The sequence below is a fragment of the Variovorax sp. V213 genome, from assembly GCF_041154455.1.
Taxonomy (GTDB): Bacteria; Pseudomonadota; Gammaproteobacteria; order Burkholderiales; family Burkholderiaceae_C; genus Variovorax.
The window spans coordinates 1,891,457-1,949,127 of sequence record NZ_AP028664.1 but is presented as its reverse complement, the minus strand read 5'-3'; the positions used below and the strand labels follow the sequence as shown (position 1 = coordinate 1,949,127).

The 57,671-nt window shown below is 66.0% G+C and carries 46 protein-coding genes, 1 tRNA gene and 1 pseudogene (2 of these 48 running past the window's edge); 40 read left to right on the top strand and 8 right to left on the bottom strand.

Features of this window, described 5'->3' with window-relative positions:
- Positions 1 to 77, bottom strand: the 5' portion of a protein-coding gene (locus tag ACAM55_RS09295; protein ID WP_369655742.1) for a DMT family transporter. The gene continues 838 nt to the left of window position 1, outside the view; 77 of the gene's 915 nt are visible here — the first part of the coding sequence; the start codon lies at positions 75 to 77; its stop codon lies beyond the left edge, outside the window.
- A gap of 31 nt (positions 78 to 108) precedes the next feature.
- A complete protein-coding gene (locus tag ACAM55_RS09290) occupies positions 109 to 882 on the bottom strand; it encodes a helix-turn-helix transcriptional regulator (protein ID WP_369655741.1) in 774 nt (257 codons plus the stop codon).
- A gap of 145 nt (positions 883 to 1,027) precedes the next feature.
- Between ACAM55_RS09290 and ACAM55_RS09285 the strand changes: the two genes are divergently transcribed.
- Together ACAM55_RS09285 and ACAM55_RS09280 are read left to right on the top strand one after the other, a co-directional pair.
- Positions 1,028 to 1,846, top strand: a complete 819-nt coding sequence (locus ACAM55_RS09285; protein ID WP_369655740.1) for a substrate-binding domain-containing protein — start codon at positions 1,028 to 1,030, stop codon at positions 1,844 to 1,846.
- Between the two features lie 60 nt (positions 1,847 to 1,906).
- Positions 1,907 to 2,653, top strand: a complete 747-nt coding sequence (locus ACAM55_RS09280; protein ID WP_369655739.1) for a transporter substrate-binding domain-containing protein — start codon at positions 1,907 to 1,909, stop codon at positions 2,651 to 2,653.
- A 22-nt stretch (positions 2,654 to 2,675) separates the two neighbouring features.
- Here ACAM55_RS09280 and ACAM55_RS09275 read toward each other — a convergent pair whose 3' ends face one another.
- The 5 genes and pseudogenes from ACAM55_RS09275 to alaS all read right to left on the bottom strand — a co-directional run bounded on the left by ACAM55_RS09275 (position 2,676) and on the right by alaS (position 10,984).
- Complete coding sequence (locus ACAM55_RS09275) at positions 2,676 to 3,086, bottom strand: hypothetical protein (protein ID WP_369655738.1); 411 nt, start codon at positions 3,084 to 3,086, stop codon at positions 2,676 to 2,678.
- Between the two features lie 11 nt (positions 3,087 to 3,097).
- On the bottom strand, positions 3,098 to 5,317 hold the full coding sequence (locus ACAM55_RS09270) for a M1 family metallopeptidase (protein ID WP_369655737.1): 2,220 nt from the start codon (positions 5,315 to 5,317) through the stop codon (positions 3,098 to 3,100).
- Positions 5,318 to 6,009: 692 nt separating this feature from the next.
- Positions 6,010 to 7,269, bottom strand: a complete 1,260-nt coding sequence (locus ACAM55_RS09265; protein ID WP_369655736.1) for a D-amino acid dehydrogenase — start codon at positions 7,267 to 7,269, stop codon at positions 6,010 to 6,012.
- A gap of 58 nt (positions 7,270 to 7,327) precedes the next feature.
- Positions 7,328 to 8,360, bottom strand: a pseudogene (locus ACAM55_RS09260) (2-dehydropantoate 2-reductase).
- Complete coding sequence (gene alaS / locus ACAM55_RS09255; RefSeq protein WP_369655735.1) at positions 8,360 to 10,984, bottom strand: alanine--tRNA ligase; 2,625 nt, start codon at positions 10,982 to 10,984, stop codon at positions 8,360 to 8,362. Before alaS ends, ACAM55_RS09260 begins: the two are co-directional and overlap by 1 nt.
- Before the next feature lie 254 nt (positions 10,985 to 11,238).
- Between alaS and ACAM55_RS09250 the strand changes: the two genes are divergently transcribed.
- From ACAM55_RS09250 to ACAM55_RS09180, 15 genes are all read left to right on the top strand, one after another.
- Positions 11,239 to 12,060 (top strand): ferritin-like domain-containing protein, encoded by an 822-nt coding sequence (locus ACAM55_RS09250; RefSeq protein WP_369655734.1) that lies wholly within the window; start codon positions 11,239 to 11,241, stop codon positions 12,058 to 12,060.
- A 178-nt stretch (positions 12,061 to 12,238) separates the two neighbouring features.
- Positions 12,239 to 12,312, top strand: a tRNA-Gly gene (locus ACAM55_RS09245).
- A 171-nt stretch (positions 12,313 to 12,483) separates the two neighbouring features.
- Entirely contained in the window at positions 12,484 to 13,698 is a 1,215-nt protein-coding gene (locus ACAM55_RS09240) for a tyrosine-type recombinase/integrase (RefSeq protein ID WP_369655733.1), read from the top strand.
- 86 nt (positions 13,699 to 13,784) lie between these two features.
- The gene (locus ACAM55_RS09235) at positions 13,785 to 14,042 is read left to right on the top strand and encodes a helix-turn-helix transcriptional regulator (protein ID WP_369655732.1); all 258 of its coding nucleotides are present in this window, start codon (positions 13,785 to 13,787) and stop codon (positions 14,040 to 14,042) included.
- Positions 14,043 to 14,398: 356 nt separating this feature from the next.
- Positions 14,399 to 16,756: a VapE domain-containing protein gene (locus ACAM55_RS09230; RefSeq protein WP_369655731.1), complete on the top strand. Its 2,358-nt coding sequence runs from the start codon at positions 14,399 to 14,401 to the stop codon at positions 16,754 to 16,756.
- A 254-nt stretch (positions 16,757 to 17,010) separates the two neighbouring features.
- Positions 17,011 to 17,271 carry a helix-turn-helix domain-containing protein gene (locus ACAM55_RS09225; protein WP_369655730.1) on the top strand — a complete coding sequence of 87 codons (261 nt, stop codon included), beginning with the start codon at positions 17,011 to 17,013 and terminating at the stop codon, positions 17,269 to 17,271.
- A complete protein-coding gene (locus tag ACAM55_RS09220) occupies positions 17,264 to 17,575 on the top strand; it encodes a hypothetical protein (protein WP_369655729.1) in 312 nt (103 codons plus the stop codon). Before ACAM55_RS09225 ends, ACAM55_RS09220 begins: the two co-directional genes overlap by 8 nt.
- Before the next feature lie 619 nt (positions 17,576 to 18,194).
- Positions 18,195 to 18,428: a hypothetical protein gene (locus tag ACAM55_RS09215; protein ID WP_369655728.1), complete on the top strand. Its 234-nt coding sequence runs from the start codon at positions 18,195 to 18,197 to the stop codon at positions 18,426 to 18,428.
- The gene (locus ACAM55_RS09210) at positions 18,425 to 18,682 is read left to right on the top strand and encodes a hypothetical protein (protein WP_369655727.1); all 258 of its coding nucleotides are present in this window, start codon (positions 18,425 to 18,427) and stop codon (positions 18,680 to 18,682) included. The genes ACAM55_RS09215 and ACAM55_RS09210 overlap by 4 nt, the downstream gene beginning before the upstream one ends.
- Complete coding sequence (locus ACAM55_RS09205; protein WP_369655726.1) at positions 18,679 to 18,954, top strand: hypothetical protein; 276 nt, start codon at positions 18,679 to 18,681, stop codon at positions 18,952 to 18,954. The genes ACAM55_RS09210 and ACAM55_RS09205 overlap by 4 nt, the downstream gene beginning before the upstream one ends.
- Positions 18,951 to 19,328: a hypothetical protein gene (locus ACAM55_RS09200; RefSeq protein WP_369655725.1), complete on the top strand. Its 378-nt coding sequence runs from the start codon at positions 18,951 to 18,953 to the stop codon at positions 19,326 to 19,328. The genes ACAM55_RS09205 and ACAM55_RS09200 overlap by 4 nt, the downstream gene beginning before the upstream one ends.
- A 15-nt stretch (positions 19,329 to 19,343) precedes the next feature.
- Positions 19,344 to 19,838, top strand: coding sequence for a hypothetical protein (locus ACAM55_RS09195; RefSeq protein WP_369655724.1), 495 nt, complete (start codon positions 19,344 to 19,346; stop codon positions 19,836 to 19,838).
- Complete coding sequence (locus tag ACAM55_RS09190) at positions 19,835 to 20,287, top strand: hypothetical protein (protein WP_369655723.1); 453 nt, start codon at positions 19,835 to 19,837, stop codon at positions 20,285 to 20,287. The genes ACAM55_RS09195 and ACAM55_RS09190 overlap by 4 nt, the downstream gene beginning before the upstream one ends.
- Complete coding sequence (locus ACAM55_RS09185; protein ID WP_369655722.1) at positions 20,284 to 20,583, top strand: hypothetical protein; 300 nt, start codon at positions 20,284 to 20,286, stop codon at positions 20,581 to 20,583. The genes ACAM55_RS09190 and ACAM55_RS09185 overlap by 4 nt, the downstream gene beginning before the upstream one ends.
- Before the next feature lie 8 nt (positions 20,584 to 20,591).
- Entirely contained in the window at positions 20,592 to 23,567 is a 2,976-nt protein-coding gene (locus ACAM55_RS09180; RefSeq protein ID WP_369655721.1) for a tape measure protein, read from the top strand.
- A 6-nt stretch (positions 23,568 to 23,573) separates the two neighbouring features.
- Here ACAM55_RS09180 and ACAM55_RS09175 read toward each other — a convergent pair whose 3' ends face one another.
- Positions 23,574 to 23,876 carry a hypothetical protein gene (locus ACAM55_RS09175; RefSeq protein WP_369655720.1) on the bottom strand — a complete coding sequence of 101 codons (303 nt, stop codon included), beginning with the start codon at positions 23,874 to 23,876 and terminating at the stop codon, positions 23,574 to 23,576.
- A 133-nt stretch (positions 23,877 to 24,009) separates the two neighbouring features.
- Between ACAM55_RS09175 and ACAM55_RS09170 the strand changes: the two genes are divergently transcribed.
- The 23 genes from ACAM55_RS09170 to ACAM55_RS09060 all read left to right on the top strand — a co-directional run.
- Positions 24,010 to 24,297, top strand: a complete 288-nt coding sequence (locus tag ACAM55_RS09170) for a hypothetical protein (protein ID WP_369655719.1) — start codon at positions 24,010 to 24,012, stop codon at positions 24,295 to 24,297.
- Complete coding sequence (locus tag ACAM55_RS09165) at positions 24,294 to 24,560, top strand: excisionase (protein WP_369655718.1); 267 nt, start codon at positions 24,294 to 24,296, stop codon at positions 24,558 to 24,560. The genes ACAM55_RS09170 and ACAM55_RS09165 overlap by 4 nt, the downstream gene beginning before the upstream one ends.
- A 114-nt stretch (positions 24,561 to 24,674) precedes the next feature.
- Positions 24,675 to 25,307 carry a hypothetical protein gene (locus ACAM55_RS09160; RefSeq protein WP_369655717.1) on the top strand — a complete coding sequence of 211 codons (633 nt, stop codon included), beginning with the start codon at positions 24,675 to 24,677 and terminating at the stop codon, positions 25,305 to 25,307.
- Positions 25,308 to 27,038: 1,731 nt separating this feature from the next.
- Positions 27,039 to 34,379, top strand: coding sequence for an amino acid adenylation domain-containing protein (locus ACAM55_RS09155; protein WP_369655716.1), 7,341 nt, complete (start codon positions 27,039 to 27,041; stop codon positions 34,377 to 34,379).
- Positions 34,376 to 39,379, top strand: a complete 5,004-nt coding sequence (locus tag ACAM55_RS09150) for an amino acid adenylation domain-containing protein (RefSeq protein ID WP_369655715.1) — start codon at positions 34,376 to 34,378, stop codon at positions 39,377 to 39,379. The genes ACAM55_RS09155 and ACAM55_RS09150 overlap by 4 nt, the downstream gene beginning before the upstream one ends.
- A gap of 6 nt (positions 39,380 to 39,385) precedes the next feature.
- Positions 39,386 to 40,105, top strand: a complete 720-nt coding sequence (locus ACAM55_RS09145) for a 4'-phosphopantetheinyl transferase superfamily protein (RefSeq protein WP_369655714.1) — start codon at positions 39,386 to 39,388, stop codon at positions 40,103 to 40,105.
- Complete coding sequence (locus tag ACAM55_RS09140) at positions 40,102 to 40,920, top strand: alpha/beta hydrolase (protein WP_369655713.1); 819 nt, start codon at positions 40,102 to 40,104, stop codon at positions 40,918 to 40,920. Before ACAM55_RS09145 ends, ACAM55_RS09140 begins: the two co-directional genes overlap by 4 nt.
- Positions 40,913 to 41,851: a hypothetical protein gene (locus tag ACAM55_RS09135; protein WP_369655712.1), complete on the top strand. Its 939-nt coding sequence runs from the start codon at positions 40,913 to 40,915 to the stop codon at positions 41,849 to 41,851. Before ACAM55_RS09140 ends, ACAM55_RS09135 begins: the two co-directional genes overlap by 8 nt.
- Positions 41,852 to 41,881: 30 nt before the next feature.
- Positions 41,882 to 43,075: a polysaccharide biosynthesis/export family protein gene (locus ACAM55_RS09130; protein WP_369655711.1), complete on the top strand. Its 1,194-nt coding sequence runs from the start codon at positions 41,882 to 41,884 to the stop codon at positions 43,073 to 43,075.
- 61 nt (positions 43,076 to 43,136) lie between these two features.
- Entirely contained in the window at positions 43,137 to 45,425 is a 2,289-nt protein-coding gene (locus ACAM55_RS09125) for a polysaccharide biosynthesis tyrosine autokinase (RefSeq protein WP_369655710.1), read from the top strand.
- Positions 45,422 to 46,084, top strand: a complete 663-nt coding sequence (locus ACAM55_RS09120; protein WP_369655709.1) for a sugar transferase — start codon at positions 45,422 to 45,424, stop codon at positions 46,082 to 46,084. Before ACAM55_RS09125 ends, ACAM55_RS09120 begins: the two co-directional genes overlap by 4 nt.
- 68 nt (positions 46,085 to 46,152) lie before the next feature.
- The gene (locus tag ACAM55_RS09115) at positions 46,153 to 47,130 is read left to right on the top strand and encodes a GDP-L-fucose synthase family protein (protein WP_369655708.1); all 978 of its coding nucleotides are present in this window, start codon (positions 46,153 to 46,155) and stop codon (positions 47,128 to 47,130) included.
- 45 nt (positions 47,131 to 47,175) lie between these two features.
- Positions 47,176 to 48,504: a hypothetical protein gene (locus ACAM55_RS09110; RefSeq protein WP_369655707.1), complete on the top strand. Its 1,329-nt coding sequence runs from the start codon at positions 47,176 to 47,178 to the stop codon at positions 48,502 to 48,504.
- An 8-nt stretch (positions 48,505 to 48,512) separates the two neighbouring features.
- Positions 48,513 to 49,592: a glycosyltransferase gene (locus ACAM55_RS09105; protein ID WP_369655706.1), complete on the top strand. Its 1,080-nt coding sequence runs from the start codon at positions 48,513 to 48,515 to the stop codon at positions 49,590 to 49,592.
- A complete protein-coding gene (locus ACAM55_RS09100; protein WP_369655705.1) occupies positions 49,589 to 50,560 on the top strand; it encodes a hypothetical protein in 972 nt (323 codons plus the stop codon). The genes ACAM55_RS09105 and ACAM55_RS09100 overlap by 4 nt, the downstream gene beginning before the upstream one ends.
- Positions 50,561 to 50,562: 2 nt before the next feature.
- A complete protein-coding gene (locus ACAM55_RS09095) occupies positions 50,563 to 51,495 on the top strand; it encodes a hypothetical protein (protein WP_369655704.1) in 933 nt (310 codons plus the stop codon).
- 33 nt (positions 51,496 to 51,528) lie between these two features.
- On the top strand, positions 51,529 to 52,794 hold the full coding sequence (locus ACAM55_RS09090; RefSeq protein WP_369655703.1) for a lipopolysaccharide biosynthesis protein: 1,266 nt from the start codon (positions 51,529 to 51,531) through the stop codon (positions 52,792 to 52,794).
- Positions 52,791 to 54,038, top strand: a complete 1,248-nt coding sequence (locus ACAM55_RS09085) for a glycosyltransferase WbuB (protein ID WP_369655702.1) — start codon at positions 52,791 to 52,793, stop codon at positions 54,036 to 54,038. The genes ACAM55_RS09090 and ACAM55_RS09085 overlap by 4 nt, the downstream gene beginning before the upstream one ends.
- Before the next feature lie 80 nt (positions 54,039 to 54,118).
- Positions 54,119 to 54,910: a LuxR C-terminal-related transcriptional regulator gene (locus tag ACAM55_RS09080; RefSeq protein ID WP_369655701.1), complete on the top strand. Its 792-nt coding sequence runs from the start codon at positions 54,119 to 54,121 to the stop codon at positions 54,908 to 54,910.
- Positions 54,911 to 54,961: 51 nt separating this feature from the next.
- Positions 54,962 to 56,488, top strand: a complete 1,527-nt coding sequence (locus ACAM55_RS09075; RefSeq protein ID WP_369655700.1) for a mannose-1-phosphate guanylyltransferase/mannose-6-phosphate isomerase — start codon at positions 54,962 to 54,964, stop codon at positions 56,486 to 56,488.
- A gap of 11 nt (positions 56,489 to 56,499) precedes the next feature.
- Positions 56,500 to 56,784, top strand: coding sequence for a hypothetical protein (locus ACAM55_RS09070; RefSeq protein WP_369655699.1), 285 nt, complete (start codon positions 56,500 to 56,502; stop codon positions 56,782 to 56,784).
- A 32-nt stretch (positions 56,785 to 56,816) separates the two neighbouring features.
- Positions 56,817 to 57,416, top strand: coding sequence for a hypothetical protein (locus tag ACAM55_RS09065; protein WP_369655698.1), 600 nt, complete (start codon positions 56,817 to 56,819; stop codon positions 57,414 to 57,416).
- An 82-nt stretch (positions 57,417 to 57,498) separates the two neighbouring features.
- Positions 57,499 to 57,671, top strand: partial view of a hypothetical protein gene (locus tag ACAM55_RS09060; protein WP_369655697.1) — the 5' portion only. The gene runs 37 nt beyond the window's last position; 173 of the gene's 210 nt are visible here — the first part of the coding sequence; its start codon is at positions 57,499 to 57,501; the stop codon falls past the right edge of the window.

The following is a 57,671-nucleotide window of genomic DNA, read 5'->3' as shown; positions in this document are numbered from 1 at the left end:
TGCCAGGCGCCCCCGACGAGCGCCGAGGCAACACCGGCGGCCAAGCCGACCGAAACGCGAAAATCGACCAACTGCATGCTCCGTTGAGATGAAGCACGCAGTGTTCAATCAATGCAGATGGGGCGCTTCCAGATTCGTGCGCATCTGGCTCGGAGCCATTCCGAAGGCGCGCCTGAATGCCACCGTGAAGTGCGCGTGGCTTGCAAAGCCCAGGTCAAGGGCGAGCGCGCTGATGCTCTGCTCGCCTTCGCGCAGGCGATCGAGCGCGAGCGTCATTCGCAGCTGATTGCGAAACCCGTGCAGGCTCATTCCCGTGTGCATGCGAAACCGGCGCGCCAGGTGAAATGCCGAACAGTGCACCGCGCGGGCAATGTCGTCCAGTGTGTCGCCGCGCTCCGGCGCGGCGGCAATGTAGTCGCGCGCGCGTTCAACCGCACGATGGATCTTCGACGGGCCGAGCCGATCGGCCGGCCGCACGCTCTGGACCAATCCGAGAAGGCGCTCCTGCATCTCCAGCGGGTCGATCGCCAGTGCCGCGTTCGCTTGCAAGCATCGACGCAAGATCGCCTGGCCGCTCGACGGCAAACAAGACCGGCCCGCTGGCTCGACCTCTTCCGCGAGCGCGAGAACCACGCTCCGCTGCCCACCCACCGGACGCTTCAGTTGGTACGGATCATCGGGCGACAACCACAGTGCGGCCGCCGGATCGCATACGAAAGCGTTGGCGCCAAGACGGCATTCGAAGCGCTGCGTCAGCGGCAGCAGCAAGCGAGGCCCTTGCACGCGGTAAGGCGCGCTCCACGTTGGCTCGGCAGCATCCAGCGTGGCCAACTGGCAGCCGATGGATTCGCTTTCGAAGAGAACGCTGCGAAGATAGGTCATGGATCCCGACAAGGAGCGATCAGCGAACAGCCGCCTTCTCCATTCTGACAGCCAAGCTGCCCGCCCTGGTACTTACCCCAAAAATGCTGAAGGCTGATTGACAGCCTCGCTGCCTACGATGGAGGCAAACCACTCAGGAGACGCCATGAAATCCCAGCCTTTCTCGTTGAATCGCCTGACCCGTCGCACCGTTCTGCTGGCCGCCGCGGCGGTGCTTGCCGGATGCGGCAGCCTCGGCAGCCCGCCGCGCGCTGGCGGTGACCTCCACGTGATGACCTCGGGCGGTTTCACCGCGGCCTACAACGACCTGCGACCAGGCTTCGAGCGCAGCAGCGGCCGCACGGTCAAGACCGCGTATGGCGCTTCGATGGGCAATGCCGAGGATTCGATTCCGAGCCGGTTGTCGCGCAACGAACCGGCCGACGTGGTGATCCTTGCGCGGCCGGCGCTCGACGCGCTGGTGGCGCAGGGCAAGGTAGTGCCGGGAAGTCAGGTCGACCTGGTCAGGTCGTCGATCGGCTTCGCGGTGCGCAAGGGTGCGCCCAAGCCCGACATCAGTACGGTCGATGCGCTCAAGCGCACGCTGCTGGCCGCGCCTTCCATCGCCTACTCGGCCAGTGCCAGCGGCACTTATTACGAAACCGAGCTGCTCAAGAAGCTCGGCATCGAAGACCAGGTCAAGCCCAAGAGCAAGCGCATCCTGAGCGAGCGCGTGGGTACGGTGGTGGCGCGCGGCGACGCGGCGCTGGGACTGCAACAGGTCAGCGAACTGCTGCCGATCGAAGGCATCGACTACATCGGCCCGCTGCCAGCCGAGGTACAGCGCGTGACGGTGTTCTCGGCCGGCATTGCCACGGCCTCGAAGCAGCCCGAGGCAGCGCGCCAGCTGATCCGCTATCTCAATTCGCCCGAGGCCGCGCCGACCATTGCGAAGACCGGCCTCGAGCCGCTGACGGCACGTTGATGCGCTGATACGGCCGGTCAGTAAACTGGCGCTCATCCTCCTCCTGAAACGATGGACGCCATGACCCAGCCACAGCCCATTGCCCCTGCTCTTGTTTCCACCTTCGCGCCCAGCGGCACGCTGCGCGCGTCGATCAATCTCGGCAACCCGATCCTCGCGAACAAGGACGCGGCCACGGGCGAACCGGTCGGCGTGTCGATCGACCTCGCGCGCGAGCTCGCGCGCCGGCTCGGCGTGGGCATCGAGCTCGTGGTGTTCGAGAAGGCGGCGGCATCGGTCGACGCGGTCAGGAACGAGAAGGCCGACATCGGCTTCTTCGCCATCGACCCGGCGCGCAGCGAAGGGCTGCGCTTCACCGCGCCCTACGTGCTGATCGAAGGCAGCTACCTCGTTCGCGACGCATCCGAACTCACCGACAACGCCCAGATCGACCGCGCGGGCCAACGGATTTCGGTTGGCGCGGGCAGCGCCTACGACCTCTTTCTCACGCGCGAAATCAGGCAGGCCGAAATCGTCCGGCTCCAGGGCGCGGCAGCCGCGTTGGCGGCGCTGCGTTCAGGGCAGGTCGAGGTGGCAGCCGGCATTCGCCAGCTGCTCGAGGGCGAGGCACTGCGCGAACCGGGCGTGCGTGTGCTGCCCGGCCGCTTCATGGTGATCCAGCAGGCCATGGGCACGCCGGCCAGCCGCGGCGCCGAGGCACAGGCCCTGCTCGCGGCCTTCGTCGAGGAGATGAAGGCCAGCGGCTTCGTGGCCAGCGCGCTCGAACGCCACGGCATCGAAGGCGCGATCGTCGCGCCCGCAGCCTAGCCGACGCCTCTCATCGCGCAGCTCACAGCTTGTGGACCTCGACGGGTCCTTGCGAATAGAACAGGAAGTACCCGGTTCCGGTGCTGAAGTCGTTCTTCTTCCAGCCCGGCGGCACCTTGAACACGCCGAGCTGCCCGCTCGCCACGCCGACGAAGGCGGTGTTCCCGGTGTCGGTGGTGATACGGCGCCAGGCTTCGCGCGTGACGGGCTCCATCTGCATCTTGGGTTCGCTCCACTCGGCGGTGCGCACCTTGTCACGCATGATGTAGCGGCCGCCCTGCCGCTCGATCTTGACCAGTTCCTTCAGAACGCCGTTCTTCTTCACGGCGTAGACGCCGACCAGTTCAGCCTCGGGCCCGCCGCGCGCGCCGCAAGCGGTCAGCAACAGCAGCGCCGATGCGCCGGCCACCAGACAGTTCAGTGCTTTTTTCATGGTGATGCTCATCAGCGCTTCTCGTTGTCGCGCAGCTTCAGGCTGCCCTGGTAGCGCAGCGCGTGCGGATAGTCCTCCTTGCCGCCCGCGTCCTGCACCATCGTCTTCTGCTGGCTGGCCTCGGTCTTGGCAAGGAGCGTGGACGGCAGGTTGACGATGTTCTTGATCTGGTCGTACTGCGCCTGCGTGATGCGGCCGACCGACAGCAGGCGAAACGCGTCCCTTTCGATATTGAGCAGCAGCGGCTTGTTGTCCGCAAAGTTCTGCGCCTTGGCCAGCAGGTCGCTCCACGACTGGGTGCTGTAGTTGCTCACGTAGTAGTCCTGCCCGGTCGGCCCGGCAAGCACCGCGGTGCAGCCCGGAAGATCCAGCTGCGTGGTGCTGCTCGCCATCACGAAGGTCTTGCGCTGTTCCATCGCATCGCCGTAGGCCAGCGTCACGGGAATGGTCCACGAAGACGCCGGATAGACGTTCTGGTTGGGAAACGGCTCCTGGCTGATCGACACGTAGGTGCGGTCGCCCGCGCATTGCGCGTCCACCGTCAGCAGCGGCACGCCGGTCTGCCGGATGAAGCTGTCGCCGATGTCGGTCACCTTCTTGCCGCCGCTCGCCTTCTCGAGCGAGCTCCACAGCCGCGACGGCGTGACGTTGCCGAAGGCATAGTCTTTCAGGTAGATCTGCAGACCCTTCTGCATTGCCTCCTCGCCGATGTAGTTCTGGATCATCTCCAGCACGTGGCTGCCCTTGTTGTAGACGAAGATCGAAGGGCTGATGAAGCCGAAGGAGCCCGCATCATTCAAGTTGCGCTGCACGGGCACCGCGGTATTGCGCAGGTCCGCCACCACCACGGTGTGCTTGTCCAGCACGTAGTCGGAGAAGCTGTAGTAGTCGGGGTGGAATTTGATCGTGGTGCGGCGGTCGAACCAGCGCGCGAACGATTCGTTGAGCCACACGTTGTCCCACCAGTCGAGCGTGACCAGGTCGCCGAACCACTGGTGCGCAATTTCGTGCGTGACCACCGTCACCGAGTACAGCGTGGGCGTGTCGCCCGGCTTGGTCAGCACGCGGTCGGCAAACTCGAAGATGGAGCCCCAGTTCTCCATGCCGCCAAAGCCGGTGTTGGGCTTGTTGTCGTAGCTGTCGTTGGCCGCCACGGTGTCGAACTTCTTGAACGGCAGCGGAATGCCGGTGTAGTTGTAGTAGTAGTCCATGGCCACCTTGGTCCATTCCATCGCGAAGGTGGCCCAGCTGGAGCGGCCCGGCGGCGTGAACCAGCGCAGCGGCATCTCGCTGCCGTCGAGCGGACTCTTGAAGGTGTCCGAGAGAATGTCGAACTTGCCACCGCCAAAGAAGGCGAGGTACATCGGCATCGAAGGCGTCTTCTCGAACGACACCTGCTGGTAGCCGTCGGGCAGCTTGACGGCCGACTTCTGCGCGGCGTTCGACACGGTCTGCCAGTCGCCCGGCACCTCGGCCGAGATCTCGAAGGTGTGGCGGAAGGCCGGCTCGTCCCAGCCCGGGAACCATTGCCGCGCATAGTTGGTTTCGCCCTGCGTCACGATGGCATCGCTACTGACGCCTTCGGGCGTGGAAAGGCCCACCTTGAAGACGCCGGTCGCGGCCGAGCAGAACGGGTTGCGCGCCATTTCCTCGGGCGGGCAGTACTCCGCATCCGAGAACTGGATCTTGCCGTCCCACTCCATGTGCAGCAGGTACTTGCCCTTGGCAATCTGCCCGTCGTTGAGCCGCAGCTGAACGAAGTCGCCCAGCGTCTGCGGCGTGGGAATAAGCGCAATCGCCTCGGAGGGATTCGACAGTTTGCGCAAGGTGGTTCGGCCGTTGGCAAACTTCAGGTTGTGCGCGGCCACGACGATCGCATCGACCGGCTTGAGCACTTCGATCTCCACGTCGCCTCGCCCCACGAAGGTCTTGAGCTGCGCATCGGGCCGGAACCACAACTTGTAGTTGACGGGCCAGACGGTGTCGGGCAGTTCCATCGGCTTCGCGGACCGGTCGATCTGGGCCACGGCCGCGTCCGGTGCAAGCGCCGGTCCGTCGTCGGGCGCCTTGGGCGATGCGGAACTGTCCGCCGCGAGCGAGGGCGCACTCAGCGCGCTGCCTCCCAGGGAAGAGTCGCCGCCGCCTCCTCCACCGCCGCAAGCCACGAGGGTGGCAAGTGTCACGGCAGTGATGGCCAGATGATTGACGGCTGGCTTGACAAATTTCTTCATGATGATGAACGCCTCTTGGTAAAGACAAGCGCCGCTGTGCATGCACCGGCGGATAGCCGGCAATGCACGAACGCGCGCAGTGATGGAATGACCGACACATCGAGCAGGTAGCACCGCACCCTCCCGGCGAACGAGACGTTCGTCAGGAAAAGCGGGAGCTAGCCATGCTTTGTTTTTTCAGCCGGCGCGGCACGAACGTGCAGCACCGGACCACCTCGCGAGCAATGCAGGTGGCCCCAGGATGCGGGGAGTGATGGGTTCCATTCCCGTCGATGCGCGAGGGCGATGGAATGCGGCTGAGCCTGAGTGCCTGGACGGTTGGCTTAGTGCAAGCGCGTCATCGCTGCGTACTCGTGCACGTCGATGACGATTGAAATAGCGGTCGCAACGGCAAGTTCTCTTGTAGCTGTTCTGAATAGCTTCACGTGCGTCTCCCTCCTTGGAAGTGCGCACATTTTTAGCTGAGCACAGATGACAGCGTCAACGAAGCACGGAACTTTTCCCTCTCAAAATGTTCGCGCGCCATACGACGAATGGAGTCATCGATTGCATGCGCGCAATGCGCTACGAAGATGGTTCTTTCTTCATGCCGCGCGCAGCATGCGGGGCAGGAGCATCCGGCGAATCCGGTGTGACCATGGAGCCACACTGATTGCGCGGCAGCCCGGAAGATGTCGCGCAGCGCCGCTTGATCAGCTCCCGCCGTAGCGCGCCACCGTCAGGCCTTCCATGTCGATCGCGGGCTGCCTGCCGTCGATCAGATCGGCCATCACGCGGCCCGTGCCCGCCGCCATGGTCCAGCCGAGCGTGCCGTGGCCGGTGCTCAGCATCAGGTTGGGAATGCGCGTGGCGCCGATCACCGGCGTGCCGTCCGGAGTCATGGGGCGCAGGCCGGTCCAGAAGGAAGCCTCGCGCACATCACCGCCCCTCGGAAAGAGATCGGTCACGACATGCTCGAGCGTGTCGCGCCGCCCGGCATCGAGCGCCAGGTCGAAGCCCGAGAGCTGCGCGGTGCCGCCAACGCGGATGCGGTCGCCGAGCCGGGTGACGGCCACCTTGAAGGTCTCGTCCATCACCGTGGATTCGGGCGCGCCGCTGGCATCGGAAATGGGCACCGTGATCGAGAAGCCCTTGACCGGGTACACCGGCAGGTCGATGCCCAGCGGCTTGACCATGGCCGGCGAGTAGCTGCCCAGTGCCACCACGTAGCGTTCTGCGGTGAAGCTGCCGGCGTCGGTTCTCACGGCGGTGACGCCGGCGGCGCCGTGCTCGATGGCCTGGATGCCCACGCCGAAGCGGAACTTGGCGCCGGCCGCCTCGGCCAGCGTGGCCAGCGCCTGCGTGAACTTGAAGCAGTCGCCGGTCTCGTCGCCCGGCAGGCGCAGCCCGCCGACGAACTTGCCCTTCACTGCCGCGAGCGCCGGTTCGTATTGCACGCAGCCCTCGCGGTCGAGCACCTGGTAGGGCACGCCGGAGGCCTTGAGCACTTCCACGTCCTTGGCAATGCCGTCGAGCTGCTTCTGGGTTCGGAAGAGCTGCAGCGTGCCCAGCGCGCGTTCGTCATACCGGATGCCGGTGTCGGCACGCAGCGTCTTCAGGCAATCGCGGCTGTATTCGGCGAGCCGGACCATGCGGCCCTTGTTGAGCTCGTAGCGCGCCTGCGTGCAATTGCACAGCATCGACAGGCCCCAGCGCCACATGGCCGGATCGAGCATGGGCTTGATCACCAACGGGCTGTGCTGCATGAGCATCCACTTGATGGCCTTGAGCGGCACGCCAGGCCCGGCCCAAGGCGCGGAGTAGCCGGGCGACACCTCGCCCGCATTGCCGAAGCTCGTTTCGAGCGCGGGCGCCGGCTGGCGCTCGAGCACCGTCACGTCGTGGCCCGCACGCGCCAGGTAGTAGGCCACCGAGGTGCCGATGACACCGCTGCCGAGGATCAGAACCTGCATGAGAACAACCCCTTGAAAGCCGCACGCGACACCGGCCCCGAGGGTACAAGGTTCCGCGCTACAGGCCGAGTGCGTCTTGCAATTGCCGTGCCGTCCAGGCGCCTGGGCTGGCGCGGCCAGTCTTCGAGCAGCGCGAACATTCTTGCGTTGCGGGGCGCGTCCAGGTCATGGTCTTGCGCAAGCCGCACGACTTCGCCGCTGAGCGCATCGATTTCGGTGCGCCGTCCGAGCGCCAGGTCGTCCGCCATGCTGGAGCGGGCCTTGGCATCGATGCACAGCATGCGCGCCGCGACGATGCGAAACAGCCAGTCGGGCAGCCGCAACACCGCGGACAGCCGCTGCGCCGGCACCGCGGCCACCTGTGCCGGCGCAATGCCGGCCCGGCCGAGCACGCCCAGCGCCTCGTCGATCAGCGCGGCAAAGCAGCGCCGGTAGCCACGCTGCAGCAGTTCTTCGCGCAGCGGCAGCCCGGAGAGCGCATTGACGGGGTTGTTGAGGTTGAGCAGCAGCTTGCCCCATTGCACCGGCAGCAGGTCGGCGTACAGGTCGAGCGGCACGCCCGCACGCTCGAAGACCGGCTGCCACGGCCGCAGTGCGGTGTCGTCCTTGGCGGCCAGCCGTCCGGCCGTGCCACGGTGAAAGGCACCCGGGCCGATCTCGGCCACGTTGTACGGCACCATGCCAGGCAGCACGCCGAGCGTGGGCCCCGCCTGCGAGGCCGCGGCACAGTTGGAAATGCCGTTCTGGAACGAGACAACCGTGGTGCCCGCGGGCAATGCAAAGGCAAGCTCGGCGGCCGCCTCGGCCGTGGCGCCGCTCTTCACGCACAGGAGCACCAATGCCGGCGTGGCCCCTGCGGGCACCTGCTCGCTCAACCGAAGGCCGGCGGCCGGCAGGCGATGCGTACCGCCTTCGAGGTCGCTCAGCGTGAGGCCATGTTCCGCAAGGCCCCGCAGCACGCGTGGCCGGCCGACGAAGGTGACGGGAACACCCGCCGCCGCCAGGCTGCCGCCGATGAAGCAACCGATGGTGCCCGCCCCCATCACCAGCACTTCGCCGGGAGGGTGGCCGAGCACCTCGGTAGAGGCCATCAGGTGCGTTCCGCCACCCAGGCTTGCACCGATTGGAGCGCGGCCGGCACGCCTGCGGGGTCGGTGCCGCCGGCCATGGCCATGTCGGCCTTGCCGCCGCCCTTGCCGCCCACTTGCTGCGCGACGAAGTTGACCAGCTCGCCGGCCTTGACCTTGCCCACCGTGTCGCTCGTGACGCCTGCAGCCACCTGCACCTTGGCGCCGTCGACCGCGGCCAGCACGACCACGGCCGTCTTGAGCTTGTCCTTGAGCTTGTCCATGGTGTCGCGCAGCGTCTTGGCGTCGGCCCCGTCGAGCTTGGCGGCCAGCACCTTGATGCCGTTGACGTCCACGGCCTGCGCCAGGAGCTCGTCGCCCTTGGACGAAGCGAGCTTGCCCTTGAGCGAGCCTACTTCGCGCTCCAGCGCCCTCACCTGCTCCAGCACCTGCGTGAGCCGGCCCTGCAGCTCGGCGGCCGGCGACTTGAGCGTGGCGGCCACGCTCTGCACCGTGGCTTCGAGGTCTTGCAGGTAGCTGAGCGCGTTGGCGCCCGTGACCGCTTCGATGCGGCGAACGCCGGCAGCCACGCCACCTTCGCTCACGACCTTGAACAGGCCGATGTCGCCGGTGCGGCCCACGTGGGTGCCGCCGCAGAGTTCGCGGCTGGTGCCGATGTCGAGCACGCGCACGCTCTCGCCGTACTTCTCGCCGAACAGCATCATGGCGCCGGTCTTCTGGGCCGACTCCATGTCCATCACGCGCGCATGCGTCTCGGTGTTGGCGAGGATCTCGGCGTTCACGCGCTTTTCGATTTCGAGGATCTGGTCGTGCGTGACAGGGGCGTTGTGCGCGAAGTCGAAGCGCGTCTTGTCGGCATCGACCAGCGAGCCCTTCTGCTGCACATGGCCGCCCAGCACTTCGCGCAGCGCCTTGTGCATCAGGTGGGTGACCGAGTGGTTGCGCATGGTGGCGGCGCGGCGCGCGGTGTCGACCGCGGCCTTGACCGCGTCGCCCACCTTCAGCGTGCCTTGCGTTTGCGTGCCGTGGTGCCCGAACACGTCGGCCTTGATCTTCTGCGTGTCTTCCACGCCGAACTGCACGCCTTCGGCCACCAGCACGCCCTGGTCGCCCACCTGGCCGCCGCTCTCCGAATAGAACGGCGTGGTGTCCAGCACCACGATGCCGGGCTGGCCTTCCTTCAGCTCTTGCACCGCGGCGCCTTCGAAGTACAGCGCCACGACCTTGGCGTTTTCCTCGAGGTTTTCATAGCCGGTGAAGACGTTGCCCGCGCCGCCGTATTCGACGTTGCGGTCCATCTTGAACTTGCCGGCGGCACGGCCCGCGGCCTTCTGCTTTTCCATGGCGGCGGTGAAGCCGGCTTCGTCGACGCTCACGCCGCGCTCGCGGCACACGTCGGCCGACAGGTCGAGCGGGAAGCCGTAGGTGTCGTGCAGCTTGAATGCGACCTCGCCCGGCAGCGTCCTGGCATCGCCGGCCAGGGCCGCATCGAGAATTTCCATGCCGTTGGCCAGCGTTTCGAAGAAGCGTTCTTCCTCGGCCTTCAGCGTTTCGGTGATGCGCTTCTCGTCGACCTTGAGCTTGGGATAGGCGTCGCCCATCAGCGCCACGAGGTCGGGCACCAGCTTGTGGAAGAAGGGCTTCTTCTGGCCCAGCTTGTAACCGTGGCGGATGGCGCGGCGCACGATGCGGCGCTGCACGTAGCCGCGGCCTTCGTTCGACGGAATGACGCCGTCGGCCACCAGGAACGAGGTGGCGCGGATGTGGTCGGCAATCACGCGCAGCGAATTGTTGCCCAGGTTCTTCTCGCCGGTTTCGCGCGCCGCGGCCTTGATGAGCGCATCGAAAATGTCGATCTCGTAGTTGCTGTGCACGTGCTGCAGGATGGCAGCCAGGCGCTCCAGGCCCATGCCGGTGTCGACGCAGGGCGCGGGTAGCTTCTTGACCGAGCCGTCGGGCTGCATGTCGAACTGCATGAACACGTTGTTCCAGATCTCGATGTAGCGGTCGCCGTCCTCGTCGGGGCTGCCTGGCGGGCCGCCCGGAATCTCGGGGCCGTGGTCGTAGAAGATCTCGGAGCACGGGCCGCAAGGGCCCGTGTCGGCCATCATCCAGAAGTTGTCGGACATGTAGCGGCCGCCCTTGTTGTCGCCGATGCGCACCACGCGCTCCGGCGGCAGGCCGATTTCCTTGGTCCAGATGTCGTAGGCCTCGTCGTCCTCGATGTAGACCGTGGCCCAGAGTTTTTCAGCCGGCAGCTTGTAGACCTCGGTCAGCAACTCGAAGGCCCACTTGAGCGATTCGCGCTTGAAGTAGTCGCCGAAGCTCCAGTTGCCCAGCATCTCGAAGAAGGTGTGGTGGCGCGCGGTGTAGCCCACGTTCTCCAGGTCGTTGTGCTTGCCGCCGGCGCGCAGGCACGCCTGGACCGAGGCGGCGCGAACGTAGGGACGCTTGTCTTCGCCCAGGAACACGTCCTTGAACTGCACCATGCCCGAGTTGGTGAACATGAGCGTGGGGTCGTTGCCCGGTACCAGCGAGCTGGAGGCCACCACCGTGTGGCCCTTGGAAGCGAAGAAATCGAGAAAGGTCTTGCGAATGTCCGCGACCGTGAATGTGGGCTGGCTCATCTTTGGATTTCGTCTGCTGTCGAGGGCGGCCTGGCGATGGCGACCCTCTCGTCGAAACCACGGCGTCGAACCGACCTGACTGCTTGATTTGCTTGAACAATCGATTATAGGTTTGGCTACCGGACCGCGCCCCCGCAGCCGGGAGCGGCACTGCCCGGCCCCCGGAACCCTGAAACTAATATGAACGTTAGCGCGCAGAACCAAATGCGCCGGGCCTCGTCCTATTCGTTTCAAAGGTGAATCAAGGAGCATGCATGGCAGGTCAAGAGGCAGCACCCTGGAAGATCGAGGATCTGGACTTTTCGCGCATTGCGCGAGCAGAAGTCCGCCAGGACGAAAACCTTTTCTACCTCGTTGCCTCCGCCTCGTTCATCGAAAGCGGTTCGGACCTCTACACCCAGAATCTGGTCGACTTTTTCCGCGGCGACAACGAAGTCACGGCCTGGCTCACCCACCACTGGGAAGCCGAGGAACTGCAGCACGGCCGGGCGCTGCGCGCCTATGTATCCCATGTCTGGCCCGAATTCGACTGGGAAACCGCCTACCGCGGCTTTCTGGGGGAATACGCCACCTACTGCAAGGTGGAACTCCTCTCCCCGACGCGCGGACTCGAACTGGCCGCGCGCTGCGTGGTCGAGACCGGCACCGCCAGCTACTACCGGGCCCTGGCGCGCGCCACCACCGAGCCGGTGCTGCGCGATCTGGCGAGCCGCATTGCGGCCGATGAGGTCAGCCATTACAAGCACTTCTACCGCTTTTTCCGGCGCTACCGACAAGAGGAAAAATTGGGCCGGGTCCGCGTGCTGGGCATCATCGGCCGGCGCACGCTGGAACTCAAGAGCGAGGATGCCGACTGCGCCGTCCGCCACGTGGTCCGCGCTCGATCACCCGAGCGGGCCGGCGATGCAGCCTACATCCGGCAACTGGGCGCACGCATCAATGGCACGGTGCGCACCAACATCAGCCCGGGGGCCACCCTCAAGATGCTGATGCGGCCGCTGGAACTGCCCCCCAGGGTAGAGAGCGTGATCCAGTACCCCATCAGGCAGTTCATGGAGCATGTGTTCCTACGCTGAAAGGTCTACCCACAGCGAGCTGGATACCACGCGCGCCCGGCGGTCCTCGTGAAAAGGGTGCCCGAGGGCGCGTTGCCGCGTTTTCGAAAGTAATTTCCGCGGCGGCAATCGCCCGGATTTCTCGACGTAAAATCCGCCGCTTGGATCGATAGCCCGTTGCGAATCAGCGGGTTGAAATGCGGGTGTAGTTCAATGGTAGAACGGCAGCTTCCCAAGCTTCATACGAGGGTTCGATTCCCTTCACCCGCTCCATTCAGTCCGCCATGTTCCGCCATATGGCTTCAAAAACTGAATTAGATCAACGACTTAGCCAAGTTGATCCGCCATAAGGCTCCATAACCGAGCATTGCAGCGCAGCGCTTCTCGGGGTACAACTCGGGGAACAGGGGCACTTTTGCCCCCATTTCATGGGCTTGTTCCCCTATGCTCACAGAAGTCGCCTGCAAGAACGCATCTTGCCCTCCTGACAAGGCGCGCGCACGCTTCACCGACGGCGGCAATCTTTACCTCGAAGTGGCTCTGAACGGCTCGAAGCGCTGGTTCTGGAAGTACTCGTTCGCCGGCAAAGAAAAACGTCTCGCGATCGGTGTGTACCCCGCCGTCAAGCTCAAGGATGCGCGCGCCGCGCGGGACGACGCGCGGAAGGTCCACCAGTCAGGCGCCGACCCAACCCAGCGCCGCCGGCTCGATAAGGCGCTCGTCCGCACAAGTGCCATCACCACATACGAGCTAGTCGCTCGCGAATTTCACGCGATCAAACGGAAGGAATGGAGCGCGGCGTACAGCACAAAGTGGCTTCGCCTGCAGGAAAGCAATTTGTTCCCCTGGATCGGCAGCTTACCGCTGCGCGAGATTACCGCTCGTGTGCTGCTGGAGCCGCTGCGTCGCGTGGAGAGCAAGGGCCTCAACGAGACGGCCGTGTCGCTACGCCAGTACGCGGGGCAGGTTTTCCGCTATGGCATCGCAACCGACAGATGCGACGACGACCCAGCAACGAAGCTGCGCGACGCGCTCGGCGCCGTCATCGTCAAGAACATGGCGGCGGTGCTGACGGCGGAGAAAGCCGGCGCGCTCATGCGAGCAATCGACAGTTACCACGGCTTGCCCGCCACGCAGGAGGCGCTATTACTGAGTGCACTGCTTTTCCAGCGCCCCGGCAACATCCGGGCGATGGAATGGTCGTGGGTCGACCTCAACGGCGCGCTCGTCACGATACCGGCCGCGTCCATGAAGCGGACCAAGCAGGCAAAGATCAGCGGCGAGCCCCACCTGGTGCCGCTGGCACCGCAGGCCGTGGCGTCCCTGAAGCGCATGCACGTGCTCACGGGGCACGGCCGCTACGTTTTTCCCAGCCTGCTTTCCGGCGAGCGCCCCATGAGCGACAACACGATCAACACGGCACTCCGGCGCATGGGCTTCGACAATACGGAGATGACCGCCCATGGCTTCCGCGCGATGGCGCGCACGATCATGGTCGACGAGCTCCATATCGACCCGGAAGTGATTGAAGAGCAACTTGCCCACGGCAAGCGCGGGCCGCTCGGCACGGCATACAACCGCGCGCAGTTCAAAGACCAGCGCCGGAAGATGATGGTGACGTGGGCGAACTATCTCGACAAGTTGCGCGCGACAGAGTAGTTATGAAACATAACTACGAAATTTGACCGCAGGGGGATTTGAGCCGCCATGGGCATCTTGTGAGGCATCCATTCAAAAGGTGCCATATGCCGTCACAAACTGCCCAATACCGCCAAGCTAGCCAACCGCTGCAATCTCTCGACGCGGTCCACATCGCGGACGCGCTGCTGAAGGTCCAGACCGTGATCGGAGTTACGGGGCTTTCGGAGTCTTCCATCCGCCGGAAGGTGGCAGCCGGCAAGTTTCCGAAGCCCCTGAAAGACGGCATCCGCTGCACCCGCTGGCGCGCAGGCGATGTGACGCAGTGGCTTCGGTCGAAGGCCGAGACCGCCGCCTCGGCGTGATTCCTCGCATGTCGGGCCTCCCCACGGTCAGCGAGTCGGAGGGCAGTGCTCTCGCACTCGTCGATCCGCAATTCAAGGCCCACGGAGGGCATGCCGACCGGGACCTGCAGCGGGCCGCCTTCCTCTCGCGTCTCACTGGCCTCCCCCGACCAGTCTGCGCCGCCTGGTGCTACCTGCAGTGGATCGAGGCCGCGGAACGCGGGCAAGAGCCCGGATGGTGGCATCGCGAGGCATACACAGTCGCCCTGGCGATTGTCAAACGCAAAGCGCGAAATTGAGCCGCAGTGTGTTTCGCCTTGCCCAGTGGCATAAAGAAAAGCGCCGAGCGTGGGGCTCGGCGCAAACAGAAATCAGCAATGCAAATTCTGAATCGCAATAGCGAAATCGCGGGGCGAGGCGCTTCGCTACCGGCCTCAGTGCCTGCCGAGCTCGCATCGAAGCGCGCGTGGCTCGTGTGGAAGTTCGTGCCCAACGGCGACAAGAAGCCCCGCAAGGTGCCGTACTACGCGTCGGGGCTGCCGCGCAGCGGGACGCAAGGGTCGCCGGAGGATCGGGCCGCGATGGTCACCTTCGACGAGGCGGTGCGCGTGGCGCGCGACGGGGGTTGGCAGGGCGTCGGCTTCGCGATGCACGCCGACTTCAACCTGGTCGCGCTGGACTTCGACAACTGCGTGGTGGACCGAGTCATCGATCCGCGCGTCGCGGAGCTCGTGTCGGGCACCTACACCGAGATCAGCCCCTCCGGCACCGGCCTGCGCGCGTTCATGCGCGGCTCGGTCGAGTCGAAGAAGGACGTGGACGCCGAGCGCGGCTCGTTCGCCGTTGAATACTTCGGCCACAACGGCTTCGTCACGGTCACCGGCGACATCACCGACGAGTGTGCGCTGTTCGGCTTCGAGGACACGCTGTGCGACCTCACGCCGGCCGTCATCGCGGACTACGTGTCGCGGTGGGGCTCGCTCAGCCGCGCGCCGTCGCAGGTGTTCGACGACGATGGCTTCGGTCTCATGGCGCTGTCGCCGACCCTCGGCCTGAGCAACGGCGAGATCGTGGGGCACCTCGACGTGCTGCCGGCGGACCTCGACTACGACACGTGGGTCAAGGTCGGCATGGCCGTCCATCAGGAGACGCAGGGCGAGGGATTCGAGCTCTGGCACAACTGGTCGAAGGCGAGCCCCAAGTACACGACCGAGGCGTACTGCATGGAGCGGTGGCGCTCCTTTGGCAAGTTCGCAGGCGCGTCGATCACGATGGCCTGGCTCATCAAGCAGGCGAACGAGCAACGCACCCGCGCTGGCTACCGTGCGCGCGACGAGTGGAAGGCCAAGCTGACCGCCTGCAGCGACGACTTCGTGCTGCGCGAGAAGATGTGCCCCGAGCTCGCCCGCGATGATCGCATCGGCGAGATGGAGCGCGAGGAACTGGCGCAGTTGCTGGTCAAGGTGTTCGGCGGACTCGGCACCAAGTTCCCCATCGCGATGTGCCGCAAGCTCGTGGCGCCGCGCCGCGAAGAGCGTCAGGACTTCCCCCGAAACAAGCTCGGCGTCGTCGAACCGACGCTCCCCAATGTGCTGAGCGCCCTGCGCCAATCCGATATATGCGGGTTTCGCCCCTCACTCGACACTTTTCGGCAAGTCGTGGACCTGGACGACGGCGCTCAGTTGCGACAACTCACCGACAACGACTACACGTCGGCGCGAGAGCATCTGCAACTAAGCCATTCGTTCGGCGAAGTGTCGAAGGAAAAAATGCGCGACGCAATACTGCTTGTTGCGCAAGAGAACGAGCGGGACAGCGCTCAAAAATGGCTGAGCAGCCTTCCCACATGGGACGGCACGCCGCGGGTTGATCGATTCCTGGGCCAGTGTTTCGGCACGGCCGACACGCCCTATGCGCAAGCAGTGTCGCGCTACATATGGTCGGCACTCGCGGGACGTGTGATTCAGCCCGGTGTGAAGGCTGACATGGTGCCCGTGGCTGTCGGCATACAGGGCCTGATGAAGTCAAGCGCCATCCGCGCGATGGCGCCGCACGAGGACACCTTTTACGAGCTCGACCTTGCCGACCGCGACGACGACACGGCGCGCATGCTGTCGGGCAAGCTGGTTGTCGAACTCCCCGAACTGCGCGGCATGAGCCAGCGTGACGCGAGCGACCTGAAGGCGTTCATTACGAAGCAGGTCGATATGTGGGTGCCGAAATACGTGGAGCACCAGACACGCAACCCGAGGCGTTTCATTTTCTTCGGCAGCACCAACAAACGCGACTTCCTCACCGACCCGACGGGTAGTCGTCGATTCCTGCCCTTCGAAGCGGGCCGTTGCGATCCGGACGGAGTGGCTCGCGACCGCGATCAACTATGGGCCGAGGGCGCTGCACTGTTTGACGCGCATGGCGTGATGTGGGAAGACGCCGAACGCTTGGCCGAAGCGGAGCACCACAAGTATCAGGACGATGACGCATGGGTACCGGCGATTGCAGACTATCTCGATGGTCGGCGACCGCACGATCCGCACTTCCCGAATCCCCTGGCGCGAACCACGACACGCGACGTGTTGCACGTGGCACTCGACAAGCGAGTAGGTGACTTCAAACGGGCCGACGAGATGCGGGCCGCTGCCTGCCTCACCTCAATGGGCTGGCAGCGCGTCAGAGAGATGGCGAACGGCGTGCGCTGCTGGTTTTTCATTCGACCCGCGCAGATGACAGCATGACTTTGCCTCACCTAACCAGCGAATGCCTCACCGTCTCGGAGGTAGGTCAGCCAGTGCAAACCCGCGCCAGCGTTGGATTTCCGGTCGATTGCCCTACCTGCCCTACCTTTTCTTTAACAGTAGACAGAGAGCAATTGATGAGACATGGGAGGTTCCACAGCGCGCCTGGTAAGAAGGATGCAAAACAGGTAGGGCAGGTGTGGCAGGTGAGCCAGTCACTCGACCACTCCATATACAAGCAAGGAAATGCATAAATGACCGATGTCCAAGAAACGCTGCTCCGCATCTGCGGCCCTGCCCTGGTGGCTCGAATCACTCGCGAGCTCGCTGGACAGACGATCCGCGTCCCCGCCATCCGCACCACGACGGCCGCACGTCGGCGCGAGAGCGTCGCGCGTCTGCTGGCCGAGGGCGTGCCATATCCTGCCATTGCCGCGCGCCTCGGTGTGACCTTGCGGCGTGTGCAGCAACTGGCTAGCGAACGTGCACCGACCATGGGGGTGTCGAATGTCTGATTACTTGGATGCTGCAGCGCGCCTCTCGCCCCGCGCCGCGCGTATCGCGCTGCAAACACTGCTGACCGCAGACGTAAGCCGCGTGCCTACTGAATGGTGCGAGGCGTCAGCCATCGCGCTGTATGCGCGCGCTGCGCCTGTGTCGGACCTGACGCCCGACGACTGGGTGACGGTCGCATCGGCCGCGCGACCGTCGGTAGGCTGGATCGCAGCAAGAGCTGAGACCACCGAGCAGGCGAATGCGCGCCTCTGGTTCATCGGCATTCGGCTCGACGCTGAGCAACATAGGTTGTCGCGCCTGTGAAACCACGCAGCGCCCCGCATGGTTTGAGCAGTTGTACCGACGTGCGGCAGATCGCCGGGGACCCTGGTGATTCCGGCAGCCGCGCGGGGTCGAAGAGGCGCGGTGATCGCCCGTTTTTCGAATTTTCAATCTTGATGAATCAAGATTTGCGCAAGGCTCTGCAGATATTTCATTTTCTACCTCGGGCTATGCGCCTTCGGTGTTAGTGCGGATATTCAGCTTCCATCGGATGTTGCCCTCCGCCGCCGTGTGCTGATGCTTGTTTTGAGGCGGGAATTTATCTGGCTGATTGCAAGTGACTTCCTTTCCGCACCCGAGACAGAGGTAGATACCCGAGACGGGTACGTCATCCCCAGGGCCATAGGTCGTAGTCCAATGGACTCCTTTTCCATCACTCTTCACCAACTTCGAACCCTCGATGTGCCAAGCCATATCTCACTCCTCGTTGTGGAGGCTGCAGCTTATCGTGCGTTCGGGACCTTCTTCCCGGAGTAAACCCGACATCTCCTTTCGCCCGCACTCCTCGTTGATCATTTGAGCATGTCCCGAAATTCATCCGCAGGCATTTGGGCCGTGATGCCGGCAAAGTGCCTAGATCGCAACTTTGTGTGATCTTCAGATGAATTCCGATTCCTTCAACGAACTGGCCGAGACGCCCGCTCCGTCGTCGCCCGGCTATTGGCGCCTGCCGGCAGCGGCCAAAATTCTCGGCATCCCTCCGGAACTGCTCTGGCGCGGCGCGCTCGACAACACCTTCCCGAGTCCCGTTCGCACCCTGCGTCCCAACGATCGCGGCATGCGTTTTGTGAACGCCGCCGACGTAGTGCAACTTGTCCGCGGGGGTGCGCGATGACCATCCGCGTCGATAACAGCGGCATCAAGAATTGGAAACTGCATGTTGCGGCCCGAGTTGCAGGTATCACGCCGGCTCAGCTAGCCGAGGGGATTGCGTCCCAAGAAATTCCAGGGCGCACCCACCCGATTCCTGTTGACCCCGTGCGATTGCTCGCCACAGATGGATTGGTCAACGGACATGATCTAGAAGCATGGCTTGCTACGCCCGAGGGTGCCGCGAAAATTTTGGAGCTTCAGGAGGCGCAGCCATGAGCACGCCGAAGGACCTGAGCGCAGCGCTCGACGCGCTCGCCAAGGGCACGCTCACGGCCGACCAATTCGTCGATGCCCCTGCCGTCGTGAAGTACGGCACCGAGTGCCGGCGAGCGCTTGAAGAAAAGAAGCAGACCGCCAACCCAGTAGCCGGCATTCGCATGTCCGATGCCCTGGCTCGCCTCGACGCTCGCGGAAAAAACACGAAGACCATGGCAGTTGTCGCAGCCGACTACTGGAACAAGCGCAATGCACAAAAGGACAGCCAATGAAGAAATTGATCTACGACCGTTCGCGGTTTGCACGGCTCGCTGCGCAGGCCGATAGTGCACGCCTTGTCGCACTGGCAGCGTCCGATGCGCTTGTTGAGATACGGCGGGCGGTGGCTTCAACACGGCGCAATTGTCAGATGCATCCGCATGACACCGAAGCAGCCTGGAATCTCAGATGCGATCGCGCTTGGTTGCAAAACCTGTTGGACAAGACGCCCGACTTGGAGGCCATCGGCATCCGCCCGGTGGTGTTGCGCGAACTGGTCGGGCTGCTGGAGCAACTCGACTACGCAGCGGCAGACGCTGCTCGCACGTCCGAGCGCAGCAAGCAGCAATCGGCGCTCATCGAGCGCCTCGAAGCTTTCATTCAGTAAACAGAGAGGCACCCGATGACCCCGAAAACATCTCTCGAAAAGCTGGCTGCCGTTCGCGCGCAGCGCATCACCAAGCTGGCCGAGCGCGCCACCATCGCGCAGTTCGAACTATCTCGCGATGAAGCAGTCGCGAAAGTGCGCGCCACGCTGGTCGCGCACGAGGAACGCGGAGCGCGCGCAGCACAACACGCGTGGTCGACTGTCCTGACCGGGCAACCCGGCCAGTTCTTCACCGTGCACGTCGATCGCACGGCGAACCTCGGCGACTTGCTCGTCCCGCTGCTCGGTGTGGATGCCGTCCTGTCCGCGCTCACGCGCCACCTCAACGACGGCGACACCCTCGCAAAGCCCGACCGCGCCGCGCGCCTGGAGGCCCTGGACGCAGAGCTCCTGCAACTCGAACGCGCAGAAGAGACGTTGATTCGCGAGATCGAGGCCACGGGCGGCGACGTGCTGCGCCGATCTGATGCAAACCCGGTTGTCGTGCTCGATGCGGAGGTGTCGGCATGATCCAGGCCTCTCTGACCATCGAACTCGCAGCCGCGGCGAAGCTCCCCGCCCGCGTCGTGCAAGCGCTATTGTTCAGCGACTCCGTCAACCTGGACACGCCCGACAACGCGCGCGCGGCCGTGGCCCGTGCATCTGAAATCTGCGGCATCTTCAAGGTCGCCGCTTCGGCTTACAAGGAACACGGCATCAATCCCGAGATCGAGATGGCCCAAGCCGTGAAGAGCGGTGCGGCCGTGGAGGCTTACCGGGCCGCCGTCCTGAGCAAGTTGGCGCAATGGGACGAATCTGCGCACGTGGACAGTTTCCTAAGCCAAGTCGAAGCCCCGAACGTGTCCACCATCGACGAGATGGCACGCCAGTTCTACGCAGAGCGGAAAGCTAAGGCCGAGGCCATTGCGGTGCTCACCGCAAAGGTGAAGACGCTCGAAAGAAAACTGCACGAGCGATGAAGAAAGACCGATTCGACACCGACGAGCCGCGCCGCGTGCGCTGGTCTGATGCCGAGTCGAGTCCTCTGCTCGCACCCCACGCGCCCGCCCTGGCCCGCTGCACCACGCTGGAGATTCGGGTCTATCGACTCGGCGGGGTCTGGCGCCTGAAGGGCGGCCCCGCGTCGATCGACCTGCGCGTCGAGGACATCTCAGCCGTGACATGGGATGACCTCTACGGAGCACCGCCGCGCGCAGAGGCGGGCATCACAGCTTGGAAGCGGGCACGCCCTGCTCATCGCAACACACCGATCTAGGAATTCCAATGGCGACGAATAAACGCGATGTCGAGCTCGGCATCAAGGTAACGACCGACGGCAGCCAAGGGGTCAAGGACCTGCAGGCTCAGGTGCGAGACCTGGCGAAGGCCGGTGGCGATGCCGCACCAGCATTCCAGCGTCTCGCCGACGACATGGATAAAGCCGCAGCGGAAACACTTCGCCTGCGCGAAGCAGAGAAAGCGCTCGTCGCGAACATCGCGCAGACCAAAACCGGCATCCAACAGCAGACGGATGCATTGAGGCGATCGGGCATCGAGACCGATGCAGCGACGAAGAAGACCGCGGACTACAAAGCGCAGGTACAAGCCGCCCGCTTGGCAATTCACGACGAGGGCATCGCCCTACGGGCGAAAAAGGAAGAGCTCACCAAGATTGCAGGGGAAACCGCGAAGGCCGCAGCCGCCGAAAAGGAACTCGCCACCCAGGCAACGGCCGTGGTCAAGGCCACAAAGGCGGCGAGTGACAGCGTGGGCGGCCTGCGCAAGGTGTCCGACGACGCAGTCGGTGCACTGCGCCCCCTGGTGTCCGCGATGGCTGCAGCCTTCGGCGCGCAGCAGTTCGTGCAAACCATCGCTGAGCAGCAGCAACTTGCCCTTTCATTTCAAGCCATCTTCGGGAGCGCAGAACGCGCCGCGCATGAGATGGAGTTTGTGCGCACCACGGCGAACAAACTCGGCATTGAATCGCAGGCGCTGGCGCGCTCCTATACATCGCTGGCGGCCGCGACGAAGGGCACCGCGATAGAAGGCGAAGCTACGCGAGCGGTTTTCGAGGCAACTGCTCGCGCCATGTCTTCCCTGGGCAAGAGCAGCGCACAGACCGATCAAGCTTTGACAGCCATCAGTCAGATGGCCTCCAAGGGCACCGTTTCCATGGAGGAACTGCGCGGACAACTCGGCGAGGCACTCCCTGGCGCCATGGAGGCAGCCGCAAAGGGTGCCGGCATGACGGTGGAAGGGCTCACCAATATGGTCGAGGCAGGACAAGCCCTTGCAAAAGACCTGTTGCCCGCCCTGACCTCGGGGCTCAACGAGCTCTATGCCAACGCTGTCCCGCCGCAGACAATTTACTCCGAGTGGGCGCGCTTGAAGAATGTCATGGCAGACACTGCCAACGCCATCGGCGAAGGTGGCGCTTCGAAGGGGATCGCGAAGGGCCTAGCGTGGGCGGCCCTTGGCGTCCGCGGGCTCAGCAACGCGGCCGACGTGGCGGGCACGGCCATTGGCGAATTTGCCGCCGCAGTGCGCACCGGTAATTTCGACCTGCAGCAGGCGGCCGCGCTCAACGCGAAGTACGACCGTGAACTGACTCAGGCGGCCGAAGCCGCCGGCCTGATCACAAAGGCGTTGGACGGCGCGACGCAAGCCACGCAGGCGCAGGTGCGCGCCGTCGACAACGCCATTGCCGCGCAAGAGCGACACACGACCTCGAACCTGGCCGTGCGCGCCTCCTACGGCGAACTAATCAAGGGTGCTGCACAGTACACCGACCTGATGACGAAGAGCGCAGCAGCGCGCCAGGCCGAAGCCGCGACGCTCACCTCGCTGGTCAGCATCTACGGCACCGAGGCGGAGCGCCGGCAGGCCGCGGCCGAGGCGGCAAGTGTGCAGGCGCGAGCCTCAAAGGACCTGGCCGACGCGCGCAACGCCGAGGCGATCATCGCGCAGAGCTACAGCCTGCGATTGCAGGAAGAGGCGCTGCAGCGCCGGGACACCACCCGCGCCACGCAGGACCAGATCAAAGCAGCGCAGCAGTCCGCCGATGCCAAGCGCGCCGAAGCCGATCAGGCGATTGCCGGCGCGCGATCCAAACAGGTTGAGGTGGCCGCGGCACAGGCAGCCGCGGAGGCGTACAAGGACAACGCCGCGCGAGTCTACGAACTGCGCGGCGCAGCGGCCGAGGCAGCCCGCGAAGTGGAACGCCTGGTCGAAGCGCAGAAGAAGGGCAAGGCATCGAGTGACGACGTGGCCGCAGCGCAGGCACGCGCCGCCAGCGCGACGGCCCTCTATCGCGACGCCTTACGCGATGCCACCGACGCGGCGCAGCGCAAGGTGCAGGCCGAGCAACGATCCGGGCAAGTCACGCAGTCGGCAATCAGCGTGGACATCGAGCGGGCCAACGCCATGCGCGAGGTGGCACAGGCCAATGGCGACGCCACGGCCGCCACACAGGCACAGATGCAAGCGACGGCGCTGCAGGCCCGTGCAGCCGACGAAGCCGCCGCCAGTGCCCGGCGGGAAGCGCAGGCAATCCACGATGCGGCCGACGCACGGGAAAACGAGCTTCGCGCTACCGGAGAACTCACGGCGTCGAAGCTGGCCGAGATCGACGCGGCCCGACGCAGTGCCGACCTCAAGGACCTGGAAGCTCAGAAGGCCGACATCCTGGCCGACAAGATTCGCAGCCTTGCCAACAGCGAACAGGCGCGCACCGCTGCACTGGAGGCGAGCATCTCGGCGCAAGAAAAGGCCCTCGACCTGGCCGAGCGACAACTTGCGCTGGAGAACCGACGCAAGGGCGTCGACAAAAATGGTTTCAGCCTGGACAAGGCGGGAAACACGATCAACGCAGGCGGGGCCACGCGTACGAGCGTCCTTGAATTTCTCAAGGCCGCGGGTGTCACGGATGACGCGCAAGCACGGCGCATCACAAACGAATTTGCCGACAGCCGAGGCGACATCCCGTTTTTCAACAACCCCGGCCAGAAGAAGTACGGCGGGGACGGGAGCACCCTGAACACGGCACTGCTCAAGGCTGCGGAGAGCGTGACATTCGGCGCCGGCAACCATCAGCAGTCCAGCGCGTCGGCCCCTGCGCAACAGGGCGCGGCGGACAGCCGACACACCGTGGACTTCAAGTTCCCGGACGGCAGCCGCGAACAGTTCGGCATGGCGTCCGAAGAAGAAGCCGCGCGCTTCACCAAGACGCTCACGAACCTGTCGAAGCGCGTGACGCGATGAGCTCGACTATTTCCTTCGCGGCCGCTTGTCGCCAAACGTCTTCTGAACGTGGGCGAGCGCGGCCCCTTGTTCAATGAGGGTCATCGCAATCGTTTTCATGTTCAGCACATAAGGGTAGGACCTCATGTTTGGACTTGCAGCGGTCATCGCCACGTTGACCAAGTAGAAGCGCCCGTTATGGCGCTCATCGACAGGACACGAGATCGGAACATCGTCACTCACGGGCTGCCCAGGCAGGGCGTAAAGGCGAAACTTGCGAGCCGACGAGCCACCGCGATTCGGCTCAACGCGCGCTGCGATTGTCCACATTGGTCTTCTCCTTTGCTGTTTCGCAAACAGGATAAGGCCCTATTTCCAGAGTGCGACACGCCGTATCCGGTTTGTTCCTTCTTCAATCTCTCCCTACGCTTCACCCATCAGCAACCAACTTGGAGCGCCAGTAATGGTGATCGGAAACAGGGAACTTGGTGGCCTCATTGAAGAGCTAGCCGCCGCTCATGGGGCCGACGTTTGCAACTTGGCGATGATGCGCCAAGTTTGCATCGGCGCGGTTAGGAGCCTGAGCGCGAAAACTGGGCTCGACTTTTCTAATGTGATCTACATGCTGCACTCATGCGTAGCGTCACACATCCTGCTTGCCGGCACCGATGCAGCCGCGGTTAATCGCGTTTCAGCAGATGCGGGGCATGCGTTTGCCGTCGCAAGCCTCATGGATGAGATTTCCGAATGATCGAAGAGGCATTCGACGCATTTGCGCGTTCCGTTGCGGCGCACGTGGCATGCGAGGTCTCGCCTTGCCCCGTGTACCTAGCACCTGATCGATTCGTGACGATCAAGCTCCATGCCGTAGTCAGCGGCTACAGCGAGGCCGCCATCCGGTCGAAGATCAAAGAGGGGGTATGGCTCGAAGGGCGCGAGTATTTGCGGGCGCCGGACGGCCATGTATTCATTGACCGACAAGGTGTGCAGCGGTGGCTTTCCCGGGGAGCCTAGTAATTTACCCTACTGGACAAGAACACATGCGATTTGTCTTTTCTATCGCAAAATAGTTCTCCATCAAGAACATTTTGTCTCCGTCTTCGTCTCTTCTCTGCAATAATCCGGCGAATGGCAGACGAAGACATCGTGGTCGAAGGCATGCAGCTACTCCTGCAGCAGGTGGAGGGCGAGGTTGCCCGTGCTGAAGCCGATCACCAGCGACTGGTGGAAGCCGTGACGCTGGCGCGCGCACGCGTGGACGCACTTCTAGCCAAACGGCACAAGATCGTCGCAGCGCTCTCGGCAAAGGCGCTGATAGAACTGCAGCCGACCAGCCCGTCTACCCCTCCGATCTCTGCTGCGACAGCAGCAGCAATTCTTATAGGTCGCCCAATGCTCTTCGGCGGCGGACCGCCCACATCCTCGCCAATGCAGCAGGTTTTTCAAAGCCGGCGAGCGTGGCGTGCCGACGTGATACGGCGGATTGAGAATTTGCTGCGTCCTGGACGACCACTAGCGACGAAAGCGATCTTTGATGAGTTGTCTGCGCAGAACGTCGATTTCAGTGGAATTAAGAACCCCTTGCATCGGTTAGTTCAGATCATGTCGGAGACGCCGCACCTGCATTCAGATCGGAAGCTTGGGTGGAGCTTAGCGTCGGCACCGTTTCCTTCGATAGATAACGCCGCACTGGCCCCTACGGCACAACAAGACCTTGCGGAAAATGATGTACCTCAAAAAGGAGACGACGATGAGCTATGAAGCCATCAACGACAAAAGCCTCTAGGTATGAGCTAGAGGCTTCGTCAGGTTTGCGTGTGACCGCCCACCAATGTGTCTTTCTGAGGGACAACCACAGTTTAAACGCTGCGGTGTTGGTAGGGCAAGGTCGCTGTCGATAACACTACAAAGGACACGACATGCCTGCATGTATGTACCCGCGGAGTGTGCATGTGCGCCCTTACGTTCGCTTCCGCTTCGGCCGGCTGGAGAACGTTTGTGAGCATTGCCGCTCGATGCCTGGTCAGTTGAACTTGTTCTGACCACACTGCCGCCGCCCTTCCCCCGGCAACGGAAGAAGGTGCCAACTTCGACAAGTTGGATACAGCCCGCCTTCGCGCGGGCTTTTTCTTCTCCTCTAAAAGACCATGGCGAATCGGACCGGCAAGAACGGGGAACACAAGGGGGAACACTGAGCGATCAAACAGCAAAAACCTAGGCTGAATGCGGCTTCCAAGCCACACTTAGCTTCCCTTCACCCGCTCCAGATGTCCAGCAAGGTCGTCAGAGCACCACAGGTTCGCAATCGCAGTAGCGACCTGAACGTGATGAGACCTGCCCGGCGAACCGGGGGCCACATCCACCCCGCCCAGCAGTTGGGCTTTCCACCGAGCGTGGCAAAGATGTTGCCCGGCCCGCAGCCGAGATCGACAACCACCTTCCCCGTCCAGTCGCCGCCAGCGGCCAGCCACCTGCTCTTGAAGTGCCGGTGGCGGTAACCCAGATATTCCTAGGCCCATTGAAGGTTGCCGAAATAGGTTGCATTGGCAGTGATCGCGCTGGAGGCCCGTTCGAGCTTCGAATGGAATCAGCTTCCAAAAAGTTCGAGGACACATTGGCAATTAGATATCGCCTCGCATTTCGCGGCCTTCAACAAAAACCCCAGCCTAACAAGTCAAGTTGTTGCAGAGAATCACACGACTCCCGGATTCCTTGCCGAATTTTTTAAAACTATTACAGAATTCGGGTAGTTCATAACAAATCTGGTACCGCTTAATTGCGAGTTGCATAGGCCGTAGGTAGTAAGTACCGGCGGCCCGGATCCGTCGCGCTCTCCCGCGGGAACCGCATCTACCCAATAGTCAGCAGGACCTCTCTCCTGCCCTCGATCCCCTGAAATCGGATCTAGCCATCCCCTGCCTTCTCTACCGAAATTGAGTCACCGCCTGGGTGGGGCGCACGCCTGGGCACCGGCAAATTCCGCCGAACCAGACGCGTCCAGTGGCAGGCGCTTTGTCATGGTTGTGGACCGCGGAAAGGGGGCGATTGTCTCCTTCAAAAGGGGGCGCATCGCTCATGCGGGTGGCGGGCGCAATTTCTACAGTGACTTCCATGGCTAAAAGCTTTTCTGTGAAAAGGCGGCGCCGCGCAGATAGGAAAACCCGGACCCGCCGGGCCTGCGTTCGGCTCGCAACTCAGCGGTAAAGGCGCTGGCTACCCTATTCACGCGATCTAAGGTAGTACGGTTATGTAACGATCGTTTCGGGAATGCAACTTGATGAGTTTTCAGCTACTCCGCCGCAAGCAAAGTCTCTAGGATTACCAGCGAAATACAAACCTACGTACTACATACATTTTTCTTAATGATGTGTAAATCGCTGCTGATCTATTGCATGCATTTCTTATTACATCTCTCCCATGAAATCCCCATCCGTATTGCCGGTGCAATTCGCGCCCCTCCATCTTCCATTGGAAGATGTATTTGCGTTGCGCTTGAATTCAAAAAAAAAGGCCGAGCGGATCGGCGGTGCACTGGAGATCGACCCGGAAAATGCACTGCGCTGGACCCGATGGATCGAGGCCTCGGCGCAGTTGCCCGATACCCCTTTTGCGGCCGCCTGGCTCCTGTTGCAGGCCCGCTGGCTCGGCACGCAGGAGCCCGTCCTCCACGAGATTTCCAGGAGCGGATCGGAACCGGCGGCGAGCCGAACGGCGATTGCCGCCGCCTTTGATCCCGGCCAGACGGCCAGCAACTGGCTGGCCACGCTCGACGAGCGACGCCGCGCAGCGGCTGCGAACCCGTCCGGAGCGACACCGAGCTCGCTCTGGCTGAGCGGCAACGCCAGCGCCGCCGATTCCCAGGCCCCTCTTCATCTTTGGCTGTCCACCGCTTCGGGCACGCCGCGTCTTCATGCCGAAGCGGCGGCGACCCTCCTGGACCCGGCAACGGCAGCGCAACTGCTCGCGGCCATCGCCGACACTGCCGCCGACCTGATGGATCGCACCGGCGCTCCTCTCGGCGACATTCGCACCCTCTCTGCCGCCGACCGCGAGCAGCAGCTGTCAACCTGGAACGCCGCGCTGTCTGCGCTGGACCGCAGCCTCACCGTGGTCGAGATGTTCGCCCGCCGGGCCGCTGCCGCGCCCGATGCCGTCGCCCTCGCGGAGAGCGATGCGCAGATGAGCTATGGCGAGCTCGACCGGCAGTCGGACCGGCTTGCGCACCGCCTCCAGCACCTGGGCGTGCGTGCGGGCGACAGCGTGGGCCTGGTGCTCGAGCGGTCGATGGACGCCGTGGTGGCGCAGCTCGGCATCCTCAAGGCAGGCGCCGCCTATGTGCCGGTGCCGGTGGATTTTCCGCCGGAGCGCATCGCATACATGCTGGACGAGGCGGACGCACGCCAGGTGATCGCCACATCGGCGCACCGCCACCTCGTGCCCGAGTCCCGGACCGCGCTGCTGCTCGATGAGCCCGAGGCGGCCGAACTCACCCCTTGGCGCGCACCGGACATCGACGGCGAATCGGTGGCGTACGTGATGTACACCTCGGGTTCCACGGGCATGCCCAAGGGCATCGAGATCTGCCACCGCGCGATCCTGCGCCTTGTCGTCGACGTGGAATACGCCGATCTGGCACCAGGGCGCGCCATGCTGCACGCCGCGCCGCTCGGCTTCGATGCCGCCACGCTCGAAGTCTGGGGTCCGCTGCTCAATGGCGGCTGCTGCGTCGTTCACGGCGAGCGCGTGCCCACGGGCGCAGGCCTTGCCGCCACCATCGCTCGCCACGACGTGCACACCGCCTGGCTGACGGCCGCGCTGTTCAACGCGGTGATCGACGACGACCCTGCGCATCTCTCGGGCCTTCGGCATCTCATCACCGGCGGCGAGGCGCTCTCGGTGCCCCACGTGCGGCGCGCGCTGGCTGCGCTCCCGGGCCTCGCATTGAGCAACGGTTACGGGCCCACCGAATGCACGACCTTCGCAGCCACTTACCGCATTCCCCATGCGCTGCCATCGGACCTGCGTTCGGTGCCGCTCGGCCGGCCGATCAAGGACACCGTGCTGCGCGTGCTGAGCCCCTCGATGGCGCTGCTGCCGACGGGCCTGATCGGCGAGCTCTGCATCGGCGGCCACGGACTGGCGCGCGGCTATCTGCGGCAGCCGCAGCTGACGGAAGAACGCTTCGTGCCCGATCCGTTCGGCCAAGCGGGCGATCGCCTCTACCGCACCGGTGACCTTGCGCGCTGGCTGCCCGACGGCACGATCGAATTCATCGGGCGCCGCGACGGCCAGGTCAAGATCCACGGCCACCGCATCGAGACCGGCGAGGTCGAGATGGCCGTCCTCGCCCATCCGGCCGTGCAGTCCTGCGCCGTGGTGGCGCGGCCCGATGCCGACGGGCAACTGCGCCTGGTGGCCTACCTCGTCGCGCGCTCGCACAAGGTTTCGTGGGACGCGCTGCGCACGCACTTGGCCGCACGGCTGCCGGCGGCGCTGCTGCCCTCCGCCCAGGTGTGGCTCGACCAGCTTCCGGTCACGCCCAACGGCAAGCTCGACCGCAGGGCGCTGCCCGAACCGGTGGGCGACCGCCCCGAACTGGCGCAGCCGTTCGAGGAAGCGCGCAACGCCACCGAGCAACGGGTGTGCGAAGCCTTTGCACGCGCACTGCACATCGGCAAGGTCGGGCGCCACGACAACTTCTTCGATCTCGGCGGCGATTCGCTGCGGGTGCTGCAGGTGTTGGCCGAATTGCAGCGCGACAGTGCCCAGCCGCTGTCGACCACCCTCTTCTTCCGGCATCCGACGCCGAGCGCCATGGCGGCTGAGCTGGAGCCGGGCTCCGGCGAAGCCGCATCGCCCATGCCCGCCGCCGCAGCGCCGCGCGCATCGCTTCGCCCCTCCGACAGCGCCGACCTGTCGGGCGCCGTCGCGCTCATCGCCACCGCGGGCCGCTTCCCGGGCGCGGCGGACGTCGAGCAGTTCTGGGACAACCTCGTCGCCGGCCGCGACACCATCAGCTTCTTCGACGACGAGACGCTCGACGCCGGCGTCAGCGACGCCTTGCGCACGGACCCGGCCTACGTGCGGGCCCGCGGCGTCATCGAGGGCATCGAGAACTTCGACGCCGCCTTCTTCGGCATCGGCCCGAAGGAGGCCGCGCTGATGGACCCGCAGCAGCGCGTGTTCCTCGAGATCTGCTGGGAATGCCTCGAGCGCGCCGGCTATGTGCCCGACGCCGCGCCAGGCCCCGTGGGCGTGTATGCCGGCATGTACAACGCGAGCTACTTCCAGCGCCACGTCAGCACGCGGCCCGACCTCATCGAAGCGGTCGGCGAGTTCCAGGTGATGCTGGCCAACGAGAAGGACTACATCACCACGCGGGTGGCCAACCGGCTCAACCTGACGGGGCCCGCAGTCAGCGTCCACACCGCCTGCTCGACCTCGCTGGTGGCCGTGGCCCATGCCTTCCATGCGCTGCGCACCGGCCAGTGCTACATGGCGCTGGCGGGCGGCGCATCGGTCACCTGCCCGACGCGCAGCGGCTACCTCTACCAGGAGGGCTCGATGCTCTCGCCCGACGGCCGCACGCGCAGCTTCGATGCGCAGGCCCGGGGCACGGTGTTCAGCGACGGCGCCGCGGTGGTCCTGCTGAAGCGCCTGGCCGACGCGCAGGCCGACGGCGACACCATCTATGCCGTGCTGCGCAGCGCCTGCGTCAACAACGACGGCGGCAGCAAGGCCAGCTTCACCGCGCCCAGCGTGGACGGGCAGGCGGCGGTGATCCGTGCGGCGCTTGCGGCAGCCAACGTGGATGCGCGCAGCATTTCGTTTGTCGAAGCGCACGGCACCGCCACGCCGATGGGCGACCCGGTCGAAGTCGAAGCGCTGACCTGCGCCTACGCCGAGCACACCGACGCACTGGGGTACTGCACGCTCGGATCGCTCAAGAGCAACGTGGGCCACATGGTGACGGCCGCAGGCGCCGCCGGGCTTATCAAGACCGCCCTCTCGCTGCACCATGAAGTGATTCCGCCGACCGCGCACTTCGGCGCGCCCAACCCGGCCATCGACTTCGCGCGCACGCCCTTCTACGTGTCGCCCAGCCTGCAGCCGTGGCCGCGCGCCAGCGAACCGCGCCGTGCCGGCGTCAGTTCCTTCGGTGTCGGCGGAACCAACGCGCACGTCGTCGTCGAAGAAGCACCCGTGCGCCCCGCATCGACGTGCGCCAAGGGTCCGCAAGTCCTGCCGCTGTCGGCCCGCTCGGAGGCCGCACTGGCCGTGGCGACGGAACAGCTTGCGGCGCACCTCGAGGCAACGCCCGGCGTGCCGCTTGCCGACGTCGCCTACACGCTGGGCGTAGGCCGCAAGGCGCACGCCTTCCGCCGGGCGGTGGTGGCCAGCGATGCGGCCGAAGCCGTGGCCGCGCTGCGCGGCAACGACGGGCCGTGGCGCGTCAGCGGCCGCATCGATGCGCGTGCGCCGCAGCCGGTGCTGATGTTCCCGGGCCAGGGCGCCCAGTACCCGGGCATGGGCAAGAACCTGCATGCGAACGACCCGGTGTTCGCCGCCGCGTTCGACACCTGCATCAAGGCCTTCGGCGGCGCGGTGGACTTCGACCTGCGCGAGCGGATGTTCGGCGGCGACGCCCAGGCGCTGGTGCCCACGGCCGTCACGCAGCCTGCCATCTTCACGATCGAATACGCGCTGGCACGCCGGCTGCTGTCGCTCGGTGCGCGGCCGCATGCGCTCATCGGGCACAGCGTCGGCGAGTTCGTCGCTGCCGTGCTGGCGGGCGTGATGCGCCTGGAAGACGCCGCCCGGCTCGTGGCCCGCCGCGGCGCGCTCATGCAGGCCCAGCCCGCGGGCGCGATGCTGTCGGTGCGCATGAGCGCGAGCGAGCTCGTGGCCCGGCTCGGTCCGTCGCTGTCGCTTGCCGCGGACAACGGCCCCACGGCCTGCGTGGTCGCCGGTCCTTTCCAAGCCATCGAAGCCCTGCAGGCCGAGCTGCAGAAGGACGACATCGCAGCCCGCCCGCTGCAGACCTCGCACGCATTTCACTCGTTCATGATGGACGCCGCCGTCGCGCCCTTCGAAGCACTGGTCGGCGAAGTGGCGCTGCACGCGCCCACGGTCCCGATCTTCTCGACGCTCACGGGCCGGCTGCTCGAAGATTCGGAAGCCACCAGCGCGGCGTACTGGGCCCGCCACCTGCGCAGCACCGTGCAGTTCTCGCCGGCGGTGCGCGGCGCCATGGCGCACGCGGCGCGGCCGCTCTTCGTGGAAGTCGGCCCGCGCAATACGCTGGCCACGCTGGTGCGCCAGCACGGCGCGGGCGAAGTGATGTCGCTTCTGCACGGCGAACCGGCCGACGAGGCCCGCACCCTGCGGCTGGCCCTGGCCCGTCTCTGGACCTGCGGCGCAGACGTGGAGCTGTCCCGCCTCGCCGTTCGCGCCGGCGCACAGCGCGTGCGCCTGCCCACCTATCCCTTCGAGCGCAAGCGTTTCTGGGTCGACATCGCGGCTCCCGCAGCGAGCCCGGCCTCCGCGCCGCTCGCCCTGCCCGCCGATGCGCCGGCTGTCGCACAGCCCGCGCTTGCGCCCTTCGTTCCCCCTCTCATCCTGGAGCCGACCGTGACAGCTGCTGCGCCCGCGCCACTTCTTTCCCCCGCGACCACTCCAGCCGCCGAACCCATGGGCGTGCGGCTGCGGTCCTTGTTCGAGGACATCTCCGGTATCGACATGGCACAGGCGGACGGACACGCCGCCTTCGGCGAACTCGGCCTGGATTCGCTCACGCTGACCCAGGTTGCCACGCAGATCAAGAAGCGCTTCAAGGTCAACCTGAGCTTTCGGCAGCTGATGGAGAACTACCGCAGCTTCGACACGCTTGCCGCATTCCTGCAGGAGAGCCTGCCACCCGAACCCGTGTCTGCGGCACCCGCACCCACGGCATCGCCCGCCTTCGTCCCCGCACCGGTGCCCACGGCCGCGCCAGCCGGCATCGCAATGCAGCCAGCCGCGTACACGTCGCCGATGAATGCGACGGCAGCCGCCAGCGGCATCGGGGCCACGCCGCTCGCGCAATTGGTCGCGCAGCAGATGGAACTGATGCGGCACCAGCTTGCGCTGCTCTCGAGCATGGGAGCGGACACCGCCCCCGCCAGGTCCACCGTGCTCCTGCAGCCGGCGCCGGCGACAGCCGCACCGGCTCAGGCCGTGCCGGCCCCTGCGGCGCAGCCCGCCGCCGACGAAGGCGGTGCGCCCAAGGAGCCGGTGCGCTACGACGTCACCAAGGCGTTCGGCGCCATCGCCCGCATTCACACCCAGCGCACCGCCGAGCCGAGCGGCCGGCAGAAGGCCCGGCTGGCGACCTTCATGCGGCGCTATGTGGAACGCACCCGCAAGAGCAAGGAGTTCACCGCGGCAAACCGCCCCCACATGGCCGACCCGCGCGTGGTCAACGGCTTCCGGCCGCTGACCAAGGAGATCACCTACCAGATCGTCATCGAGCGCTCGAAGGGTTCGAAGCTATGGGACCTGGATGGCAACGAATACGTCGATGCCCTCAACGGCTTCGGCATGAACATGTTCGGCTGGCAGCCCGACTTCGTGCAGGAAGCGGTGCGCAGGCAGCTCGACGCCGGCTACGAGATCGGGCCGCAGCATCCGCTGGCCGCCGACGTGACCCGCCTGATCTGCGAGCTCACGGGCTGCGACCGCGCCGCGCTGTGCAACACCGGCTCCGAAGCGGTGATGGCCGCGCTGCGCATCGCGCGCACGGTCACCGGGCGCAGCACCGTGGTTGCGTTCACCGGCTCCTACCATGGCACTTTCGATGAAGTGCTGGTGCGCGCCGGCAAGGGCGGCAAGGGCCTCTCGGCCGCGCCAGGCGTGATGAGCGGCATGTTCGGCGACATCCGCGTGCTGGACTACGGCACGGCCGAAGCGCTGGCCTTCATCCGCGAGAACGCCGACGACCTGGCCGCCGTGCTGGTCGAGCCGGTGCAAAGCCGCCGTCCCGACTTCCAGCCGCGCGAGTTCCTGCAAGAGGTGCGCGCCATCACCGCGCAGCAGGGTGCCTGCCTCATCTTCGACGAGGTCATCACCGGCTTTCGCACCGCCCTGGGCGGCGCCCAGGAACTGTTCGGCGTGCGCGCGGACCTCGCCACCTACGGCAAGGTGATCGGCGGCGGCTTTCCGGTCGGTGTGATCGCCGGCAAGCGCGCCTTCATGGACGCGCTCGACGGCGGTGCCTGGGAGTATGGCGACGACTCGATCCCGGGCGTCGGCGTGACCTATTTCGCCGGCACCTTCGTGCGGCACCCGCTCGCGCTGGCCGCGGCCAAGGCCTCGCTCGAACATCTGAAGGAAGCCGGTCCGGCGCTGCAGGCAGGCCTCACGACGAGCACCGCCGAATTGGCCGGCGAACTCACGGCCTGGTGCGTCGAGGTGGGCGCGCCCATCGCTGTGCGCCACTTCGCCTCGCTGTGGCGCGTGAGCTGGCTCGAAGACCATCCGCTGCAGGACCTGCTGTTCGCCATGATGCGCAGCCGCGGCGTCCACATCCTGGACAACTTCCCCTGCTTCCTGACCAGCGCGCACAGCGCGGAAGACATCGCGACCATCAGCCGCGTGTTCAAGGAGTCCGTGGCCGAGATGCAGGAATCCGGCTTCCTGCCGCGCAGGGCCACCGTCGTCACGGGGTTCGACTACCGCAAGGCCCACGAGGAAGACGGCTCGGTGCTGGCCCGCGACATCGACGGCCAGCCCTTCTGGTACGTGCCGGACACCCCCGCCCCCAATCAACTCATTAACGGAAAGGCCGCAGCATGAACGCCGTTCTTCGCCCCCCCGCCGCCAGCGGTTTCATCGAATGCGTGATTCCCACGACGGAATCGCAACGGGAGATCTGGCTGGGCGCCACGCTGAGCACCGAAGCCTCGATGGCCTACAACGAATCGGTGCTGCTGCGCCTGCGCGGACCGCTGGACCGGGAAGCCATGGCGCGTGCCGTGGCCCGGCTGGTCGCACGCCACCAGTCGCTGCGCTCCACCATCTCGCCCGACGGCACCTGCATGCTGGTGAGCCAGCCGGGCGAAGATCCGATGGAGCAGAAGGACCTGAGCGGCCTCGCGCCCGAAGCGCGCGAGCAGGCCCTCGCGGCAGCGCACGCCGAAGCGGTGTGCACGCCTTTTTCGCTGGAACACGGCCCGCTGTTCCGGGCCGTGCTGTGCCGGCTCGGCGGCGCCGAGCATGAGCTCGTCATGTCGGCCCATCACGTGGTCTGCGACGGCTGGTCATGGGTGGTCATCACCGAACAGCTCGGCCAGCTGTATGCCGATCAGACGGGCAGCGCACACCAGTTCCAGCCCGCCCCCTCCTATTCCGACTTTGCCGCGCTAGAAGCGGCCGAAGCCCTGCATCCGGAGATGCAGCCGCACGTGGACTACTGGCTCGAACGCTTCTCCGGCGGCGCCCTGCCCGTGCTCGAACTCCCGCTGGACCATCCGCGCCCGGCCACGCGAACCTTCGGCTCGCGCCGTGTCGAACGCCTGCTCGACCGCCGCCTTGTCAACGCCCTGCGCACGGTGAGCGCCAAGGCCGGCGCCAGCCTCTTCGCGGGCCTGCTCGGCGGCTTCGTCGCGACGCTGCACCGCCTCACCGGCCAGGACGACATCGTGGTCGGAATTCCGGCCTCGGGCCAGCTTGCGCGCGACATGCCCGGCCTCGTCGGCCACTGCGTGAACCTGTTGCCGCTGCGCATCGCCGCACCGGCCCAACTGCGCTTCGACGCCCTGATGAGTGAATGCAGCACCGCCGTGCTCGACGCCTTCGAACACCAGGCGCTCACCTACGGCGCGCTGCTGGGCAAGCTCTCTCTCCAGCGCGACCCGAGCCGGCTGCCGCTGGTGAGCGTGATGTTCAACGTCGACCCGGACGTAGCCACCAGCGCGCAGTCCTTCCCGGGCCTCGAGGTCGTACAGGACACGATCCCGCGCCAGTATGAAAACTCCGAGATATTCCTGAACCTGCGGCCGCTCGACGGTGGGTTGCAGATCGAGGCGCAGTACAACACCAGCCTGTTCGACGACGCCACCGTGCAGCGCTGGCTCGACATCTTCGAGTGCGTGCTGCGCTCCGGCGCACGCACGCCGGATGAAGCGATCGGCCGCCTCGAAGTGCTGTCGGCCGAAGGCGCGCAGGCGCTGATTGCGCTGCAGCCGCCGCCCATCGCGTTGGTGGGAGCGCCGCTGGCGCACGCCGGCTTCCTGGCGCGCGTGCCGTTGCAGCCCGACCGCCCCGCGGTGCGCGACGGCGGGCGCGTCTGCAGCTATGCGGAACTCGATGCAAAGTCCAATCGCTTGGCTCGCGCACTGCGCGCGCGCGGCGTGCGCCGCGGCCAGCGCGTGGGCCTGTGCCTGGAGCGCAGCCTCGAGATGGTCGCCTCGCTGCTGGCGGTGCTGAAGGCGGGTGGCGCCTATGTCCCCCTCGATCCCGCGTTCCCGCAGGCCCGGCTCGAGCACTACGCCAAGGACGCCTCGATCAGCCTGCTGCTGACCTCGTCGGACGTCGTGGGCGCGCCGCGCAACTGGCGCGCCGACCCGGGCGACCGCCTGTTCGAGATCGACCGCGACACCGCATGGCTGCAGGAGTCCGCAGACGCGTTGCCGCCGAGCGATGACGACGCGGGCCCTGACGATGGCGCCTACGTGATCTACACCTCCGGCTCGACCGGCCTGCCCAAGGGCGTGTACGCCCCGCATCGCGCCGTGGCCAACCTGCTCCAGTGGATGCACCGGGTGTCGGGCCTGCACGCGGAGGATCGGATCGCCGCGGTCACGACCCTGTCGTTCGACATGGCGGTGCCGGACCTGCTGCTGCCGCTGGCCACAGGGGCCGAGATCGTGATGGTGCAGCGCGAAACGGCGATGGACGGCAACCGCCTCTGCAAACTGCTGGAACAGGAACAGATCACCCTGCTGCAGGCCACGCCCGGTATGTGGCAGCTGCTGCTCGACGCCCAATGGCCGGGAGCACCGGGTTTCAGGGGCTGGACCGGCGGCGAGCCGCTGCGGCCCAGCCTCGCGTTTGCGCTGTGCGAGCGCCTCACGGAACTCTGGAACGGGTACGGGCCGACTGAGACCACGGTGTACGCCACGGCCTGGTGCGTCGACCCCGACTTGATCGTGTCGCGCGGCGTGTCCATCGGCCAGCCCGTGGACAACACGGAAATCTGGATCCTCGACGCCGACCTGCAGCCCTGTCCGATCGGCGTGCCGGGTGAAATCTGCATTGCGGGCGCCGGCCTGGCGCTGGGCTACCTCGACCGCCCGGAACTCACCGCCGAGCGTTTCGTCACGGCCCGCATCTTCGGTATCAACAAGCCGATATACCGCTCCGGCGACCGCGGACGCTGGCGCAACGACGGGCTGATCGAGCATCTCGGCCGGCTCGACTTCCAGGTCAAGGTGCGCGGCTACCGCATCGAGCCCGGCGAGATCGAGGCCCGCTGCTGCGAAGTCGCCGGTGTCTCGCGCTGCGTGGTGGCGGCGCGCGAAGACCATCCCGGCGATGTCCGGCTGGTGGCCTACCTCGCGCTGACGCCTGGCACCAATTTCGATCTCGATGCGCTGATGGCGCACCTGCGGGAGTTCCTGCCGGCCTTCATGCTGCCCCAGCACGTGGTCACGCTCAAGGAGCTGCCCACCCTGGCGAACGGCAAGGTCGACCGTGTCTCGCTGCCGCCGCCGCAGGCGGTCTCGCGCGACGAGGTGAAGCGCGGTGCCGGCCCTCGCAACGAACGCGAAGCCAAGGTGCTCGCGGCCATGGAGAAGGTATTGAGCCTGCCGGGCCTCGACATGCGCGACGACTTCTTCATGATGGGCGGCCACTCGCTGCTTGCCGCGCGCCTCACCACGATGCTGAGCCGCGAGTTCCAGATCACGCTGCCGCTGCGCGCGCTGTTCGAGGCGCCCACGGCCGAGCGGCTGGCCATGGTGGTCGAAGGACTGCAGGGTGCGGGCGTTGGCGCGCAGGCGCCGCTTGCGTGCAACTTCAACCGCAGGACAGCGCCGCTCACGCCGTCGCAGGAACGCATCCGCTTCATGGAAGAGCTGTATCCCGGCCGCTCGGTGTACAACGCGCCGTCGGTGCGCCGGCTGATCGGAGATTTCGACGCCGCGCGCTTCGAGGCCACGGTGAAGGAAATCATCCGCCGCCAGCCTTCGCTGCGCACCAGCATGGGCGTCGATCCGGCCACGGGCCGGCCGGCCCAGGTCATTGCGCAGCAGGTGGAGTTTTCGCTGCCCGTGATCGACCTGCGCAGCCTGCCGGCCGACCAGCGCGAAGCCGAACTCATGGAGCGCGTCCAGGAATTGGCCGACGAGCCCTTCGACATCCATCGCGCGCCGATGGCGCACATGGCGCTCTACCAACTGGCCGAGAAGGACCACGCCTTCATCTTCGTGCCGCACCACCTGGTCTGGGACGGCTGGTCGTTCGACCTGCTGCAACGCGAACTCGCGGCCATCTACGAGGCGCAAGAGCGCGGGCGGCCGCACGGCCTGCCTCCCATTTCCACCACGCACGGCGACTACGCCGAGTGGCTCGAGAAATGGATGGAAGAACCGGCTTGCCAGCAGCAGCTCGAATTCTGGCGGCACCGCTTTGCCAGCGCGCCGATGCCCCGCCTGCCCAACACGGACATGCCGCGGCGCTCGGGCAAGAGCGGCCAGGGCGGCGCGCACTGGATCCGCATCAGCCCCGTGATCACGCAGCAACTGCGCGAAGTGGCGCGCGGCATGGACGTGACGCTCAGCATGCTGACCTTCGGCATCTATGCGCTGACGATGAGCCAGGTCATCGGATCCAGGTCCATCGTGATCGCGAACCCGATCCGGGGCCGGCAGCAGCCGGAAACCGAAGACGTGATGGGCTGCTTCAACAACGTGCTGCCGGTTTCGCTCGAGGTCGACTTCAACCTCTCCCTGCCGGCCTTCATGCGCTACGTGAAGCAGGAACTGCTCACGATGATGAACTTCCAGCAGGTTCCGTTCGAACGCCTGATGGCGCAGTCCGGCCTGGAAAGCCACATCCGCACTGTCGGCCCCTACCAGGCGATGTTCTCGTTCCAGGATGCGCGCGAGCGTCCGCGTTCGATCGGCACCCTGCAGAACAAGCAGATGTACGTGATGCAGCGCGGCGCGACCGACGACATCGGCGTCTGGCTGCTGGACAAGCCCCAAGGGATGGAAGGCGCGCTGATCTACAACGCCGACATCTACCTGCGCGAGACCGGGGCGCAGCTGCGCGACCGGTATCTCGAGGTGCTGTACCGGGTGGTCGATCACTCCAAGGAAACCCTGGCGGAGCTCGCCACCACCGAAGGCTCTTCCACCGCCGCCTACCTGCGCAAGCTCGCGGCCGTCGACCCGATCAAGACTTCGGCACCGGGCAACGGAGCGGCCGGCGCGCAGAAGAACGACGACGACGTCCTGCTGAACCCCGAGCACGCAAAGCTCGCGCAGATCTGGGCCTCGGTGATCGGGATCGACGTCAACGAGATCCGCGCCAGCGACAACTTCTTCGACCTCGGCGGAGATTCGCTGCTCGTGCTGCGGGCGATCCAGCAGACCGAACGGACGCTGGGCTACCGCGTGAACTCGCGCCGCTACCTGTTCGAGAACCTCAGCCAGATCGCCACGTCGGGACACCAGGGACCGGACGGCTCCGATCTGTCGGATCTTGCGAAGTTGCCGCTCGGCAACCTGAAAGGCGCAACGCGGGGCGAAGGGTTGCTGAGCACCCTTGGCAACTGGCTGCGCAAGGAGTAATTCACCATGGGACACGCTGGTTTCTTTGGCCTTTGTTCCGTCGAGGCGCCGGTATGCCGGTATCTCGACCTGGACGAAGACGCCGGCCCCGAGGCCGAGGGCATCCTCTGCGCCGAGGAACGCGAACGCGCCGCGCGGCTGCAGTTCGATGCAGACCGCCGGCATTACGTCGCCGCGCATGCAGCGCTGCGCCGCGCGCTGGCCGCACAAACGGGCGAACACGCCGAGACGCTGCGCTTCAACCACGGCGCCTTCGGCAAGCCCTCGCTCGCGGGGCGCTCGCGCGTGCGGTTCTCGCTGAGCCACAGCGGCGCGCTGGGCCTGATCGCCATCGGCGAGCGCGGGCCGCTGGGCGTCGACGTCGAGCAGCTGCGCATGGTGCCCGATGCGCTGGAGCTCGCCGAGCGGCATTTCACGCGTTCGGAAAGCGAAGCGCTTGCGGCCCTGCCTGCCGCGGAGCAGCACCGCGCCTTCCTGACCTGCTGGACGCGCAAGGAGGCCTGCCTCAAGGCCATCGGCCTCGGGCTGATCGTGCCATCGGAATGCTTCGAGGTCGGGCTGGAGTCCGACTGCCGCAGCGTCGAAGTGCCGGTCGCCGGCCGCATCCTCTGGCTCGCATTGCAGCCGGCGCCCTTCCGTTCGGACAGCGTGGGAGCGCTGGCGGAATGGCGCCAGACGCACGTTCACGCCAGCGAGCCTCGCGCGGCGACGGAGGTGTACCTGTGACCGCACACCCGTTCATGTTCGGACCGGCCTCGCGCCAGATCTTCGGCATCTTCCATGCCGCGGAGGATGCGCAGCCCGGCGACACCGCGGTGCTCGTCTGCCCGCCCTTCGGACAGGAGGGCCTGCGGACCCATCGCCTGTTCAAGGTGCTGGCCGAACGCCTCGCGCGGGCGGGTGTCGCAACCCTGCGTTTCGACTTTCACGGCTCGGGCGACTCGCCGGGCGACGAGACCGACGGCGAACTCGACGGCTGGCGGCGCGACCTGTGCACCGCGCACGAAGAGCTGCGCCGGCGGGCGCCGGCAAGCCGCATCGTCTGGGTCGGTGCGCGGCTCGGCGCGACCATTGCCGTGCTGGCGGCGCGCAACGGGCGCTGCGACCCTGCGCGGCTAGTGCTGTGGGAGCCGGTGATCGACGGACGGCGCTATGCGCGTTCCTTGCGCGAGCAGCATGTGGCCGCCATCGACACGACCTTCTGCATCCCCGATCTTGCCTGGCGCCGAAGCCTGGCACGCGAGCCCGACGCCATGCCGCAAGAGGTTCTCGGCACCCTGCTCTCGCCCAAGCTGCGTTCGCAGCTCGGTGCGCTGGTGGCCGAATCGCTCCCGCTCACGGCGCTGCACGACACCCTGGTCCTGACGCCGCCCGGCGACGAGCACACGGCGCAATGGGCGGCCGAGCAGCAGTCGCGCCACATGCCGGTGCGGCTCGCCTACTTCCAGCACCGGCTCGACTGGACGTCGGACCCCTACCCCAACAGCGCCATGGTGCCGGCCGGTGCGCTCAATCGCTTGCAGGGTGCGCTCTATGAATGACGCGACGCAAAGCCCGGTCCGGTTCGGAGCCGGCAACTCACTGGTGGGCATGGTCACCGTGCCCACGCAGCAGGTGCCTGCCGGTGTCGCCTGCCTGATGTTCAACATGGGTGCCAACCATCGCGTGGGGCCGCGCCGCATCAACGTCAAGCTGGCGCATGTGCTCGCGGCACACGGCATGGCCAGCCTGCGATTCGACCTGGGCGGCGTCGGCGACAGCGACGCCTTCGATTCGGCGCACGACCTGCAGACCCGCTCGGTGCACGACCTTCAGGCCGCCATGGACCTGCTCGAAAGCACGCTGGGCATCCGGCAGTTCGTGATCGTCGGCATGTGTTCCGGCGTGGAGCACGCCGTGGCGGTGGCCGCCGCGGACACCCGCGTGGTGGCGCTCTCGCTGTTCGACGGCTTCGCCTTTCCCGAACGTCGCGCCCGCTGGGAGCGCACGCTGCGGCGTGCCCTGGCGGCACCGGCGCACCCGTCTTTCCCCGGCAAGGCCAAGCGCTGGCTGCTGCGCCACCTGACCGGCAATCCATCGGCAAAGCCGCTGCCCGGTTTCCTCACCGAAAAGCAGCCGCCCGAAATCAGGTCGGCGTGGTTCGGCGCCACCTTGAAACGCCTGGTCGAGCGGAAGGTCGCGCTGCAGCTGCTGTATTCGGGATCGCTGCACGTGTGCGACCGCGACCGCGACCAGCTCGGTGCGCTCGGCCGCGAGCCGTTCGCCAAAGCCCTGCAATACCAGTTCATGCGCAACGTGGACCACACGTTCTGCACCGCGGAAGGTCAGCTGATCTACATGCAAACCGTTGGCGACTGGGCGATTGCGTGCGCCCGCAGCGCCGGAGTGGAGCGCATGAGCCCGAGCCCCAGCCCCAGCCCCGCAACGGCGGCCGCCGAACGTCCGCTGTGCGGCGCCTACGCATCCCAGTAAGCAAGTTTTCCCTAGAGCAAAGGACACACCATGGCACACCTCGATCAAGCCGGTTCCTTGCGCGTTGCACGCGTCCCGACCGACACGGCGCCGCCGTTCGCCCGCGTTCGCATCCGAACCCGCATGGGACTCGCGGCCGTGCTGCTGCCGCTGTGCCTGGCAGGCTGCGGGATTCCGGGTTTCGGAAATCCCGACCGAGGGGACTGGAGCGGCTCCGGCTCCGAGGTGACCGCGCAGCCGAAGATCGTCGCCATCACGCCCGAACTGATCCGCACCATGGCCGCGCAGAATCCGCAGGCCGTGCCGGCCGAGGTGCGGCAGCTCTTCGGCAAGGCGCCGGTCTACACCATCGGGCCGGGGGACGTGGTGGGCATCGTGGTCTACCGCCATCCGGAGCTGATGCCCAACGCGGGCGCGGTCATCTCGCAGCAGTCCGACCCGACGGGCGTGAGCGTGGCGCCCGGCTTCATCGTCGACGGCCAGGGCGAGATCAGCTTTCCCTACATCGGCCGCACGAAGGTCGATGGTCTGACGGAGAGCGCCGCCTCCGACCTCATCTCGCGCCGGATCGCCCCCTTCGTGAAGGACCCGCTGGTGAGCGTCAGGGTGCAGTCGTTCCGCAGCCGGCGCGTTTACGTGGAGGGCGAGGTCCGCACCCCGGGCCTGCAGATCTTCACCGACGTGCCGATGACGCTGGCCGAGGCAATCAATCGAGCCGGCAGCATCAATGCGGGAGGGGATCGCTCGCGGGTGAGCCTGACGCGCGGTGAGCGCACCTATGTGCTCGACCTGCCGATGCTCCAGCGCTTCGGCTACGACGCGAGCCGCATTCCGATGCAGAGCGGCGACATCGTGCACGTCGGCACCCGCGACGACACCCGCGTCTACGTGATGGGGGAGATCGCGCGGCCCTCGGCCCTGCTGATGCGCAACGGGCGGTTGAGCCTGAACGAGGCGCTAGGCGATGCCGGCGGCCCCGAGCTGAACACCTCCCAACCCGGCCAGATCTACGTCATACGCAATTCGCGCGGCGACGTGCCCGAGGTGTTCCATCTCAACGCGAAAAACCCGGTGGCGCTGGCCCTGGCCGACCGCTTCGAGCTGCAGCCACGCGACGTGGTCTACATCGATCCCGTGCCGCTGGTGCGATGGAACCGGGTGATCAGCCTGATTCTTCCCGCCGCGCAGGTCGTGAACCTCGGGGGCACCGCCAGCCGTCGCTGAGCGAGCCCCCCGTCATCCCACTTCGCCCCATCCGTCCAGGCAACCCACAAAAGGTGATCCTATGAATGCGCACTGGCAACCCCTGATTCCCGCTCCTTCCGAACCGGCGGCCGCGGACCGTCCCCCGTCCAGGCTCCGGGAACATATCGACCTGCTGCTCGACAACCGATGGAGCATCGCAAAGATCACCGCGGTCGCGTTGCTGATCGGTGCGGCCTACACGATGTTCGGCCCGCGCGTGTATGAATCCAACGTGCTGATCCAGGTCGAGGATCCCGAACGTTCGGGTGGCACGCTGGTCGGCGACTCCGCCAGCAGCGCCCTGAACGCCAAGACGCCGACCGCCGGCGAGGCCGAGATCCTGAAATCGCGCCTGGTGCTCGAACAGGCGATCGAGGACACCAAGCTGTACATCGAGGCGCAGCCGCACTACATCCCGGTCGTGGGCGCCTGGCTGGCGCGTCATTCGAAGACGCTCTCCCAGCCCGGCTTCGTGGGCATGTCGGGCTACGTGAGCGGCACCGAACAGATCGTGGTGGCGCAAATGGACGTGCCGGCCGAGCTGGAGGGCACGCGCTTCCTGCTGACCGCGAAGGCGGACGGTGCCTACACCCTCACCCATTCCAAGCTGGACGCCGCCATCGAGGGCAAGGTCGGCACGCCGCTCGACGTGCAGACCCCGCGCGGGCCGATCCACCTCCTGGTGGGTTCCATCACGGGCCTGCCGGGCGCGGCCTTCGAACTGGTTCGCCAATCGAAGCAGCTCACACTGCTCGAACTGCAGAAGGACCTTCGCGTCATCGAGAAAGGCAAGCAGTCCTCGATCATGGACGTGAGCTGGCGCGACGGCAACCGGCTGCAGCTGGCGAACCTGCTCAACGAAGTGGCGCGGCTCTACGTGCGCACGAACATCGACCAGAAGACGGAGCAGGCGCAGCGCGCGCTCAACTTCCTGGGCTCCGAGCTGCCAAAGCTCAAGCAGCAGCTGGAGCAGTCCGAGGAAACCTACAACCAGTACCGCAACCAGAACGGGACGATCAGCCTCGACGACGAGGCGCGCTACGCGCTGTCGCAGAACGTCGAGCTGCAGACGAAGCTCTTCGACGCGACCCAGAAGCGGCTCGAACTCACCGAGCGCTTCACGGCCCGGGACCCGAGCGTGCAGACGATCGATGCACAGATCGCCGCGCTCAAGAAGGGGCTGGGCGTCGTGGAGCAGCGCATCCGCCGCATGCCGCTCTTGCAGCAGAACGCGCTGCGCATGCAGCGCGACATCAAGGTGAATACCGACCTGTATGTGTCGCTGCTGAACAGCTCGCTGCAGATGCGGCTCGCGAAGGAAGGAAAAATCGGCAACGTCCGCGTGCTGGACCAGGCCGTGGTGCCCGAAAAGCCGATACGCCCCAAGGCCGTGATCGCGATGGGGCTGGCACTGCTCGCGGGCCTGTTCGCCGGGGCGGCGTCGGCCTTCCTGCGCAGGTCGTGGCGCAACACCATTGCCAGCCCGGCCGAGATCGAGGCCTACACCGGGCTCGCCGTCTACAGCACGGTTCCGCTGAGCACGCAGCAGCGCCAGCTCGACCGCGACGTGCACAGCGGCAAGCCCGGCGTGCACCTGCTGGCGGCGCTCCACCCGAACGACCCCGCGCTGGAAGGACTGCGGCGGCTGCGCACCGCGCTGAAGTTCGCGACCCCGGGCGCACCGAACAACCGGATCATGATCTCGAGCGCCACGCCCGGTGCGGGCAAGACCTTCGTGTCGGCGAACCTCGCGGCCGTGCTCGCCTCCAGCGGCCGGCGCGTGCTGCTCATCGATGCCGACTTGCGACGCAGCAGCCTGGCACCCCACTTCGGCCTCAAGCGCCGGGGCGGACTGTCAGAGCTGATCCAGGGCTCGATCGAACTCGACACCGCCATCCATCGCAGCGTCCTGCCGAATCTGGACGTGATCACGACGGGCTCGCTGCCCCCGGACCCGACGGGCCTGCTCACGAGCGAGGCCTTCGCGCAATTGCTCGAGAGGATCTCGGCGCGCTACGACACGGTGATCGTCGACACGCCGCCCACGCTGCTCGCGTCCGAAACCGCAGAAATGGCGACCTTGATGGGCACGCTGCTGATGGTGGCCCGCGCCGACGACAACGAGCTGGGCGACCTTTCGGAAAGCGCGAAGCTGCTGCGGCATGCCGGCGCGCATTTCCAGGGCGTGGTGCTGAATGCGCTGGACACCCGTCGGCGCTACTACGGCAGCCTGGCCTACCGGTTCGGCGGCTATCGGCTGAGGATGCATGACTACCCGGGCGCGCCAGCCGAGCTTCCCGCGCCTGCACGTGCGGGAGCGCCATCATGACCACGATCCGAACGAACGCCCACGTGCAGCCGCGCGGCAACTCGCCGCTGCTGATGGGCATCAAGCGATTCGCGGACATCGTGATGGCGAGCGCGTTCTTCCTGTTCTTCGGCTGGGCCTATGCGCTGATCTGGTTTGGCGTGCTGCTGACTTCCGGCAGCCCCGCCATCTACAAGCAGCCGCGCTATGGACGGGGCGGACATGTCTTCAGCTTCTACAAGTTCCGCTCGATGGTGCCGGATGCCGACATGGTCCTGGAGCGCTACCTGCGCGAGAACGAAGCGGCCCGGCGGCAATGGGAGATGTACCAGAAGCTCGACCACGATCCACGCATCACGCCCTTCGGCGCGTTCCTGCGCAAGTACAGCCTGGACGAGCTGCCGCAGTTCTGGAACGTGCTCAAGGGCGACATGAGCATGGTCGGCCCGCGCCCCTGCATGTTCGCGCAGAAGGAGCTGTACGGCATCTACTGGGAGCACTACTGCTCCGTTCGGCCCGGCATCACCGGCCTGTGGCAGATCAGCGGCCGCAACGAGGTCAGCTACCGGCGCCGGGTGGCCATGGACGTGGACTACGTCACCACGCTTTCCATCCACCGGGACATCGTGATCCTGCTGAAGACCTTTCGCGTGGTGGCCGGCGGGCACGGCTCCAGCTAGGCGCCGCGCCGCGCCGCGCACTGCATTTCTCTTTTTTCGACATCTCAACCTTCAACCGAAAGAACAGTATGCGTATCTACGTAGCAGGTCATCGCGGCATGGTGGGCCAGTCGTTGATGAAGCGTTTGCGGGGCCTCGGGCACGAGGTCGTCACGCGCAGCCACGAGGAACTCGATCTGCTGGACCAGGAGGCGGTCCGCCGGTTCTTCGCCACCGAGCAGATAGATCAGGTCTACCTGGCCGCGGCCAAGGTCGGCGGCATCCACGCCAACATGACCTATCCCGCGGAGTTCATCTACCAGAACCTCCTGATCGCTGCCAACGTCACGCACCAGGCGTTCCTCGCGAACGTCAGGCGTCTCCTGTTCCTCGGCTCGAGCTGCATCTACCCGCGGCTTACCGAGCAGCCCATCCACGAACATGCCCTGCTAGGTGGCAAGCTCGAGCCGACGAACGAACCTTATGCGATCGCCAAGATCGCTGGCATCAAGCTGTGCGAAAGCTACAACCGGCAGTACGGCGCCTCCCACGGCATCGACTACCGCAGCGTGATGCCGTGCAACCTGTACGGCCCCGGCGACAACTACCACCTTGAGAACAGCCACGTCGTTCCGGCGCTGATCCGGCGCTTTCATGCCGCCAAGATGGAAGACGCGCCCGAAGTGCTCATATGGGGCACCGGCCGGGCCAGGCGCGAGTTCCTCTATGTCGACGACATGGCCGACGGCTGTCTCATGGTGATGGGTCTGACGAAGGCGGAGTACGAGCAGCACACCACGCCGATGTGCGCACACATCAACCTGGGCATGGGCGAAGACCAGTCGATCGCCGAGCTGGCGGAACTGGTCCGCGAGGTGGTCGGCTACCGCGGCCGGATCCGGTTCGACACCTCGCAGCCGGACGGCGCGCCGAGAAAGCTGCTCGACGTGTCGTGCGCCGCCAGCATCGGATGGCACGCCACGGTGCCGCTGGCCGAAGGCCTTCGGCGCACCTATGCCGACTACCAGGAGGCGCTGCGGCCCGTCCAGGAGATCGCGCACGCCTGAGCCGCGCGCGCTCCCCTTCCACACAACCGACTTGCAAGGCACGCCATGAGAACACTCTGCTTCTGGTTCGGCATTGCGGCTGCGTTCCTGTGCGGCTGGGCCGACCCGGCCTGGGGCTACGCCGTCTTGTGCGTGCTGTCGGTCGCCCAGCTGGCGATGCTCCGCGCGCCGGGCGCCAGCGTGTTCCTGCTGCTGCACTACGCCACCGTGCTCACGTACTTCTCGCTGGCGCCGGCGATGCAGATCGCCGACGATGTCTTCTTCTGGGACGCGGGCGTGGTCAGCCCGGCGGCGCACACGCAGGCGCTGGCGCTCCTGCTGCTGTACATGGCGGGCGTGGAACTCGCCCGGCTCGGCATGCCCGAGCCGCGGGTGCAGTCCTTTCCTGCGCACACACCCGTACCCGAGTCGCAGGTGGCCGGCGTGGCGCACCCGGTCCTGCTGCTGGTGAGTGGCATCCTCGCGGCATTCGCATCGCTGTTCATCCGCCCCGAACTGAACTTCATCGCGCGCGGCGTGGTGGGGGACGAAAACAGCGTTCCGGTCGACTACATCGTCTACTCGACACTGCCCAAGCTCATCGTGCTGATGTGCTTCGTGGCGCTGGCAATCCATGCCTGGCGCCGCCGCACGATCTGGTCGTGGGGCGCCGCGGGCCTGGCGCTGGTGCTGTCCGGGATCGCAGCGAACCCCGTCAACACACCGCGGCAGATTCTGCTGATCGGTCTGCTGCCGCTTCTGATCCATCTCTTCGGCCGGGGGCGGCGCTGGACGCTGGCACTGCTGCTCTTCGGCGCGATCGCGGGCGTGGGCCCGGTGCTGAACCTGGTGTCGCGCGGGAGCTTGTGGGGCGAATCGCTCGTCACCTTTCCCTACAGCCAGGACTTCGACGCGATGTTCATCGTCGCTGGCATCCTGGAGCGGGCGCCCGAACCCGAGCTCGGCTTCGGACGCTACCTGCTGTCGGCCTTTTCCTTCTTCCTGCCGCGCGACCTGAAGCTGTATCCGGATTTCGATCCCCTCGGATGGCCGTCCATCCTGGGCAACTTCTCGCAGGCCAACCTTTCGCTGCCGCCGTTCACCACCGCGTTCTTCGACTTCGGCCTGGTGGGTCCGGTGCTGCTCGGCCTTCTGGTTTCGGCCTGCGCCCGCTATCTGGACAAGCTCGTCGACCCGCGCGGCATGGTGTCCGGCAGCTATCTCTGCGCACTGGTTCTGCTGGCCGCCTATGTGCCCTTCATGCGCGGCCCGATCCTGGGTTGGGGACCTTTTGCGGCGTCGGGGCTCATCGCGGCCGCGTTCGCCGGAATACTGAGTTCGCGCTTCCGCAGGCCGCGCACCACGGCGGCGCCGTACGTCCCCGGCACGACGTGAGGTTCGCCATGTACAAATATCTGTTCTACGACACGATCCGGCTCAACAGCGGCGCAGGCGGAGTGCTGAACGTGTCCGACCTCCTGCTGCGCAGGATGCGCCTGTGCAAGGGCGATCGGATCCAGCCGGTCAGCGAGCTGCATCCGCGCATCTTCGCCGCGGCGCGGCGCCTGAGGATCAGCCGGTTCCTCGTCGAGATACTGCTCTACAACTATCACCGCCTGCGGGCGCTGGTTGCCGGGGAGCAGGTGTTCTCGCTGTTCCCGAACTACTTCCTGCCGCTCACGCTGTTCGGACGCCACCGCGACTCGATCGTGATCGTCCACGATCTGCAGTACAAGGTCTACCCGGAGTATTTCAGCCGCACGAAGCGCCTGTGGCTCGACTGGTGCCTCTGGCGCGCCGCGCACAGCCAGGCCGACGTGGTCTTCATCAGCCGCAGCAGCCAGCATGACTTCGAACGGCATTTCAAGCGCTGCGAACACGCGACCGTGATCTTCAATCCTGTGGACGCCACGCGCGCACCCGCGCCGGCCGCTGCGGAAAACACCGGCGAGCGCTACCTGATCGCCTCCTACCACTACTACCCGCACAAGAACTTCATCGGCACGCTCAAGCTCTTCGAGCGCATGAAGCGCGAGGGGCTCGTCGACTGGCTGGACATCACGGGCAACGGCGCGGCCGAAGTGAAAAGAATGACCGCGACCATGGCGCCCGAGATCAGCAGCTGCGTCCGGCACCGGGGGCTGGTCTCGCGCAAGGAACTGACCCGGCTCTACTGCGGCGCGGCGGCCTTCATTTCGCTGTCCGCGTTCGAGGGTTTCAATCTCTCGGCCGCCGAGGCCGCCACGCTCGGCGTACCGCTCTTGCTCTCCGACATTCCGGTGCACAGGGAGCTGTTCGGCGGCTACGGTTTCTTCGTCGGCAGCGAGAACTGCGATCTCGGCGAGTTGTCCGAGTACCTCGCCCATCATCGCGAGACGCACCCCACATGGCTGCATGCCGAAACCTGCGCGCCGGGCATCGTGGCCAGGCGCTATCTCACGCTGAAGCGGGAAGCCGTCTCGCTCGCCGGGGCCGTGCAATGACGAGTCGCGCGCACGCTCTTGCCCGGCTGTTCGCGGCATGGTTGCTGCCATGTTCGTTCCTGGCGGCCCCCGCGGCATCGGCCACCACGGCCGGCTTCGGCGTGATGGTGCACTACCTGCCCGACAAGCATTCGATTGCCGATGTCGCCCGCTTCGACGTCGACGCCTTTGCGGAATCGCTCGGCCAGATGCGGGTGTCCCATCTCATCCTGACACTCGGGCAGAACAACGGCCAGTACATCGCTCCCAATGCCGCGCTGGAGAAGCTGTGCCCGCAAAGCGCCACGAACCGGCCGCCGCGCGACCTGCCGCTGGAGATCGGCCGCGCGCTGCGCGCCCGCGGTATTGCGCTGGTGCTGTACCTGCCGTTCCGCGCCCCGCAGTCCGACCCGTACCTGATGGAGTGCCTGGGCGACATTTCGGAGCAGCTGCCGCCGCCGGCACCCTTCATCGGCCGATGGGCGGCGGTCATCCGCGAGTGGTCGGAGCGCTACGGAACGCTGGCCAGCGGCTGGTGGTTCGACGGTGTCTACAACACCGCGGGCATGTCGGCGGAAGGCTGGAACGCGCTGTGCGGCGCCGCGCGCAGCGGCGGCGTGAAGCGGTGGCTGGCCTTCAATGCCGGCGAAGGCCCGGAGCGATTCAGTGTCAAGGCGGCGCCATGCCAGAACCTCATGGCCGGCGAGTTCATGCAGCCTCCGGCGCACCCCGCCGGAACAGAGGCCGGGTTGACCTTCCATGTGCTGACGCCGCTCGGTGCCTCGTGGGGCCGGCCGACGCCGCCGCGCTTCACGGCCGACCAGGTGCGCGGCTGGATTGCCGTCGCCAATGCGCGCGGCGGGCTGTTCACGCTCGACCTGCCGCTGGACGCCGATTTTCGCTTTCTTCCCTCGCACGTGGCGCTGATCCGCAACGCCACCGCGCCTCGCTCGCGGACGCTGGCATCCATCGCCCATCACCGGCCATGACCATGAACAGCGCCCTCGCCTTCATCGTGGTGGAAGACCGCCAGAACAAGACGCTGTTGCTGTGCCGCGAGTCCGCGGCGCAGGCAGAGGAATCACTCGTCGTACTCTCCGGCACCGACGGTGGCCCCGGCTACGAGCGCCTGTGCAGCACCTATGTGCACCTGTCGAGCAATACGCCGGAGTTCGAGAAGGTCTGCTTCCGACGCTACTTCCTCCTGGCCGAATACCTCAAGGCCCATCCCGACTGCCAGGAGTTCGTGCTGATCGACAGCGACGTGCTGCTGTTCCGCGGCATCGGCGCGCACATCCGGCGCGTGGCCGGCAAGGCAGATTTCTGCGGTTCGCTCATGCAACCCGCCGACGGCTGGGATCCGTGTCAAATATCGCCTCACGTCAGCTACTGGACCGCGGCGGGCCTGGAGCGCTTCATCGCCTTCGTGCTCAACACCTATGCAACGCCCACCGGCCGCAGGAAGCTGCGCGCCATCGCCGCGCGGTTTGCCAGCCGTGGCGTGCGCGGCGGCGTGTCGGACATGACCCTGCTCCATCTCTGGGCCCAGGCGAGCGGCAATGCGGCGCCCATCAACCGGGTGTTCGGCGGGCGCGTGATCGACCACAACATCAACGGTGGGCGCAACCTGCTGGGCAACGAGTTCCAAGTCCGCGGGGGCGCCAAGCGTCTCGAGTTCGTCGACGGACAGCCCTGCCTCGTCACGCGCGGGGGCGAGATGGTGACCGCGATGGCACTGCACTTCCAGGGCAGCGCAAAGATGGCGATGCCGCACGCGCTGCACGGCCGCGTGCGAATGGTCGCGCTGCTCACCTATGCGCTGCGGGTGGCGCGCCGCATCAAGAACTGGGCCTTCGGGCGCGGCTTGATCGCGCAGCGCACGCCGGACGGCGGCCGCCTCGCGGACGCCTCGGCGCCCGAATGACATCCGGCTGAACGCAACAACCGACGCACAGCCATGAACCCGCTCCTCCGCACCTTCAGCCTCGCCGGAATGCGCACGGTGCAGCTTCGCGGCCTGGGCGCGCTGGCTTCGCGGCTCTATGTCTACCTGTCGGGCTTCCTGGCGGTCTTTCTGATGGCCGCGTATGTCTCGCCCGCGGACTTCGGCCAATACTCGATCTACCAGTCGGTGCTGGAGGTGGCGCTGGTGGTGGGAACGCTGGGCAGCGCGCTGCTGTTCTCGCGCAATGCAGCCACCGTGCCGCCGGGCGTGCGCCGCGGCGACGTGGTCCGCACGCTGGCCATCGGCCTTCCGCTGGCCGTGCTGCTGATTGCCGCCATCCTGACGCTCCAGCGCGCGGACGTGGGCGACGTGCCGCTCCTGCTGATCGTGGCGACGCTCGCGGTCTTCGCATTCATCAGCCTGCGCCTTTCGTACAGCCGCGGCCTTGGCTATGCGGGCCTGCTCAACCTGGAGGCGGGCATCCGTTCGACCATCCTGGTGCTGGGCGTCGCCGCCCTCGCCACGCTGGGCTTCGAGCTGCGCGTCACGCACCTGCTGCTCATCAACCTGCTGGCCTTCCTGGTGGTGGGCGCGGCCTGCATGCATGCCGGCTGGGCCGCGGGGCCGCCGCGCGGAAGCGCCGCGCTCAGCCTGTCGTCGCAGGGCAGCGCCACCGTCTATTCGCTCTTGATGTTCCTGCTTCGCAAGTCGGACCTGCTGGTGGTGGCCTTCTTCATGCCGCTCGGATACGTGGGCGCATTCAAGATCGCCTTCCTGCTGGCGGAGGCGCCATCGCAGTTCGTGCAGGCTTTTCTCTACACGAAGACGCGCGCCATGCTGGGCTGCGATGCCAGCGAACTCGATGGCTCGCAGCTGCAGCTGGCGAAGCACTCGTTCCTGCTGGGCTGCGCTCTCTTTGCGGCGCTCGCGGTGCTGATCACGGTCGCCGCGCCGCTGCTGAAGGTCGGCCCGGAGGCGCTCGAGATCTTCCTGTGCATTGCGCCCTACTTCCTGCTGCGCACCTACACGGTTCACCACGAGATGCTGCTTGCGCTCAAGACGCCGGTGAGCACGCTCGGGTACTGGGCGCTGGCCGAGGTGGCGCTGCGGCTGCTGTCGTACAGCGTCGTCGTCGCGATCTTTCCGGGCAAGCCGCACTACGTGTTCTTCATTGCCACGGTCTGCGACCTCGTCCTCTACGAGGTGCGGATGCGTGCGTTGCTCGGCTTCTTTCCGCTCGTGCGGCTGATTCGCGGTTCTTCCACAAAGCAGTCATGAAAATTCTTCTCTATTCCATGAACTTCACGCCCGAGCTGGTCGGCATCGGAAAGTATTCGGGCGAGATGGCGCAGTGGCTGCACGCCAAAGGGCACGACGTCCGCGTGATCGCGTCGCCGCCCTTCTTTCCGCACTGGGCACCGTTCGAAGGACATTCGGCCTGGGCCTACCGCAAGACGGTCTGCGACGGCATCACGGTCTGGCGCGCCCCCACCTGGGTGCCGGCACGGCCGCGTGCGCTGGCGCGCATGGCCCATCTCTTCTCGTTCATGCTGTCCAGCATGCCGCTGCTCTTTGCGCAGATCCGCTGGAGGCCGGACCTGGTCTTCGTGGTCGAGCCGCCGCTGTTCTGCGCGCCGACCGTGCTCTTCTTCTCGCGCATGCTCGGCATCAAGTCGTGGCTGCACATCCAGGACTACGAAGTGGATGCCGCCTTTGGCCTGGGCCTGGTGCGCGGCGCGCGGGTGCGGCGTTTCGCGCTCTCGGTGGAGCGCTGGTTGCTGAGCCGTTTCAACCGGGTCTCGACCATCTCCGCCGCCATGCTCGACCGGGCCAAGGACAAGGGCATCGACGAGACCCGGCTGGTGCTGCTTCCCAACTGGGTGGACGTGCGCGCGATCTACCCGCACCCGGCGGGCGCCTCGCAGAACGGCGAGCCGGTGAACGGCTACCGCACCATGCTCGGCATTCCGGCCGACGCGGTGGTGGTGCTCTATGCGGGCAGCCTGGGCAACAAGCAGGGCATCGAGCTGCTGGCCGATGCGGCACGGCAGCTGTCCACGGCCGGGCACATCCACTTCGTTCTCTGCGGCAACGGGCCGAGCCGCGAGGCACTGAAGACCGCCTGCGCGAACCTGGACCGCGTCCATTTTCTCGATCTTCAGCCGGCCGAGCGGCTCAACGAATTGCTCGGCATGGCCGACATCCACGTGCTGCCCCAGCGCGCCGACGCGGCCGACCTGGTGATGCCGTCGAAGCTGGGCGGCATGCTTGCGAGCGGCAAGGCGGTGATCGTCACGGCGCACGAGGGCACCGAACTGAGCAACGTGGTGGCCGGCCGCGGACTGGTGGTGGCACCCGGCGATCCGGACGCGCTTTCCGATGCCATTGCCCGGCTCGCCGCGTCGCGCCCGCAACGCGAAGCCATGGGCGCGGCCGGCCGCTCTTTCGCCGAAACCGAGCTGGATCGAAACGCCATCCTGCTGCGACTGGAGAAGGAGCTGCTGCGCTGCCTCGCGGACTGAGAGCGCAACTTCTCCACACCACACTCAATCGTCACGTCGCGACGCATACGCCCCCCACAACTACTACCTGGGTACTCCACATGTCCGACACCACCTCGAATCCTTCCGGCGTTTCGGATTTCGGCCGTGCGCCCGAGCGCCGCGCGACCTATTCATCGGGCGTCTGCCCGCCGGCCGAGCCGCTGTGGCCGCACTTTCTGACCGGGCAGGAAGACGCGCCGGTGCGCGTGCTGCTCGTGGACGACGACGAGTTCATGCGACGCGTGATCGCGCAGGAACTGTTGTCCGACCTGCGCATCCAGCTCGAGGGGCAAGCCGGCAGCGTCCGCGACGGCCGCCGCCTCTTGGCGACCCACGAATTCGATGTGCTGATGGTCGACCTGCGGCTGGGCGACGGGTCGGGTTTCGACCTGATCCGGGAGGCCCGAAAACTGCAGCGCCACTGCGAAATCATCGTGATCTCGGCACTGGAGGACGATGCCCACGTGATTCATGCGCTGGAGCTCGGCGCCACCGGCTACCTGCTCAAGCATGCCTGGCTCCAGAGCTTCGCCCAGGCCGTGCTGCAAGTGGTCAACGGCGGCGCAGCCATCACGCCCAAGCTGGCGCGCCGGCTGCTGACGCGAATGAACCTGCAAAGCGGCGGCGAACCGCCGGCCATGGAGGCGCCAGTGCGGGAGGCGACGCTGACGGCGCGGGAGCGCGAGGTGCTACGCTGCGTGGCGCGCGGCTACGTGTCCAAGGAGATCAGCTTGAGACTAGGCATCTCGGGGCAGACGGTCAATGCCCACATCAAGAACATCTACAAGAAGCTGCACGTGCATTCGCGCGCCCAGGCGGTGAGCCTGGCCACCCACACCGGCCAGCTCTGACCAGAAACGCATCGCTTGCAAACAAGCAACGAAGAAGGAAGGACGGACACCGTGAACACCCCCACCATCCATCCCGTAGTGCTCTGCGGCGGCAGCGGCACGCGCCTGTGGCCGCTCTCGCGCAAGACGCTGCCCAAGCAGTTTGCGCCGCTCATCGGAGACAAGAGCCTGCTGCAGCTGACGCTGGAGCGCCTGGGCAGCCTGAACAGGAACATCACCTGCATCGCATCGGAAGACCATCGCTTCCTGGTGCGCGAGGCGGTGGACAAGGCCGGTGCCACAGGCCGGCAGATTCTCGAGCCGGTGGCGCGCAACACGGCCGCCGCCATGGCCGCGGCCGCACTGCTCGCCGGCAACGAAGACCTGCTGCTGTTCGCACCGGCCGACCACCACATTCCCGATACGGATCTTTTCGCACAGACCATCCGCAGCGGCGTCGAGGCCGCGCTGGCCGGGCAGATCGTCACCTTCGGCGTGGCGCCCACGTTCGCCAGCACGGCCTACGGCTACATCGAGGTGGGCGCGGTGTCGGCCGACGGCCACAGCCGGGCCGTGGTGCGCTTCGTCGAGAAGCCGACGGCGGCCGTGGCCGAATCGCTCATCCTGCACGGCGGCTACTGCTGGAACGCCGGCATCTTCCTGGCCAAGGCCAGCGTGTTCATTGCCGCGCTGCGCACGCACGCACCCGACATCCTGCAGGCCTGCGAAGGCGCCACCGCCGCTCTTTCGAGCGACGGAAGCTTCGACCGCCTCGACCGCGAGGCCTTCGAGGCCTGCCGCAGCGACAGCATCGACTATGCGGTGCTCGAAAAGCACCAGGGTATCTCGGTCGTGAGGTTCAACGGCAACTGGAGCGACGTCGGCAGCTGGAACGCGGTGGCCGCGCTGCATCCGGCGGACGAAACGGGCAACCGGCTCAGCGGCAGGGCCAGCACCCTGCGATCGAAAAATACCTTCATCCATGCGCCGTATCGGCCGGTGGTGGCGCTGGGCACCGACAACCTGATCATCGTGGACACGCCCGATGCCGTGCTTGTGGCCAGCGCCGACTGCGCCCAGCAGGTCGGCGACGTGGTGCGCATGCTCACGCTGGGGGGCCAGGTCGAAGCGACGGAACACAGGCGCGTGGTCAGGCCCTGGGGGGCCTACGACAGGCTCGACTTCGGCGAGCGCTTCCAGGTGAAGCGACTCACCGTCAATCCAGGCGGCAAGCTGTCGCTGCAGATGCACCACCACCGCGCCGAACACTGGATCGTGGTGAAGGGCACGGCCAAGGCGACCCGCGACGGACAGGTCACCCTGGTGCGGGAGAACGAATCCATCTACCTGCCCCTGGGCGCCATCCACCGGCTTGAAAATCCCGGCAAGACGATGCTGGAGGTGATCGAGGTGCAGACCGGCGGCTACCTTGGCGAAGACGACATCGTGCGCTTCGACGACACCTACGACCGCTGCCCCGGAATCAAGACGCGCGGCGATGCGGAGCCGGTGCCGCTGCCTTCCATCGCCGACGCAGGTGCTGCCGGGGTCGAAGCCAAGCAGCCTGCGATGACGGCACGCCCCGTCGCCATCACGTAGCATCCAGCGCCATGAGCTACACCGTGAACCTGATCGACTTTCCCGATGCACCGGCCGAAGTCATTTCCGCCGCCGAATCGCGCTTCCGGCGCGAACTCGACAAATTGCTGGGCGATGGCGTGAGGCCGGCATTGAAGGCCTTCGAAAACGCCAGCGAGTCGAGCGCGAACGAACTCACCAAAGACGAGATCGCCCTGGCGGCAAGTTGGGCCAAGGCCTACGAAGCTGCCAAGACGGCCGGCTTTCGCGCCTTGGGTGAAGCCGACGAAGCGTATTTCGAAGTCCGGCTCGACTGACGGCCGAGCGCCCCGTCCCGAGGCAGCCCTCCATGACGAAGCTCTGGCCTGCCTTGTTGATTGCCGCCCTCCTGTGGGGCTGCGCCGCACCGCCCTCCACGACCACCGTGCCATCGGCTGAGGCGGCGCCTCGCACGGGCACGGTGTACTGGCAGTACACGCGCTCGACCTCGTACGAGGCGCGGCAACCGGGACTGGGCATCAGCCATCGCTACGAAAGCCGGGTGGGCTGGGTCGACGTGTATGTGTACGACCTGAAGCAAAGCAACTGGATGCCGGGCGTGGACGACCCGCGCTTCAATGAGCATTTCAAGGCCACCGTCAACGAGGTCCGGCTCGCCGGCGCGAGCGGCGTCTATGCCAAGGTGGAAGTCGGCCCCGTGAACGATGTGAGGATCGAGGAACAGACCCTTCGCCGCGTGAGCTTTCGCGTGCTGCACGCCGCCACAGGCAAGAGCTACGAGTCGTTCACGTATCTCACGGCGCGCAACGGCCGGCTGCTGAAGTACCGCATGTCCTTTGCCACGCCGGCACCCGCCGACATCGACGCCATTGCGCGCGAGTTCATCGCCCAAAACCTGCGCAGCGGCCCCGACATGCCGAGGGCGTCTCCACCCTTTCTCAACATCTGACCGAGGCGCAAATAGACTGTACGTTCATACAGTGCTTCCTCTAGAATGACTCGTCTCCAAGAGCAACATTCGAGGCGACACCATGACCACCGCCAGCCCGCCCGCGCCCTCCGCGCGCATCCTGTTTTTTTCGCCGTTGCGGCGTCCGCAGCCGCGCCAGCATGCGGGCCGCATTTCGACCTGGCCCTTTCGCGTGGCTTCCGACAAGGACCGCGACGGCAGCGACATCCGCCTTCAGGCGGCACGCATCATCCG

Excerpts from the sequence above, each read along its gene's own strand:
- ACAM55_RS09290 (WP_369655741.1), bottom strand. The coding sequence starts at position 882 with ATGACCTATCTTCGCAGCGTTCTCTTCGAAAGCGAATCCATCGGCTGC.
- ACAM55_RS09285 (WP_369655740.1), top strand. The coding sequence starts at position 1,028 with ATGAAATCCCAGCCTTTCTCGTTGAATCGCCTGACCCGTCGCACCGTT.
- ACAM55_RS09280 (WP_369655739.1), top strand. The coding sequence starts at position 1,907 with ATGACCCAGCCACAGCCCATTGCCCCTGCTCTTGTTTCCACCTTCGCG.
- ACAM55_RS09275 (WP_369655738.1), bottom strand. The coding sequence starts at position 3,086 with ATGAAAAAAGCACTGAACTGTCTGGTGGCCGGCGCATCGGCGCTGCTG.
- ACAM55_RS09270 (WP_369655737.1), bottom strand. The coding sequence starts at position 5,317 with ATGAAGAAATTTGTCAAGCCAGCCGTCAATCATCTGGCCATCACTGCC.
- ACAM55_RS09265 (WP_369655736.1), bottom strand. The coding sequence starts at position 7,269 with ATGCAGGTTCTGATCCTCGGCAGCGGTGTCATCGGCACCTCGGTGGCC.
- alaS (WP_369655735.1), bottom strand. The coding sequence starts at position 10,984 with ATGAGCCAGCCCACATTCACGGTCGCGGACATTCGCAAGACCTTTCTC.
- ACAM55_RS09250 (WP_369655734.1), top strand. The coding sequence starts at position 11,239 with ATGGCAGGTCAAGAGGCAGCACCCTGGAAGATCGAGGATCTGGACTTT.
- ACAM55_RS09240 (WP_369655733.1), top strand. The coding sequence starts at position 12,484 with ATGCTCACAGAAGTCGCCTGCAAGAACGCATCTTGCCCTCCTGACAAG.
- ACAM55_RS09235 (WP_369655732.1), top strand. The coding sequence starts at position 13,785 with ATGCCGTCACAAACTGCCCAATACCGCCAAGCTAGCCAACCGCTGCAA.
- ACAM55_RS09230 (WP_369655731.1), top strand. The coding sequence starts at position 14,399 with ATGCAAATTCTGAATCGCAATAGCGAAATCGCGGGGCGAGGCGCTTCG.
- ACAM55_RS09225 (WP_369655730.1), top strand. The coding sequence starts at position 17,011 with ATGACCGATGTCCAAGAAACGCTGCTCCGCATCTGCGGCCCTGCCCTG.
- ACAM55_RS09220 (WP_369655729.1), top strand. The coding sequence starts at position 17,264 with ATGTCTGATTACTTGGATGCTGCAGCGCGCCTCTCGCCCCGCGCCGCG.
- ACAM55_RS09215 (WP_369655728.1), top strand. The coding sequence starts at position 18,195 with ATGAATTCCGATTCCTTCAACGAACTGGCCGAGACGCCCGCTCCGTCG.
- ACAM55_RS09210 (WP_369655727.1), top strand. The coding sequence starts at position 18,425 with ATGACCATCCGCGTCGATAACAGCGGCATCAAGAATTGGAAACTGCAT.
- ACAM55_RS09205 (WP_369655726.1), top strand. The coding sequence starts at position 18,679 with ATGAGCACGCCGAAGGACCTGAGCGCAGCGCTCGACGCGCTCGCCAAG.
- ACAM55_RS09200 (WP_369655725.1), top strand. The coding sequence starts at position 18,951 with ATGAAGAAATTGATCTACGACCGTTCGCGGTTTGCACGGCTCGCTGCG.
- ACAM55_RS09195 (WP_369655724.1), top strand. The coding sequence starts at position 19,344 with ATGACCCCGAAAACATCTCTCGAAAAGCTGGCTGCCGTTCGCGCGCAG.
- ACAM55_RS09190 (WP_369655723.1), top strand. The coding sequence starts at position 19,835 with ATGATCCAGGCCTCTCTGACCATCGAACTCGCAGCCGCGGCGAAGCTC.
- ACAM55_RS09185 (WP_369655722.1), top strand. The coding sequence starts at position 20,284 with ATGAAGAAAGACCGATTCGACACCGACGAGCCGCGCCGCGTGCGCTGG.
- ACAM55_RS09180 (WP_369655721.1), top strand. The coding sequence starts at position 20,592 with ATGGCGACGAATAAACGCGATGTCGAGCTCGGCATCAAGGTAACGACC.
- ACAM55_RS09175 (WP_369655720.1), bottom strand. The coding sequence starts at position 23,876 with ATGTGGACAATCGCAGCGCGCGTTGAGCCGAATCGCGGTGGCTCGTCG.
- ACAM55_RS09170 (WP_369655719.1), top strand. The coding sequence starts at position 24,010 with ATGGTGATCGGAAACAGGGAACTTGGTGGCCTCATTGAAGAGCTAGCC.
- ACAM55_RS09165 (WP_369655718.1), top strand. The coding sequence starts at position 24,294 with ATGATCGAAGAGGCATTCGACGCATTTGCGCGTTCCGTTGCGGCGCAC.
- ACAM55_RS09160 (WP_369655717.1), top strand. The coding sequence starts at position 24,675 with ATGGCAGACGAAGACATCGTGGTCGAAGGCATGCAGCTACTCCTGCAG.
- ACAM55_RS09150 (WP_369655715.1), top strand. The coding sequence starts at position 34,376 with ATGAACGCCGTTCTTCGCCCCCCCGCCGCCAGCGGTTTCATCGAATGC.
- ACAM55_RS09145 (WP_369655714.1), top strand. The coding sequence starts at position 39,386 with ATGGGACACGCTGGTTTCTTTGGCCTTTGTTCCGTCGAGGCGCCGGTA.
- ACAM55_RS09135 (WP_369655712.1), top strand. The coding sequence starts at position 40,913 with ATGAATGACGCGACGCAAAGCCCGGTCCGGTTCGGAGCCGGCAACTCA.
- ACAM55_RS09130 (WP_369655711.1), top strand. The coding sequence starts at position 41,882 with ATGGCACACCTCGATCAAGCCGGTTCCTTGCGCGTTGCACGCGTCCCG.
- ACAM55_RS09125 (WP_369655710.1), top strand. The coding sequence starts at position 43,137 with ATGAATGCGCACTGGCAACCCCTGATTCCCGCTCCTTCCGAACCGGCG.
- ACAM55_RS09120 (WP_369655709.1), top strand. The coding sequence starts at position 45,422 with ATGACCACGATCCGAACGAACGCCCACGTGCAGCCGCGCGGCAACTCG.
- ACAM55_RS09115 (WP_369655708.1), top strand. The coding sequence starts at position 46,153 with ATGCGTATCTACGTAGCAGGTCATCGCGGCATGGTGGGCCAGTCGTTG.
- ACAM55_RS09110 (WP_369655707.1), top strand. The coding sequence starts at position 47,176 with ATGAGAACACTCTGCTTCTGGTTCGGCATTGCGGCTGCGTTCCTGTGC.
- ACAM55_RS09105 (WP_369655706.1), top strand. The coding sequence starts at position 48,513 with ATGTACAAATATCTGTTCTACGACACGATCCGGCTCAACAGCGGCGCA.
- ACAM55_RS09100 (WP_369655705.1), top strand. The coding sequence starts at position 49,589 with ATGACGAGTCGCGCGCACGCTCTTGCCCGGCTGTTCGCGGCATGGTTG.
- ACAM55_RS09095 (WP_369655704.1), top strand. The coding sequence starts at position 50,563 with ATGAACAGCGCCCTCGCCTTCATCGTGGTGGAAGACCGCCAGAACAAG.
- ACAM55_RS09090 (WP_369655703.1), top strand. The coding sequence starts at position 51,529 with ATGAACCCGCTCCTCCGCACCTTCAGCCTCGCCGGAATGCGCACGGTG.
- ACAM55_RS09085 (WP_369655702.1), top strand. The coding sequence starts at position 52,791 with ATGAAAATTCTTCTCTATTCCATGAACTTCACGCCCGAGCTGGTCGGC.
- ACAM55_RS09080 (WP_369655701.1), top strand. The coding sequence starts at position 54,119 with ATGTCCGACACCACCTCGAATCCTTCCGGCGTTTCGGATTTCGGCCGT.
- ACAM55_RS09070 (WP_369655699.1), top strand. The coding sequence starts at position 56,500 with ATGAGCTACACCGTGAACCTGATCGACTTTCCCGATGCACCGGCCGAA.
- ACAM55_RS09065 (WP_369655698.1), top strand. The coding sequence starts at position 56,817 with ATGACGAAGCTCTGGCCTGCCTTGTTGATTGCCGCCCTCCTGTGGGGC.